General features: G+C 48.3%; 45 protein-coding genes and 1 pseudogene (2 of these 46 only partly in view). 19 read left to right on the top strand and 27 right to left on the bottom strand.

What is annotated here, in order from left to right:
- From BMZ54_RS01080 to BMZ54_RS01070, 3 genes are all read left to right on the top strand, one after another.
- On the top strand, window positions 1-440 hold the end of the coding sequence (locus BMZ54_RS01080) for a LysR family transcriptional regulator (RefSeq protein WP_089906304.1). The gene continues 469 nt to the left of window position 1, outside the view; only the last 440 of its 909 coding nucleotides appear in the window; the start codon falls outside the window, past its left edge; it ends in the stop codon at window positions 438-440.
- Window positions 441-749: 309 nt separating this feature from the next.
- Entirely contained in the window at window positions 750-3,818 is a 3,069-nt protein-coding gene (locus BMZ54_RS01075) for a SusC/RagA family TonB-linked outer membrane protein (protein ID WP_089906303.1), read from the top strand.
- 18 nt (window positions 3,819-3,836) lie between these two features.
- Entirely contained in the window at window positions 3,837-5,222 is a 1,386-nt protein-coding gene (locus BMZ54_RS01070) for a SusD/RagB family nutrient-binding outer membrane lipoprotein (protein ID WP_089906302.1), read from the top strand.
- An 80-nt stretch (window positions 5,223-5,302) separates the two neighbouring features.
- Here BMZ54_RS01070 and BMZ54_RS01065 read toward each other — a convergent pair whose 3' ends face one another.
- From BMZ54_RS01065 to BMZ54_RS01055, 3 genes are all read right to left on the bottom strand, one after another.
- Window positions 5,303-7,699, bottom strand: coding sequence for an ABC transporter permease (locus tag BMZ54_RS01065; RefSeq protein ID WP_089906301.1), 2,397 nt, complete (start codon window positions 7,697-7,699; stop codon window positions 5,303-5,305).
- A gap of 108 nt (window positions 7,700-7,807) precedes the next feature.
- Window positions 7,808-8,587, bottom strand: coding sequence for an Fpg/Nei family DNA glycosylase (locus tag BMZ54_RS01060; protein WP_089906300.1), 780 nt, complete (start codon window positions 8,585-8,587; stop codon window positions 7,808-7,810).
- Between the two features lie 6 nt (window positions 8,588-8,593).
- Window positions 8,594-9,355, bottom strand: coding sequence for a hypothetical protein (locus tag BMZ54_RS01055; protein WP_238386451.1), 762 nt, complete (start codon window positions 9,353-9,355; stop codon window positions 8,594-8,596).
- 130 nt (window positions 9,356-9,485) lie between these two features.
- Here BMZ54_RS01055 and BMZ54_RS33290 point away from each other — a divergent pair.
- The 3 genes and pseudogenes from BMZ54_RS33290 to BMZ54_RS01040 all read left to right on the top strand — a co-directional run bounded on the left by BMZ54_RS33290 (window position 9,486) and on the right by BMZ54_RS01040 (window position 13,608).
- Window positions 9,486-10,400: pseudogene (locus BMZ54_RS33290) on the top strand (serine hydrolase).
- A gap of 58 nt (window positions 10,401-10,458) precedes the next feature.
- Window positions 10,459-12,627 (top strand): alpha-L-rhamnosidase-related protein, encoded by a 2,169-nt coding sequence (locus tag BMZ54_RS01045; protein ID WP_089908181.1) that lies wholly within the window; start codon window positions 10,459-10,461, stop codon window positions 12,625-12,627.
- 42 nt (window positions 12,628-12,669) lie between these two features.
- Entirely contained in the window at window positions 12,670-13,608 is a 939-nt protein-coding gene (locus BMZ54_RS01040; RefSeq protein ID WP_089906299.1) for an ADP-ribosylglycohydrolase family protein, read from the top strand.
- Here BMZ54_RS01040 and BMZ54_RS01035 read toward each other — a convergent pair.
- From BMZ54_RS01035 to BMZ54_RS01005, 7 genes are all read right to left on the bottom strand, one after another.
- On the bottom strand, window positions 13,603-15,036 hold the full coding sequence (locus BMZ54_RS01035) for a phytoene desaturase family protein (protein ID WP_089908175.1): 1,434 nt from the start codon (window positions 15,034-15,036) through the stop codon (window positions 13,603-13,605). The genes BMZ54_RS01040 and BMZ54_RS01035 overlap by 6 nt on opposite strands.
- A gap of 40 nt (window positions 15,037-15,076) precedes the next feature.
- Window positions 15,077-16,300: a sulfite dehydrogenase gene (gene soxC / locus BMZ54_RS01030; RefSeq protein WP_089906298.1), complete on the bottom strand. Its 1,224-nt coding sequence runs from the start codon at window positions 16,298-16,300 to the stop codon at window positions 15,077-15,079.
- Between the two features lie 10 nt (window positions 16,301-16,310).
- Window positions 16,311-16,823 (bottom strand): c-type cytochrome, encoded by a 513-nt coding sequence (locus BMZ54_RS01025; RefSeq protein ID WP_202909104.1) that lies wholly within the window; start codon window positions 16,821-16,823, stop codon window positions 16,311-16,313.
- A 77-nt stretch (window positions 16,824-16,900) separates the two neighbouring features.
- Window positions 16,901-18,544, bottom strand: a complete 1,644-nt coding sequence (locus tag BMZ54_RS01020) for a hypothetical protein (protein WP_202909103.1) — start codon at window positions 18,542-18,544, stop codon at window positions 16,901-16,903.
- 24 nt (window positions 18,545-18,568) lie between these two features.
- Entirely contained in the window at window positions 18,569-19,942 is a 1,374-nt protein-coding gene (locus BMZ54_RS01015) for a hypothetical protein (protein WP_089906296.1), read from the bottom strand.
- Between the two features lie 23 nt (window positions 19,943-19,965).
- Entirely contained in the window at window positions 19,966-21,312 is a 1,347-nt protein-coding gene (locus tag BMZ54_RS01010; protein WP_089906295.1) for a RagB/SusD family nutrient uptake outer membrane protein, read from the bottom strand.
- 22 nt (window positions 21,313-21,334) lie between these two features.
- Entirely contained in the window at window positions 21,335-24,400 is a 3,066-nt protein-coding gene (locus BMZ54_RS01005) for a SusC/RagA family TonB-linked outer membrane protein (RefSeq protein WP_089906294.1), read from the bottom strand.
- A gap of 571 nt (window positions 24,401-24,971) precedes the next feature.
- On the opposite strand from BMZ54_RS01005, the gene BMZ54_RS01000 reads away from it, so the two are divergent.
- Window positions 24,972-26,531 (top strand): right-handed parallel beta-helix repeat-containing protein, encoded by a 1,560-nt coding sequence (locus BMZ54_RS01000; RefSeq protein WP_238386450.1) that lies wholly within the window; start codon window positions 24,972-24,974, stop codon window positions 26,529-26,531.
- A 159-nt stretch (window positions 26,532-26,690) separates the two neighbouring features.
- Here the strand turns inward: BMZ54_RS01000 and dusB are convergent, their stop codons facing one another.
- Window positions 26,691-27,728, bottom strand: a complete 1,038-nt coding sequence (gene dusB / locus BMZ54_RS00995; RefSeq protein WP_089908168.1) for a tRNA dihydrouridine synthase DusB — start codon at window positions 27,726-27,728, stop codon at window positions 26,691-26,693.
- A gap of 45 nt (window positions 27,729-27,773) precedes the next feature.
- On the opposite strand from dusB, the gene BMZ54_RS00990 reads away from it, so the two are divergent.
- Complete coding sequence (locus BMZ54_RS00990) at window positions 27,774-28,298, top strand: class I SAM-dependent methyltransferase (protein WP_089906293.1); 525 nt, start codon at window positions 27,774-27,776, stop codon at window positions 28,296-28,298.
- A gap of 67 nt (window positions 28,299-28,365) precedes the next feature.
- On the opposite strand, the gene BMZ54_RS00985 is transcribed toward BMZ54_RS00990, so the two are convergent.
- Window positions 28,366-28,863, bottom strand: coding sequence for a DinB family protein (locus BMZ54_RS00985; protein ID WP_089906292.1), 498 nt, complete (start codon window positions 28,861-28,863; stop codon window positions 28,366-28,368).
- A gap of 81 nt (window positions 28,864-28,944) precedes the next feature.
- Window positions 28,945-29,652, bottom strand: a complete 708-nt coding sequence (locus BMZ54_RS00980; protein ID WP_089906291.1) for a nuclear transport factor 2 family protein — start codon at window positions 29,650-29,652, stop codon at window positions 28,945-28,947.
- A gap of 180 nt (window positions 29,653-29,832) precedes the next feature.
- Between BMZ54_RS00980 and BMZ54_RS00975 the strand changes: the two genes are divergently transcribed.
- The gene (locus tag BMZ54_RS00975; RefSeq protein WP_089906290.1) at window positions 29,833-30,273 is read left to right on the top strand and encodes a hypothetical protein; all 441 of its coding nucleotides are present in this window, start codon (window positions 29,833-29,835) and stop codon (window positions 30,271-30,273) included.
- A gap of 4 nt (window positions 30,274-30,277) precedes the next feature.
- Here the strand turns inward: BMZ54_RS00975 and BMZ54_RS00970 are convergent, their stop codons facing one another.
- From BMZ54_RS00970 to zwf, 8 genes are all read right to left on the bottom strand, one after another.
- Window positions 30,278-32,452, bottom strand: coding sequence for a carbohydrate binding family 9 domain-containing protein (locus BMZ54_RS00970; RefSeq protein WP_238386449.1), 2,175 nt, complete (start codon window positions 32,450-32,452; stop codon window positions 30,278-30,280).
- Between the two features lie 56 nt (window positions 32,453-32,508).
- Window positions 32,509-33,216, bottom strand: coding sequence for a pirin family protein (locus tag BMZ54_RS00965; RefSeq protein WP_089906288.1), 708 nt, complete (start codon window positions 33,214-33,216; stop codon window positions 32,509-32,511).
- Window position 33,217: 1 nt separating this feature from the next.
- Complete coding sequence (locus BMZ54_RS00960) at window positions 33,218-33,724, bottom strand: hypothetical protein (protein ID WP_089906287.1); 507 nt, start codon at window positions 33,722-33,724, stop codon at window positions 33,218-33,220.
- Between the two features lie 15 nt (window positions 33,725-33,739).
- A complete protein-coding gene (locus tag BMZ54_RS00955; protein ID WP_089906286.1) occupies window positions 33,740-34,471 on the bottom strand; it encodes a dioxygenase family protein in 732 nt (243 codons plus the stop codon).
- Window positions 34,472-34,763: 292 nt separating this feature from the next.
- Window positions 34,764-35,534 carry a 3-keto-disaccharide hydrolase gene (locus BMZ54_RS00950; RefSeq protein ID WP_089906285.1) on the bottom strand — a complete coding sequence of 257 codons (771 nt, stop codon included), beginning with the start codon at window positions 35,532-35,534 and terminating at the stop codon, window positions 34,764-34,766.
- Window positions 35,535-35,617: 83 nt separating this feature from the next.
- Complete coding sequence (locus BMZ54_RS00945; protein ID WP_089906284.1) at window positions 35,618-36,151, bottom strand: DsbA family protein; 534 nt, start codon at window positions 36,149-36,151, stop codon at window positions 35,618-35,620.
- Between the two features lie 11 nt (window positions 36,152-36,162).
- A complete protein-coding gene (locus BMZ54_RS00940; protein ID WP_238386448.1) occupies window positions 36,163-36,642 on the bottom strand; it encodes a peroxiredoxin in 480 nt (159 codons plus the stop codon).
- Window positions 36,643-36,819: 177 nt separating this feature from the next.
- On the bottom strand, window positions 36,820-38,337 hold the full coding sequence (gene zwf / locus BMZ54_RS00935; RefSeq protein ID WP_089906283.1) for a glucose-6-phosphate dehydrogenase: 1,518 nt from the start codon (window positions 38,335-38,337) through the stop codon (window positions 36,820-36,822).
- A gap of 197 nt (window positions 38,338-38,534) precedes the next feature.
- Here zwf and BMZ54_RS00930 point away from each other — a divergent pair, with 197 nt between their 5' ends.
- From BMZ54_RS00930 to BMZ54_RS00905, 6 genes are all read left to right on the top strand, one after another.
- A complete protein-coding gene (locus BMZ54_RS00930; protein ID WP_089906282.1) occupies window positions 38,535-39,116 on the top strand; it encodes an RNA polymerase sigma-70 factor in 582 nt (193 codons plus the stop codon).
- 82 nt (window positions 39,117-39,198) lie between these two features.
- The gene (locus BMZ54_RS00925) at window positions 39,199-40,170 is read left to right on the top strand and encodes a FecR family protein (RefSeq protein WP_089906281.1); all 972 of its coding nucleotides are present in this window, start codon (window positions 39,199-39,201) and stop codon (window positions 40,168-40,170) included.
- A 175-nt stretch (window positions 40,171-40,345) separates the two neighbouring features.
- Window positions 40,346-43,675 carry a SusC/RagA family TonB-linked outer membrane protein gene (locus BMZ54_RS00920; protein ID WP_162277445.1) on the top strand — a complete coding sequence of 1,110 codons (3,330 nt, stop codon included), beginning with the start codon at window positions 40,346-40,348 and terminating at the stop codon, window positions 43,673-43,675.
- A gap of 4 nt (window positions 43,676-43,679) precedes the next feature.
- Window positions 43,680-45,305: a RagB/SusD family nutrient uptake outer membrane protein gene (locus tag BMZ54_RS00915; RefSeq protein WP_089906279.1), complete on the top strand. Its 1,626-nt coding sequence runs from the start codon at window positions 43,680-43,682 to the stop codon at window positions 45,303-45,305.
- A gap of 18 nt (window positions 45,306-45,323) precedes the next feature.
- Window positions 45,324-46,730 carry an alpha-L-fucosidase gene (locus BMZ54_RS00910; protein ID WP_089906278.1) on the top strand — a complete coding sequence of 469 codons (1,407 nt, stop codon included), beginning with the start codon at window positions 45,324-45,326 and terminating at the stop codon, window positions 46,728-46,730.
- 219 nt (window positions 46,731-46,949) lie between these two features.
- Window positions 46,950-47,720, top strand: coding sequence for a hypothetical protein (locus BMZ54_RS00905; protein ID WP_089906277.1), 771 nt, complete (start codon window positions 46,950-46,952; stop codon window positions 47,718-47,720).
- 1 nt (window position 47,721) lies between these two features.
- On the opposite strand, the gene BMZ54_RS00900 is transcribed toward BMZ54_RS00905, so the two are convergent.
- The gene (locus tag BMZ54_RS00900) at window positions 47,722-48,489 is read right to left on the bottom strand and encodes a TIGR03915 family putative DNA repair protein (RefSeq protein WP_089906276.1); all 768 of its coding nucleotides are present in this window, start codon (window positions 48,487-48,489) and stop codon (window positions 47,722-47,724) included.
- A 2-nt stretch (window positions 48,490-48,491) separates the two neighbouring features.
- Entirely contained in the window at window positions 48,492-49,742 is a 1,251-nt protein-coding gene (locus tag BMZ54_RS00895) for a putative DNA modification/repair radical SAM protein (protein WP_089906275.1), read from the bottom strand.
- A 145-nt stretch (window positions 49,743-49,887) separates the two neighbouring features.
- Here BMZ54_RS00895 and BMZ54_RS00890 point away from each other — a divergent pair, with 145 nt between their 5' ends.
- Complete coding sequence (locus BMZ54_RS00890; protein ID WP_238386447.1) at window positions 49,888-50,304, top strand: nucleoside deaminase; 417 nt, start codon at window positions 49,888-49,890, stop codon at window positions 50,302-50,304.
- On the opposite strand, the gene BMZ54_RS00885 is transcribed toward BMZ54_RS00890, so the two are convergent.
- The gene (locus BMZ54_RS00885; protein ID WP_143080872.1) at window positions 50,305-50,715 is read right to left on the bottom strand and encodes a DUF6265 family protein; all 411 of its coding nucleotides are present in this window, start codon (window positions 50,713-50,715) and stop codon (window positions 50,305-50,307) included. It abuts the gene before it with no gap.
- Between the two features lie 100 nt (window positions 50,716-50,815).
- Window positions 50,816-51,622 carry a helix-turn-helix transcriptional regulator gene (locus BMZ54_RS00880; protein WP_089906273.1) on the bottom strand — a complete coding sequence of 269 codons (807 nt, stop codon included), beginning with the start codon at window positions 51,620-51,622 and terminating at the stop codon, window positions 50,816-50,818.
- Window positions 51,623-51,718: 96 nt separating this feature from the next.
- Here BMZ54_RS00880 and BMZ54_RS00875 point away from each other — a divergent pair, with 96 nt between their 5' ends.
- From BMZ54_RS00875 to BMZ54_RS00865, 3 genes are all read left to right on the top strand, one after another.
- Complete coding sequence (locus tag BMZ54_RS00875) at window positions 51,719-52,606, top strand: type II CAAX endopeptidase family protein (protein WP_089906272.1); 888 nt, start codon at window positions 51,719-51,721, stop codon at window positions 52,604-52,606.
- 73 nt (window positions 52,607-52,679) lie between these two features.
- On the top strand, window positions 52,680-53,444 hold the full coding sequence (locus BMZ54_RS00870; protein WP_089906271.1) for an SDR family NAD(P)-dependent oxidoreductase: 765 nt from the start codon (window positions 52,680-52,682) through the stop codon (window positions 53,442-53,444).
- Window positions 53,445-53,669: 225 nt separating this feature from the next.
- The gene (locus tag BMZ54_RS00865; protein WP_089906270.1) at window positions 53,670-56,102 is read left to right on the top strand and encodes a TonB-dependent receptor; all 2,433 of its coding nucleotides are present in this window, start codon (window positions 53,670-53,672) and stop codon (window positions 56,100-56,102) included.
- Between the two features lie 59 nt (window positions 56,103-56,161).
- Here BMZ54_RS00865 and BMZ54_RS00860 read toward each other — a convergent pair whose 3' ends face one another.
- Together BMZ54_RS00860 and BMZ54_RS00855 are read right to left on the bottom strand one after the other, a co-directional pair.
- Entirely contained in the window at window positions 56,162-56,833 is a 672-nt protein-coding gene (locus tag BMZ54_RS00860) for a suppressor of fused domain protein (protein WP_089906269.1), read from the bottom strand.
- Between the two features lie 93 nt (window positions 56,834-56,926).
- Window positions 56,927-57,671: the end of a TonB-dependent receptor gene (locus BMZ54_RS00855; RefSeq protein WP_089908158.1), read on the bottom strand. Its footprint extends 2,423 nt past the window's final position; 745 of the gene's 3,168 nt are visible here — the last part of the coding sequence; its start codon lies beyond the right edge, outside the window — the gene reads right to left on this strand; its stop codon occupies window positions 56,927-56,929.

Here is a 57,671-nt window from a genome sequence, read left to right as displayed (position 1 = left end):
CTATGCATGAAAAATTTTTGCTGGTAGCTAATGCAGGGTTAAATGCCATGGAGTTTGAGCAGCATCTTGATAACGGTGAGCTGGATAAGGCTGAAGAATGGCTGCTCATGCAAAACTGGTTTGCCTACAGTAGTGACCTGATGATCATTCGCCGCTTCTGGTTAGAGAATTTCCGTAAAAGACCTTCTGTAAAACCGCAATTTATCATTCCCGATTTTGATGCCATTATCAGCTCCCTGGTGCATGGGGAGGGCGTTTCCATTATTGCTGATTACCTGGTAAAAGACCTGCTGGCACAGGGGCCGCTGAAGGAGCTGTGGCCCGGCATTGCCACTACCGGGAACACGCTGTACCTCGCTTACGACAAAACAAAGGTCACCACCACCCAATTGGATATGATGCGCTACTGGCTGCAGCTATCTGTGCTTACCATTGCTTAATAGACACATATTAACCGGAATTTTACCTGATTTTAACGCATCGGAGAAAAACTGGTTAAGATATGAGTATCTTAGGTAAAGATCAATAAAGGCATTTGTTGAGGCAATAGATAATTTTATGGCACTACAGTATGAAAGGGGGAAATTATCTATAATTCTTTTTATTTATAATGTCGTATACATGTTGAGTGCTTTATCCATTGGATGATAATAGTACGTTGCTGCCTGCCAACAAGCAGCAAAGCTGGTTTCCCCGAACAATGAAGAACAATGAAACAACTGTGAACCAAAACTAAAATCTAAGTCGTCATGAATCCTAAGCCGTATCTGCTATTCATAATAGCAATCGTATGCTGTGTGGGAATGCGCGTCTATGCACAATCTGTTCCGCTTAAAGGTAAAGTAACCGATCAAGCCGGGAACCCTGTAATTGGCGCTACCATTAAGATCCAACACAGCAGTAAAGGCACCACTGTAGGCGCCGATGGCACTTTTGAGCTCAGCGTGGAAGCTAACGCTGTACTGGAAGTAACTGCCATTGGATTTGATCCGGCCCGGGTGAACGTAGCCAATCAAACCACTGTTACCATTACACTTACTGAAAACAAAAAAGAGCTGAATGAAGTAGTCGTAACTGCTTTGGGTGTTAAGCGCGAAAAGCGTGCGCTCACTTACAGCACGCAGGAAGTGAAAGGCGCTACCCTGGTAGAAGCCAAGGAGCCCAACATTGTAAATGCATTATCCGGCAAGGTAGCCGGCGTGCAGATCACCAGCTCTTCCGGTACGCCGGGCAGCTCATCCCGCATTGTAATACGCGGCGCTACCTCCTTTTATGGGGAGAACCAGGCACTGATCATTGTAGACGGGGTGCCGGTGAATAACGATGAAACAGGCAACCTCAATTCCGGCCCGGGTACCAACCGCTTAGCGGATATTGATCCGGCTATTATTGAGAACATCAGCGTGCTGAAAGGTGCTGCTGCTACGGCGTTGTACGGCTCTGCCGGTGCAAGGGGTGTTATTATGATCACTACCAAAAGCGGGAGTGCGGTCACTAAAAAACCTTCCGTGACATTTTCACAGGATGTTTCTTTTGAAACACCCTGGCTGCCGGAAGTGCAGGATAAATATGCCCAGGGTGAATACAATACCGTTACCAAACGATATGAATATTTTAATGGTGAGGATAAAAAGACCAGCAGCTCCTGGGGTCCGTTAATGGATACTTTAACGGTGAACGGGCAAAAGTTAAAAAAGTATAACCAGGCTAAAGACTTTTTTAAAACAGGCATTACCAGCAACAGCACCGTGAGTGTGAATGGCGGTAATGGTTTGTCAGACTACTTCCTGTCGTACTCTTACCTGAAGCAGACCGGTACCACTCCCAAAACGGATTATGACCGGCATGCACTGTTTGCAAAATACAATACCAAAATATTAAATAACCTGACCAGCACTTTCCAGCTAAACTATTCCAGCTCGCAGAACGATCGTTTGCCGGAAGGTTATATCCTGGAAGCGCCCATCTGGACGGTGCTTACCGCGCCTATTTCCTGGAATCCGCTGCCCTATGAGAATGCAGATGGTACCCAGCGCGTGTACCGTTATTCAAGGAACAATCCTTACTGGGTGCTGGATAATATTTATAACAAAGCAACCGTAAACCGCTTTATACCGGTTGTAACGCTGCACTATACGCCTACCAACTGGTTAACGATAACGGAAAGAATGGGTGCGGATATTTATTCTGAACAGGATAAGTACCGCGAATCCAGGGGATCTTCTGCAAACCCCGCGGGCCGTATTATTGAGCAGAATCTAAACTACCGCCAGTTTAACCACGACTTTATTGTAAACGCTACTAAAGATGTGGGCGACTTTAACCTGAACCTGCTGCTGGGTAATAACGTATACTCTGCGTATAACCAAACAGAGTATGCAAAGGGTACGGGTTTGAATATTGATGATTTTGATAACATTGGCCAGGCATCTTCCATCGCATATAATGAAACGCATTACCAGAGCCGTAAAGTTGGTTTTTATGCGCAAGCCAATGTGGACTGGAAGCGGATGTTCATCCTGTCACTTACAGGCCGTTATGACGGTAGCTCCGTATTATCACAGGATAAGAGCTTTTACCCTTACGGTTCTGTAGCCGGCAGTTTTGTGTTCTCTGAGCTATTATCACCGGCTGTAACAGATGTAATGAATTTTGGTAAGATCCGTTTGTCTTATGCAACGGTGGGTAATGATAACGTACGCCCGTACCAGTTGAATACGCCTTACCAGCTGCCACAGGGCAGTGGCGATGCTGCCGGGGTAGCTGGTATTATTTTTACCAACTATGCTTTCCCCTTCCAGGGACAAACGGGGTATTTGCTGAGCCAAACGCTGGGTAACCCCAGCCTGAAAAATGAACGCCTGAATGAGTTTGAAGTAGGTTTGGAAACTAACTTTTTCCGCAACCGCTTAGGGCTGGAAGCTTCTTACTTTGTACGTAAAACAAAAGACGGTATTATTCCCGGTGTGCCTATTGCGCCCTCTACCGGTTATGCCGGTACTACCGTAAACTCTGCGCAAATGCAGAACAAGGGGCTTGAAATATTACTGAATGCCAAACCGGTGCAAAGCAAGGATTTCAGCTGGGATATGACGATCAATTTCACCCGCATCCGTAATAAAGTATTAGCCATTTACAACGGCCAGTCACAGATAGGGAATGGTTTTACCAGCATTATTGTAGGCCAGCCTTACGGTGCAATTGTAGGTACGTTGTTTAAAAGAACGGCTAGCGGGCAGCTGCTGATAGATGATGCCGGTTTGCCCTTCTCTGATTCCACCGGTGTAATAGGGGATATTAACCCTGACTGGATGGGGGGCATCTCCAACACCTTCCGGTATAAACAGTTTAGCCTGAGCTTTTTGTTTGACATGAAAAAGGGCGGTGATATACAGAATAACGTAGACGGCTATGGATATTTTTATGGTACGCCCAAAGCAACGGAAGACCGCGCCGACCGGGTAGTGGAAGGCATCAATGCATCAGACAACAAAGCTAATACTACCATGGTAACCGGGCAGGATTACTGGCGCCGTTTAAGCGCGGTAACAGAATCCGTGATACAGGATGGTACTTATGTAAAGCTGCGTACCATTAGCCTGAGCTATGATTTTGGAAGATCGCTTTTCCCGAACAGCTTTGTAAGGTCAGCTTCGCTCATTGTAACCGGGCGTAACCTGTGGATCTATAGTCCGCACTTTACCGGCGGCGATCCGGAAGTAAGCTCCTTTGGCTCTTCCAGCGGATCACAGGGTATGTATTCATTCTCTACGCCCACCTCACGTTCTGTGAACTTTACCTTGAAAGTAAGTTTCTAAAAACTTAATTGAACTGTCATGAACAAAGTAATATATATCATTGCAATAGCGGGTTGCCTTCTGGCGGGTGGCTGTAAGAAATTCATTGATGTGAATAAGGATCCTAACCGCCCTTCCTCTGTGCAGGAACCGTTGATACTGGCGCCTGCAGAGCTGGTGGTTACACAGTCATTATACGCCGGCAATGTATCTACCATTATACAGGAGTACCTGCAAACCATGGCGCTAAACCAGCCCGTACCTAATTCCGGCACTTATTTTATGGTGCAATCGGATATGAACGGCGACTGGACCGTTCTATATGCCACCTGCCTGAATAACCTGGCGCGGCTGGATTCCGTGGCTACCCTAAACGGGAATACGAATTATTCAGCCATTGCTAAAATACTGGAAGCATTCTGCTGGGGACAAGGTACTGATCTGTGGGGGGACATTCCTTTCACGCAGGCGCTGGCCGGCGCCGGTAACTATACACCGGTGTATGACAAACAGGAAGATATTTATAAAGGTATTCAGCAACTGCTGGACGATGCCATTGCGGACATTGCCAAACAAGGTGTTATAGTACCGGGAGATGATGATTATCTGTACAAAGGAGATATGGATAAATGGCAACGGCTGGCCTATACCTTAAAAGCGCGCTTTTACATGCACCTTACCAAAGCGCCGGGTTATAATGCCGCCACCCAGGCAGATCTTGCATTACAGGCGCTGGACAAGGGCATGACTGCTAATGATGATGACCTGAAATTCCCTTACCAGGGTATTGAAGGGCAGGAAAATATCTGGTTCCAGACCTTTTTACCGGGATCTACCTTTATACTGGCATCCGGTTTTATAGATACCTTAAAAGCGCGTAATGATCCCCGGTTAACCTATATGGTAAAACCTGCAAAAGAAACGGGTTTATATACCGGCCGGCAGATAGGATCGGCGCTGGGCAGCCTGGAAGCCTACTCCCGCCCCAGCGATTTTTACCAGGGCGCTAATGCCTACAATTATGTGGTGAATTATTCGGAGGCCTTGTTCCTGAGAGCGGAAGCCACCTTCATTAAATCAGGTTTTGCAGCAGCGCAGCCTATTTACCAGCAGGCCATACTGTCGCACATGACAAAGCTGGGCGTAACCAGCGGTGCTGTAAGCACCTATATGACCGCACGTGGTACGCTAACTGCTACAAATGCGCTGCAACGTATTATGGAAGAAAAGAGCACTGCTAACTTTTTATCTGTAGAGAATTTTACGGATTGGAGAAGGACCGGGTTCCCGGTAATAAAGAAAGTGCTGAATGGCTCTTCAGAGGTGCCGCGCCGCCTGTTATACCCGCAGGTGGAAGTGATCTCTAACCCGCAGCCACAGCAGAGCGCCAAGCTTACGGACCGTGTGTGGTGGGATCAGCAATAAGAGGTTTGATAATAGCGATTAATAAAACGGGCTATCCCGAAAAGCAGCAGCCGGTTTGTGTAAAAGCAAACCGGCTTTTTTTAATCGCTTCTTAAACTCTTTATTGGATTCATCAGGGCTGCTTTCATTGACTGGAAGCTGATGGTGAACACGGCTACTACCATCATTAGTAAACCGGCTATGGCAAAGGCCCACCAGGGTACGGCAATACGGTAGGCAAAATCATCCAGCCATTTGTTCATGGTCCACCAGGCAATGGGCGTGGCTATTACAACGGCTATTACCACCAGGCGAATGAAATCCCGTGTCAGCAAATGTATAATACCGGTTACGCTGGCGCCCAGCACCTTGCGGATGCCTATTTCCCTGGTACGGCGGCTTACGCTGTAGGCAGTAAGGCCCAGCAACCCCAGGCAGGTAATGAAAATGGTGAAGATGGAAAAGATGGTAACGATCTCGCCTAAACGCGTATCAGACTGGTATTGCTGGTTAAACATATCGTCCAGGAAAAAGTAGTTAAACGGATGATCTTTAAAATAAGCCTGCCACTTTTTTTCTACCGCACTTACGGTATGGCGTATGTCGCGGGCATTCATTTTTACCGCAAAATAGTTAGTATACCGTGGCTCATACGTATGTATCATGGGCAGCAGGGCTTCTTTTAAAGAGCGCTGGTGGTAGTTCTTCATTACGCCTGCAATTACTGACTGCCCGCCCCAGAAATTTATTTTGCTGCCAACGGCTGCTTCAGGGGATGCAAAACCCAGCAGGCGCACGGTTTCTTCGTTAACCAGCACTTCGTCCTTATTGAGTGAGCCGGCTATAAAATTGCGGCCGGCGGCCATTTTAATATCCATAGCCGGCACAAAATCAGCATCTACACCATAGACGTAATAGTTATAGCTGGACTTTTGATCTGCGCCTACCCGCGTTACGCCGCTGGTTGAGGAAATGTCGCTTATATCCATACCTGGCATAGCACCGCCCATGGCTACCCTGCTTACGCCGGCCAGCTGCTGCAGCTCAATTTTAAATGCCGCGTTGCTGGTGCTGTCATTTTCCAGCGCGGGCGCTTTTATAACCATTAGCTGGTCCAGGTTTACGCCCAGGTCCTGGCTGCGCATAAAGTATAATTGTTTGTATACAATAATAGAGGCTACCAATACCACAGAAGCAATGGTGAACTGCCCCACCACCAGTGTTTTTCTCAACGCGCCGCCTTCCAGCGCATTGGTAAAGCTGCGGTTAAGCGCACTTACTGCTTTTACAGATGATAAGGCAATGGAAGGGTATAAGCCGGATAAAAGCCCGTTCAGCAGGAACAGGGCTGCACAGGTTGTCCAGAAGTAGCTGCTGGTAAAAATGCCCACTGTAGCCCCTTTACCAACAATATTGGCGTACATGGGCAGGCATAGTTGTATAAGCACCAGCGACAGTCCAAATGCCATGATATTGATGAGCAGGGATTCTGTAAAGAATTGCTTTACCAGCGTCCAGCGGTTGGCGCCCAGTATTTTTTTAATGCTGGCTTCTTTGAGGCGTTCTGCGGCACGGGCAGTAGTAAGGTTCACGTAGTTGATGGTGCCTATCAGCAATATCAGGAAAGCCACTACCAGCAGGAACTGTACGGTTTTGGCATCGCCGTTCACTTCCGGTTCGTAGGTTTTCCGGGAATGCAGGTGTATGTCTTTGATCAGTTCTGCTTTATAGATCTTATCCTTTAAGCGTTCTTTGGAAAAGGCTTTCAGCTTATCGTTAAAGGCTGCCAAACTGGTATGAGGGGCCATTTCCAGGTAAGTGAAATTATTATTGGCGTTCCAGCCGTTCAGGTCATAACCCTGCTTTGCTACAAAGTTCAGGGACAGCAGAATGTTATATTTCAGGTGGGTATTTTCCGGTACATCTTTTATGACACCGGTTACAGTGACTATCTGCGATCTGAGATTTAAAGTTTGCCCAATGGGGTTTTGGTTTCCAAAGATCCTGGCTGCGGTACTTTGCGTGATCACTGCATCCATAGCGCCTTTCAGTGCTGTAGATGGATCGCCCTGTATAAAGTGGCAATTGAAAATGGAAAAAAAAGATGCATCTGCTGCATATATTTTATCTACCAAAAAAGCCTGGCGCCGGGTGTTGGTTATTTCACTTTGTCCTATCCGTTGTACCCGCACAAAATCTTTTACTTCCGGCAGCTGTTTTTTTACTGCAGGGGCCATGGGCGGGTGGGTTTCACAATCTGTTACCACGTAAGCGCCATCTTTATACAGGTCCAGCGTTACGCGGTAAATATTATCTGCTTTGGTATAAAAATTCTCGTAACTATTTTCAAAGCGCACATAGTTTATAATAAGCAGGAAAGCGGCCATGGCTACGGCCAGCCCGGTAATATTGATAATGGAGTAAAAACGGTCTTTCCAGAGATTACGCCAGGCAATTTTAAGCGAGTGGTTTTGCATGTCGGGTAGAATGAGTTGCATACAAGGCACACTCTTTATGCCAAATACGCATCCTGCTCATTTTCAATGAATAAGTGGGGTGGGTGCCGGGCGTGATGTCCGGAAATGAACAGCGCCTGTCCGCTAACGTTAATCAAATAATTCCTGCTCTTCTGTGTAGTAAGTTTTGCGGCCACCCACTGCTTTGTGCTGAATGGTGGCGCCGGAAGGGCTATGTGTTTTTTTAGGGTTATGAATATCCATGAAATCACGCACCTCCCCGCTGATAATATCCGGGTGTGTTTTCAGGATCTCTTTTTCAGCTTTGTGCAGCACGTCTTTGATAGACTTAGCCAGCGCTTTTATTTTAGCTTCCGGAATTTTCTGGCTGCTGGAAAAGGGGGAGATGCCGGCATCCCACAAAATCTCATCAGCATAAGCATTACCAATACCGCGAATAATATGTTGGTCCAGCAGCAGGTTTTTGATATTGCCCTTTGTTTTGGAAAGCTGTTCTTTTAAAAAGGCAGCGGTCATTTTAGGGGACAGCGCATCAATGGCCTCCCGCTCTTCCGGGTTCAGCGTAGGGGTGGCTTGTCCAAAACCGTCTGTCATGGCCAGCCCGGTATCATCATCAAACAGCAGCTCAATAACGGTATGTTTATGGGTGTTCTTCTTTTCAAATAAATGCAGCTGTCCCCGGAGCATTAAATGTAAGGCCAGCACATCGCCGCTGTCAAAATCAAAATGCAGCTCTTTACCTACGCGGTGCACTTTTTTCAGCTTCTGACCCTTCAAGGTTTTTTGCAGGACTGCAGCAGATACATTCAGCTTTTTACTGTTGTGAACAATTACTTTCTGCAAAGTTTTTCCTGCTAATGTTTTTTCCAGGTTACGGCTAAATACCTGCAGGTCTGGTAATTCAGGCATGGCGGTTTATTTTTTGTTGTACCAATTTAAGATTTCATTCCCAATGGCCTTTATAAATTTCTTATCGGTATTGCTGTCGGTTTTCCAGCCGCTTTTCAGGTAGCGGACAATGCCTATCTGTTCATCATTCAGGGTTACATCCAGCTTGGTACATACCCCGTTCAAACAGGTTTGCGTAATGGGAATGGCTTCTCCTTTATAATCTTTTCCATTGTAATTAAAGGCTACGGGTATGGGCTCCTGCTCCAGCTGTGCGATCAGCTCCTGTAAAAATTCCACTAAATGTTTGCGTTGGGTTTTGGCGCTTACGCTCCACTTTTCACTGTCAAAACGTTTGTGCGCCAGCTTGAGCTTAAGCCCGCTCATGGAGGTGGTATAATCATCTGCATTCAGCTTACGTACATTCTGGTGCGCAAATATATACCAGTGGTAAGCTGTGCCCACCGGCACTCCGCTGCCTTCCGGCGCTTTGCCTGCGCGGCGTTTGGTTACGGCGTAGGATATTTCCCAAAGGTCCGGCGTGATCTTGGTTTCATGCCATTCCCCTTTATCATAATACCATTTGTGGCTTTTACCCACCTTCATACCGGTATACCGCTGTCCTTCAAATTCCTTGAACTGGTCGTAGGTAACGGAAAGGTCTTTAAGCGCTTCCTTTTTTTTACGGGTAGCAGGCACCTTTTCCGTGGCGGTTGTTTTTTTGGTGGTTTTACGTTTAACCGGTTTCCGTTTGGCAGGGCTTACCCTGGTTTTGGATGCAGTGGCCATAAAAATATTTTTAATGAGTAGATGCTTACACAATACCTTAAAGATGTAAGCAAAAAGGCCGTACTGCGTTACAGCTCATCAGTAGCGGGCTGTAGCTACATACTGCTCTTTTTAAGGGTAGCCTCAAAGCATGTGCCTAAATATGGCAGCTTTGCCGTATTTTGATGATATGATCTGCCGTTTGGGATTATTTACATTTTTAATGATGGCTTATTTTTCCGCATCAGCCCAGCTGGAGCAATCCATAAAGGATACGCTGGCTAAATACCCCGGGGTGTATGCCGTGGCATTTAAAGACCTGCAAACCGGCACTGAGCTGCTGATCAATGCACAGGAAACTTTTCATGCGGCCAGCACCATGAAAGTGCCGGTAATGATAGAAGTATTTAAACAGGCGGCTGCCGGGCGCTTTGCGTTATCGGATTCCGTAATGGTGAAGAATGAATTTAAAAGCATTGTGGATAGCAGCGTTTATCATTTAAACCCGGAGGACGATAGCCAGGAGGAGCTATACCAGCAGGTGGGCAAGCGCAAAACCTTATCTGCATTAATGTATGAGATGATCATCATGAGCAGCAACCTGGCTACCAATCTTATCATTGAAATGGTGGACGCTAAAAATGTAACCCAAACCATGCGCACCCTGGGCGCTGCACATATATAGGTGCTGCGGGGTGTGGAAGATGATAAGGCGTTTGAAAAAGGATTGAATAATACTACCACGGCTTATGACCTGATGCTGTTATTTGAAAAAATAGCACAGGGTAAGGCGGTAAATGCCACTGCTTCCCAGGCTATGATTAAGATATTACTGGATCAGCATTTTAATGATGTGATCCCCGCTCATCTGCCGCCGGATGTAAAAGTGGCTCATAAAACCGGTGAGATCAGCGGTGTGCGGCATGATGCCGGTATTGTTTTTTTACCCGATGGCCGTAAGTATGTGCTGGTGCTGCTCTCCAAACAATTACCTGATGTAAAGGCCGGCATACAGGCCATGGCCAACGTTTCTGCCCTTATTTACCGGCATATGCAGGCAAAATGAACTATACTATAGTGTACTACCTATTTGTTTGTATATTGTGGTATTGATAATTCCTGTTATGAAGAAGTTTTCCATTGCTGTTCTTTTATTAATAAGTGTCTTTGGGACAGATATTCTGCATGCGCAGTCTAAAGCTGCCTGGATCTGGTATCCCGGTGATTTTGAAATATGGCTGGGCAATAAAATGCAGAACCGGCGTACGGAGCGCGGCGCTTTCCTGCCCCCTTTCTGGCGCATGGACAGTCATTATGTGCTGATGGATTTTCACAAAGTATTTAATCTTGCTGCGCCGGAAGAAGTAACACTGTATGCAGAAGGATCGTATAACGTAAAGCTGGATAGCAAAATGCTGCCGGGCCGCCCGCAAAAGGTAACCATACCGGCGGGGGAACACCGGCTGAATATAAAAGTATATAACCAGAACCAGGTGCCTGCCATTTTTGTGCAGGGAAAAACAGTGGTTTCCGATTCCACCTGGAAAGTGACCTACGAGGATAAGGAATGGATTGATGCCACGGGCATGGTATCGTCCCAGTCAGGCACTAAATGGCTGCAGGCCGGTTCCTGGAACTTTCATGACCCGTTGATGCCGCCTTCCCGGTTTAAGCTGGATGTGCAGCCGCAATTGCCTGTAAAAACCACGCGCAGCGGACAATCCATGCTAGTGGATTTTGGTAAGGAAACGTTTGGATTTATACAGCTGCATGGCCTAAAGGGGAATGGTAAAGTAGCCATTTATTACGGGGAGTCGCAGGAAGAAGCCCTGGCCACCACTACCTGTGAAACGCTGGACCAGCTGGATGTGCAGCAGGCCGCCGCTAAAGATTCCACCATGCCGCTTTCCAAGGCATTCCGTTTTGTGAATATACAGTATGAGGGTGATGTGAAGATAGATTCCGTATCCATGTTGTACGAGTATTTACCCGTAGCTAACCGGGGTAGCTTCCATTGCTCCGATGAGCAGGTGAACCAGATCTGGAACGTGGCCGCCTATACGCTGCACTTAAATACCCGCGAGTTTTTTATTGACGGTATTAAGCGCGACCGCTGGATCTGGTCCGGCGATGCATACCAGAGCTTTCTGATGAGCTATTACCTGTTCTTTGACGCGCCTACGGTATCCCGCACCCTGCTGGCCCTGCGCGGTAAAGATCCGGTGAGCAGCCATATAAATACCATTATGGATTATACCTTTTACTGGTTCCTGGGTATTTATGATTATTACCTGTACACCGGCGATGAAACTTTTATACAGCAGTTTTATCCACGTATGCAAAGCCTCATTGAGTTTTGCCTGCAACGCCGTAATAAGGATGGTATGCTGGAAGGTCTGCCCGGCGACTGGGTATTTATTGACTGGGCAGATGGGTTAAGCAAACAGGGAGAGGTAAGCTTTGAGCAGCTACTATTTTGCCGCAGCCTGGAAACCATGGCCCTGTGTGCAGATCTTGTAAAGGATAATGCCGGCGCTGCACAGTACAAACAGCTGGCTGCCGGCCTGCGCACCAAACTGTTTGCCTACTACTGGAATGCGGGTAAACAGGCGCTGGTGCATAGCCGCATAAATGGTAACCCTACCAATTATGTAACCCGTTACAGCAACATGTTCTCCATCTTTTTTGATTACCTCAATGAAGCACAGAAGCAGGGCGTAAAACAGCATGTGCTGCTGAATGATAGTGTGCAGCAGATCACCACACCCTATATGCGTTTTTATGAGCTGGAAGCTTTATGCGCCATGGGTGAGCAAAATTATGTGCTGAAGGAAATGAAAGATTACTGGGGTGGTATGCTTAAGCTGGGCGCTACCTCTTTCTGGGAAAAGTATGATCCCAAAGAAAAGGGTGCGGAACATTATGCTATGTATGGCAGGCCATTTGGGCGCAGCTTATGCCATGCCTGGGGTGCCAGTCCTATTTATTTGCTGGGCAAATATTATTTAGGTGTACGGCCTACAGCACCGGCTTATAAAAGCTGGATAATGGAGCCTGCCTTAGGCGGCCTGCAATGGATGGAAGGTACAGTGCCCACACCGGATGGGGATATTAAAGTGTATTGCAGCACTAAACAGATCAAAGTGCAATCCGGCACGGGCACGGGTATACTGCGTTTTAAAAGTAAAAGCAAGCCTGTATGTGCAGGCGCGGAGATTAATGCAAGGGGAAATGGGGTGTATGAGATAACAATAGAAAAAGGAAAGGCCTATGAGGTAAAGTATGGTCTATAATACATTCGCTTTTTGTAACTTCACCAGCGTGTAATTACGCAAATGGAAAAGAATACAATTCACGCTGCTTTATTCGGCGTAGCCATTGGAGACGCTTTGGGCGTGCCGGCAGAATTTGAGGACAGGGAAACATTAAAACTTAAACCGGTAGTTGATTATGAGGGGTACAAAAGTCATGATCAGCCTCCCGGCACTTTTTCTGATGATAGCTCACTAACTTTCTGTTTGGCAGAATCGTTGGTGAACGGCTATGACTTAAAGGATGTGGGCCACAAATTTATTGCATGGTACCGGAAAGCTTACTGGACCGCCCGTGGAGAAGTGTTTGATATTGGAATGACTACAAGAAGGGCTATTGAGCGATTGGAAAGAGATATCCGCCCAGACCTGGCAGGTGATTTTGAACCAGAGCAAAATGGAAACGGTTCCCTGATGCGCATAATGCCTTTGCTTTTTTATATCAGGGATATGAGTATAGAAAACCGGTATGCTATCACCAAAGAAGTATCTTCTATTACACACGGCCATATACGCTCTATAATTGCCTGTTTTTACTATCTTGAATTTTCCCGGCGTTTGCTTAATGGCATGGACAAGCATACTGCTTATGCGCAAACGGCACCGGAGGTACACACGTTCATTACGCAACAGGGCATCGTAGCCAGTGAAATAAGCTTGTTTGATCCGCTGTTGAAAGAAGATATTACACAATACAATATTGACACCATTCCTTCTTTCGGATATGTAATAAATACTTTGAAAGCCAGTATGTGGTGTTTTATGAATACCGATAGTTATGAAAAAGCAGTATTAACCGCTGTGAACCTGGGTAATGATGCAGATACTACAGCTGCTGTTACCGGCGGCCTGGCCGGCCTGTATTATGGGTATGAACACATTCCTGAAAAATGGAGGGATGGCCTGCACCGGCATGAAGATATTTATAACTTATGTGAAAAGCTTACTGCAAAGTATTTATAATTTTATATCAAACACATCCCTCAACGCTCTTTTAGCCGCATGAAACCCACACATGCCATGCACCCCGCCACCGGGCGGTGTGGAAGAAGAACAGATATAAACACCCCTAGCAGATGTTTTATAGGGCGACCAGCGCAATGCGGGGCGGGTATATAATTGCTGAATGTTTTGTATGCCGCCATTAATATCGCCACCAATATAGTTGGGATTATACGCCTGCATTTGCGCGGTATGCATGGTGTGCCGGCCTATGATCAACTTTTTAAAACCCGGTGCATAGCGCTCCACCTGGTTCTCTATAATGTCCGTCATATCCTGCTGCGAGCCATTGGGCACGTGGCAATACGCCCAGGCCACCTGTTTACCCTGCGGGGCGCGGGAGGTATCAAACAAACTTTGCTGCGCTAATAATACATACGGTTGTTGCACATGCTGCCCGGCGGCCGTAGCTTTTTCACCAGCTGCAATCTGTTCAAAGGTACCGCCTAAATGCACAGTGCCTGCCTGCCGGCATTCCGCTGCAGTAAAGGGGATGGCCCCATCCAACGCCCAGTCTATTTTAAAAACACCCATACCATATTGGTAGTGCTGCAGCTGCCATTTGTATAAAGCGGAGAACTGGTCGCCGGCTATGTCCAGCAGTTGCTTAGGTGTTACATCCAATAATACGGCGCGGGAAGGGGGCAGCTGGTTGAGCTTCTGCACATAAAAGTTAGTCTCAATTTTTCCGCCAAGCGACACAAAATAAGCCGCCAGCGCTTTGGCAATAGCTACAGAGCCGCCTACCGGAACAGGCCAGCCCTGTGCATGCCCGGCTGCCAGCAGTACCAGCCCAATGGCGGAGGTGGTGAGGTTGCTAAGCGGTTGTATGGCATGCGCGGCCATACCGGCCCATAAGCCCCTTGCTTTTTGTGTATGAAAACGTTTAGCCAGGAACGTTGCAGATGTTAATGCATTCAACCCAAAACGGGCCATCACTAAGGGGTGTTTGGGAAAACGTAAAGGCCCCAGTATGTCAGGCGCCAGCTGTGGCAGATCCTTTACCAGCGGTTGTAAAAGCTGTAAATAAGTTTGCTCATCGCTCCCCAACAGTTGTGCAGTTTCCTGAATGGATTTCTTTAGCACTGCGGCGCTGCCATCATCAAAAGGATGCGCTGCGGCTACTTCGGGGTATATGAATTGCAGGCCATGCTGCGCTAAAGGTAAAGAGGAGAAAAAGGGAGAGATAACAGCAGTGGGATGAATAGCAGAACAGATATCGTGCACAAAACCAGGCAGCGTAAGCTCCGCAGAGCGTAGGCCGCCGCCAATAGTTTCCTTCCCCTCTACCAGTAAAACGGATAAGCCTGCCTGCTGCATAGCAATGGCGGCTGCCAGTCCGTTGGGGCCGGAACCTACTACCACTGCATCATATTCGGATTGCTGCATGTTATCAAAATAAATGTTTTTTACTGACAATGTGGTGGGCTCATTTCCATTTTTCCGGTTTGAACAGCACCTTACCATCCCGCTGTATCACCCAGGCGGTAATGGGGTTCATATGATAGCCGCCCATATCTGTGCCACGTGCATTCACTAATTGCTGTAAAGTGGGCTGCGTATATCCTGTTTCATCAATGGCGCGGCTCATGATCTCTGTGGTATCTCCATTCCACTGCCATAAATAACGGAAACCGGTATGCGCCTTGTCCAGCACAGGCTCCTGCAAACGGGCTGCCTGCCAGGTTTTGCCGGCATCTGTGCTGATCTCTACTTTCACAATCTTGCCCCATCCGCTCCACGCAATACCGCGGATCTCTATCCAGCCTTTGGCCACCTGCTGCGGAAAAGCAGGGAAGGTAATGATGGAGCGCGCATCCATCTCAAAGCTGAACTGACGGATGCTGTCTTTTACGGCATAAGTGTATTTGGAAGTTTCTTCCCGCGTCATATAAGGCTGGTCGGAAAGCTCCAGGCGGCGCAGCCATTTTACGCTGGTATTGCCTTCCCAGCCAGGCAGCAATAAACGTACGGGATAGCCCTGCTCCGGGCGGATGGCTTCCCCATTCTGCGCATATACGATCATGGCATCGTCCCAGGCTTTTTTAACAGGGATGCTGCGGGTCATAATGGCGGCATCACCGCCTTCTGCCAGGAACCAGCTGGCCTTGGGCTGCACACCTACTTCGCGGAACAGAGTGGAAAGCATTACACCCGTCCATTCACTCTGGCTGGTAAGGCCACAGATCTCCTGCGGAGTAAGCGTTTCCTTACTATTGCGGAAGTTACCGGAGCATTCTAAAAAACAGATGCGGGATACAGATGGAAAACGTTTTAGATCGGCCAGGGTGAACACCATGGGCTTATTTACCATGCCATGGATCAGCAGCTCATATTTATGCGGATCAATCACCGGTACGCCGGCATGATGGCGCTCATAATGCAGGTCAGATGGGGTGATAACACCATACAGATCCTGCAGCGGTGTGCGCGAAGAAATATCGGAAGTTTTTTTTACTACGTGCTCAAATGCAGAGCGGGTGCCTATTTCGCCGGGAGGCGGCCCTATTGTTTTAGTAGGGTCTGCTGACTGCAGCACAGATTCCGGTATGGCCGCCTGGATCATTTTCCCGTAAGAGGATTTGAACAGCATTACAGCGGCAGTAGCGGCCCCGCCTAACATAGTACGCCGGCTGATCTTTCTTTTACTCATACAATCACGGTTAGCGAACCTCCGGCCCTGCATGCCGGTTATCCGGTACAAATAATTTTTTTGCAGGCATGGTCACCTTTGGTAAAGACGCTGCGTTCATCACTGTTTGCGCGGTAATAATATTGCTGGCATGTAAGATATAAGCGGTAAGGCTGTATACTTCATTATCCGTTAAAGTACCGGGCGCATTGTAAGGCATGGTTCTGCGTACATAATCGAAAATGGTAGTAGCATAGGGCCAGTAGTTACCAATGGTCTTTAGCTTGTTACGGTCTGCGCCGGCGCTGTCATTCATCAGCGCAGGACCAGGCAGCTTTACATCCATCGGTTCTGCACCGGTGCCATGGCAGGCGGCGCACTTAGCCATGTAAATGGTTTTGCCGGTAATGGCATCACCGGCGCCGGGTGGCAGTCCTTTTCCATCCGGCCGTACATCTATATCCAGCTTTGCTATTTCGGCCTGCGTGGCCGGCCGGCCTAATCCAAAGGTAGCCGGCCAGTTGGCAGTATCTTGTAAAACCATTGTGCTGTTACTATTGTGCTTACAGGACATGCAGAGCATATAACCATACAGCATATACGTTTTAAATCGCATGCCTGTTAGTATTTACCTGCATCCAGCGTACTGGGTTTTACCTGGTAAGGCCGGTTTATGCGGTCCAGCACTACGTAAATAGAATCTTTATGCTCATCCACACCTTTCAGTATTACGTGCGATCCGTCTGTTGTTTCATATTGCAGCACCATGCGGTTCCGGTGCTCATTTTTGAGCGGCACCGCAAATTCACGGTCGCGGCGGGCAGTCCACACCGTTTTATCGATCATGTGGTTTTCATCGCCAATATGCGACCAGGCTGTTGGGGAGATCCAGTTACGATCAGTGGTATCCAGGTCGTGCTTGCGGCCTTCTTTAGCCAGTGGCCTGCCTGCATTCAGATCATAATTCTGATCGCCACCCACACCGGCTACGCGGTTCCTGCGGTCGGGGATAGCTTTGTATTTATCCTGCAGGTATAGCACATGGTCAATGCTGTCTGCATAGTAGTGGAATACCCGTTGCCCCCCACCGGTACCAGTGAGCTCAAAGGTGCGGTTAATGTCCCGCATAGGATCGCCACCACCGTTAGAGAGGTCAATGAACGTTGCACGATTAACCGTATACGTTAGGCTGGTCCATTTTTCAAAGGTTACCCGTTGCCAGCGGATGCTATCAGTAGGATCATAAGGAATGACCCTGTTATTAATGCGGAACTCCGTTACCCGGTAGTTACCTCTTAAAGCACGCACACCGGCAGTGGAGGGTTGTTTATAGGGATCATACTTATAATTCACCAGCTGCAGATAATACAATACTCCCAGGAATAATACGATCACACCGGTTTTCAAAGCTACGCGCGCGTACTGCCATCCTTTTGAGAATACAGGGAAATAGTATACCGGAATGGTATACTCTTCTTTGATCCAGTAACGGTATAGCTTGGGCACATCCTGCACCAGCAGGAAGGCGCCTAACAGCACAAAATAAGAGCTGTATACATGCACACCGCCATCATAAGCAAAGTTCACATACACAATATCGCCTAAAGCGCCTACCAGCAGGGCTGCGCCCAGGGTAGTGGTTTTGCGGAAGAACAGCAGCGTACCGGCCGTTACCTCCACTATACCTGCAAATACCTGGTACCAGGGTACTATACCGATGATAAGCCAGTAGATCTTTTGTGCAGAGAAATCGCCAAAGTTAGTGTTCAGCAATCCTAAAGATGGGAAAGGCATTTGCACCGGCAGCAGCTTGGTAAAGCCAAAGCCAATAATGCCAATGCCTGCACGGTAGCGCACCACTACCCGCAGCCAGTAATACAGCTGGTTATATTCCAGTGGCGGATCTTTACGGCGGCTGTCTATCACTGTCCATATTAAACCTCCTGCAACAGATACCAGGAAAGTAATGATCCAGTTGGCATAACCGTACAGGGGGCTGCCAAAGATGGTGTTGCCAAAAACATTGATCCCGGAGCCAAATCGCGCAATATCATACAGGTCGCGGTAATGCAGGCGTGCCCAGTTAATATGGAACACATGGCTGTACCATTCCGCATTATTGGGAATTGAGATGGCCACAAAAAAGATAAATGCAATGCGGAAAGCAATCAGCTCATATGTTTTCCAGGGCGTGGAAATGCCGGGCAGTGGCGGAAGCTGGTTATTCCTTGCGGCATGTATTTCAGGAATGGTGATGGTAGACATAACAATATTTTTCAGATGAACCGATTATAGTTTGATGGATCTGCTGCGGCCTTTTTTAGTTACCTCTTCCAGCAGGTATTTCTTATTCACCCGGTCTAATACCACGTACACAGAGTCTTTGGCCTGGTTAGCGCCGGACAGGATGAGCGTACTATCATTGGGCCGCTCATAATGCAGCAGCCATTGCTCCGTACGATGATGCGGGTTGCGGTTTTGCAGCACCAGCAGCTGGTGCACAGTATCGGCCTGGTAACTATAGTAATGCCTTGCAGCACTTCCTTGTAGCTCAAAGGTGCGGTCCTGGTCGGCGGTATGAATGCTGTCTACATTCGTGGAATCAATAACCACCGGGCGGTTGGAGCGGATGCTAAGTGTATTCCATTTTTCCAATACCACATCCTGCCAGCGGACAGGATCAATATCACTGTAGGGTAATGTTTGATGATTATAACGGAATTCCCGTACATTATATAAGCCCTGCGCGCCCGCCAAACCAGGTGCAGCAGGATATTGATATGGATCATGATGTATAGCGGCATAGGTTTGCGCACCATAGATCACACCAAAGAACAGTACTACAAAAGCTTTCAGCGCTAACCGGATGTACCGCAGCCTGGGTTGGGTGAATGAAGGCCGGTAATTATTGGGTGCGGTAGGCCGGCCAAAAGCCAGCAGGTTGGTGAGCTTAGGCACATCATACGCAAACAGGAACAGCGCAATTAATACCAGGTAAAAACTATACACTGCTTCACCGCCGCCATAAGCCAGGTTAGACATAAACACATTGCCGGTAAAAGCCAATACAATGAATGCGCCCAGTGTAGTGGTTTTACGGTATAACAGCAGTACTGCTGCAATGATCTCCACCAGTCCCAGGAAAGCTTCATAGCCCGGTACAATGCCCAGGCTTAAGGAAAATAATTTCCACTCCGTAAAATCACCGTAAGGTGTATTCAGGTTACTCAGGGAAGGAGGAGGCGACTGCAGCGGGAAGAATTTTATGAACCCATAAGCCAGCAATGCAATGGCCAGGCGGTAGCGCAACAGTACCCGCAGCCAGTAATACAGGGCATCGTAATTGGTGTTGTACTGGTTCTTTTTATCTAAATAACTCCATATTACGGTGCTGGCAGCTGCAATGCCTAAAAAGATCGCCCAGTCCGCAAAACGCGTTTGCCCGGCAAAAAAGCTGGGCGTATAATGCGCAATGTTAAAAATATCTGCATACTGCAGGTGCAGCCAGTTAATGGCAAAAAGGTTCCGGTAAAATTTCCAGTCCAGCGGTAGTACCTGTATCAGGAAATAAATAAAGAACAACCGGAAGATGATCTTCTGGTATGCTTTCCATCCCGTGGATGCAGGAGGTATATGCGCAGCATGGTAGGTGGCTGTTGTCATGTTTTAAAATTTATGATGACACATTAATATCCTTTGTTCTGTTCAAGGTCTATATCATTCAGCACTTCGCCGGCAGGTATGGGCAGCACCTGTTTGTTAACATCGGTAACACCCAATACAGCAGCGGCCCTGTTGGTACGTACCAGGTCGTACCAGCGGTGCCCTTCAAAAGCAAATTCCAGCCGTCTCTCATTTTCAATGGCCAGCAACAGGGCGCTTTGTGTAGCTGCTTCGCTGGGCGGTATACCGGCCCTGCTGCGTACTGCATTCAGATCGCTGATAGCGCCGCTTAAGTTATTGAGCTGTGCGCGGGCTTCTGCACGGATCAGCCACAGCTCTGCAATGCGTATTACAAATGCAGGATCTGTAGCCGGGCTGCGGTAATACAGGTTGCCGTACCAAAGGCCGGCAGATGTTTTTGCTACCAGCGCACTGCGGTTACCGCCAATAGCAGGATCATTTACCAGTGACAGGAAAGCATCATTGGGCGCCCATTGGCGCGTACCGCCATTAGCGGGCGGCTGCCAGCTGTTGCGGTGTGAGTTGGTATAGGTGGCGCTGTAAGAAAGCTCCAGTACAGATTCAGAGGTGGCAGTGGCATTGTTGGCAAAAAATGCGCTGTAAGGTTGCACCAGCTTATAGTTGGCAGAATCGGCAATCACTTTGGTAGCATAGGTTTCCGCATCGGCCCATTGCCGGCGGTATAAATGATAACGCGCGCGTAAGGCCCAGGCAGTTTTTTGCGTGGCGCGGAAACGGTTGGTAGTGGTGGGCAACAGGGAATCTGCTGCTACCAGGTCGCTCAGCACCTGGTTATAGGTTTGATCCAGGCTGCTGCGCTTAATGCCGTATTTATCAGCCGGGGTAATAGTAGGTGTAAGTGTGATCTGCACCCCGCCCCAGGTACGCGCCAGGTCAAAATAGCCCAGAGCCCTTACAAAATAAGCCTCCCCGGTAAACTGGTTTTTCAGCTGCTGGGTAAGTAAAGGATCTGTAACAGCCGGTACTTTGGCAATGATATGATTGGCGCGGTTAATGGTAGCATAAATGCTGGACCATGCGCTGGCAATATTGGCATTGTCGGCCCGCACATTATGGCTGATGAACTGCTGGATAATGGATTGGGAGCCGGTCCATACAATATTATCGCCGGATAAATAGCCAATGGAAACAAAGTTGCTGCCATAGTAAGCGTCGGCTGATAAAGCCCTGTAAAGACCCCTGGTTGCGGTTTCTGCGGATGATTTGTCTGTGATCACCGCTGAATTATCATCTGAAATTGCATCCTGCGGCTCCACGTCCAGGAATTTTTTGCAGGACAGCAGCAGCACGGAGGCCAGGAAAGGAAGTATATATTTACGTGTTTGCATTGTATTCTTTTTTAACGGTTCATTAAAGCGTTACATTCACTCCAAACTGCACGGTGCGTGGCTGTGGCGCAGTGCCCAGGTCAAGCCCCTGTACATTCTGCAGGGAGGTTACATTCACTTCCGGATCAGGCCCTGAGTACTTTTTAAACAGTAACAGGTTGCTGCCGGTGAAGTATACCCGTACGGTCTGGAAACCTGCACGGGAAGTAATGCTTTTAGGAACAGTATATCCTAAAGTGAGGGAGCTGAGCTTCAGGAAAGAGCCATCTTCCAGGAAACGGCTGTTCTGCTCCAGCGTATAGTTGTTACCGTAAGCAGTAACGCGGGGCACATCGGTAATATCGCCGGGCTTCTGCCAGCGGTTTAGCTGGTCGGCAAATAATACGCGGTTAGCATCGCGGGTACCGCCGCCTTCACCAAAGAAGCGGTTCAGGTTATATACATCGTTCCCGTACTGGAAGGTGAAGGCAACGCCCAGGTCAAAACCCTTGTAGGTGAAGTTGTTGGTAATGCCGCCAAAGAATTTGGGAATAGCGCTGCCCATGATCTGCCGGTCGGCCACGGTGATCTGCCCGTCTTTATTCACATCTTCAAACACTGCGTTACCGGTTTGCGGATCTACATACAGCTGTTTATACAACCAGAAGGAGTACATAGAATAACCCTGCTGCAGCCTTACCCAGTCGCGGTTGTAATAGGTGACTGGTATGGGCAGCTGTACTATTTTATTGCTGTTGCCGGATATATTGAAATTGGTTTGCCAGGTAAAGTGGCGGTTGCGGATGTTAAAGGTGTTAATGGCTACTTCATACCCTTTGTTGTTGATCACACCTGCATTGCTGGCGTAGGAGTTAAAACCGGAAATAGCGTTCACCGGCAGCTGTAACAAAGCATCTGTAGTATGTTTTGAATACAGGTTCACCTCAATGCCTATACGATCATTGAACAATCCCAGGTCTACACCAATGTTGGTTTGCCGTGTTTTTTCCCAGCGCAGGTCAGGGTTAGAGAGCTGCAGCGGGTAAATGCCCGGCTGGTCGCCACTGGTGGTATTATCCGGGTAGCCGGCACCGCCAGACCATAAGCCCTGTGCGGCAAAGTTGTTAATACCATTCTGGTTACCGGTAAGGCCTATGCTGCCGCGCAGTTTCAGATCGCTGATGCTGCTCACATCTTTCAGGAAATGCTCCTCCTTCAAACGCCAGGCAGCGCCCACTGCGGGGAAATACCCGAACTGGTGATTGGCGCCAAAACGGGAAGACCCATCTGCACGCACACTGAACTCTACAAAATATTTGTTGGCATAATTATAATCTACCCTGCCAAAGAAAGAGGCCAGGTTGGCCTTGCTCCATAACTGGGAGGAAGTGCGGGTAGCGGCTGCAGAGATCAGCTTAAATGCGTTGCTTGGAAAACCTGAACCCTGTGCAGAGGTAGTGCTTTGGATATTACTCTGCAGGGTATTACCTACCAGGATCCCAAAAGTGTGTACCGTGTTCAGTGTTTTGCGGTAGGTTAATGTTTGCTCATTGATCCAGGTAGTGTTCTGCGTAAGCGCAGAAGTGGCCAAACCATTGGTAGGCGCAGCGCCCAGCTGGGTGAGGTTGTTCCAATACTCTGATTCATCGTAATGGTTATAATCCAGGCTCCAGCTGGTGCGGAACCTCAGGTCCGGGATGATCTCGGCCTCTGCATAGATATTGCCAATGTAACGCAGGCTGGTAGTATTTACATCGTAATTATTCAGCAGCACATCCAGGTTATCAAAACCTGCGTAGCGGGCCGGCGTACCATCCGGATTCACTTCCGGTAAATAGGTAGGTGTGTGCAGGGCTGATTGTAATAAACCACCCTGGGGACCATCGCCGGAGCGGGCCTGGTTGCGGAAGCTGCGATACAGGCTGTTGCTGGTACCTACGGTAACTTTATCGCCCACCTTCTGATCAAAGTTGAACTTTAAGCTGGCGCGGTTAAAATCAATGGGTTTAATATCCGCCTGCTGCTGCGTATAGCCGGCACCGATATAATATTTATTTGTAGGGCTGCCACCCTGCAAAGCCAGGTTGTAATTATGCAGCAAACCGGTGCGGAACAATTTGTGCAGGCGGTCATAGGTCTGCTGTTCTTCCGGTGTGCCACGGCCGCCCTCTGATACGGGACGGAAGGGCACCTGTGCATATTTTTTTATACCTGCCTGGTCGCCGGCTGCAATGGCATCTGCTTCTGAGTTCCTGTAAAACTCATTCATGATCTCCGCATGTTCCGGGCCGGTGGTAAGGTCCCACAGCTGCGGCGCCCATGCCCAGCCATGTGAAGTATTAAAAGTGACAGTTGGTTTGGTGCCGAACTTACCGCGTTTGGTAGTAATGATCACTACCCCGTTAGCGCCGCGTGATCCATAGATAGCGGTGGCGCTGGCATCTTTCAGCACTTCTATGCTTTCAATATCTGCCGGGTTAATGTCTGCTATGGGAGAGGTGGCGCGGCCGCCGGTGCTTACGGTTTGCAGGCTGGTGTTGTTAATAAACACACCATCCACTACATACAAGGGATCATTACTGGCGTTAATGGAGGTGGCGCCGCGTACGCGTATAAATACCCCATCGCCCGGTACGCCGGTGTTGGAGTTAATTTGTACGCCGGCTGCTTTGCCCTGCAGCTGGGCATCTACACCCGCTACAGGAATATCCTTGATACCGCTTGCATTTACTTTTGAAATGGAGCTGATCAGGCTTTTACGTTGCTGTGTACCATAACCTACGACCACAACATCATTCAGCTGTGTGTTGGCAGCCTCTAATCCAAGGATAATGCCGGTGCGCTGGTTGACGGTTATTTCTGCCTGTTTATAGCCAATGTAAGAAACCTGGAATGTTATAGGCAGGTGCTGGCCGGTTAAGAAATTAAACTCGCCCTTGTCGTTGGTTAAACCATCGTGTGTAGTATTCTTAATATGTACGGTGGCGCCGGGTAAAGGTGTTTTTGTTTGTGCATCTATGACTACGCCTGAAAGCGTGATGTTATCCTGGTTCTGTGCATAGGTAAAGAGCGGGAGCAGCACGATCCACGATATAATGGCAATCTTCATTATATTTGTATTGGTAATAAATAATAAGGCAGGCGGCTAGTGATTTACTCACTAACAGCCCTTTAGCTCAGCCTTTTTTTACTCGCCGGAATTGTTGCAGCAATTCCGGTTTTTCATTTTAAACGTGCGTTATAACATAGGCAGTCACGCGGTCTTACACCGCCTGCGCGGTGAAGGCCATTTCCTTTAGTTGTGTTCATGTTCCCCGATGTATTATAAAGTATGAATAAGATCCCAAAGACCTGTGCGTAGCACTACGGCTATGCTGCTGGGTAGTGGTGGGCTTAGCGGCAGCATATTACCTGGTGTGTTAAATCTGTCACAATATTAGATAAAAAATATTTAGTCTACAAGAGTGGTGGACTATTTTTTATTAATTAATGGATGAACGGCGTAGGAGGCGGCGGAGATGCGCCCCAAATGGAACAACAAAAAAACTTTTAAAAAAACACTGTTTTCCCCGGTCCTTTGAATCAGCCCCTTCGTCTTTATACCAGATGGCCATCTATTTTGAAAAACTATATGTAGTATGTACCCTTACTCTCATTGATTAACACTAAAATGGAAAACTATGAAACCCAAAGTAATGAAAGCATTCATTGCAGGATGTTTATGCCTGCTGGTGATCGCCTCCTGCAAAAAGGAAGAGACAGAACAATCCCCTTCAAACGGACGCAAGGCAGGCACAGAGCTGGCTATTACCAGCTACTATGTTAATGGTACCTCTGGTAACGATGCTAATGCCGGTACCAGCACTTCTACTGCTTTAAAGACCATACAGGCGGCCCTGAATAAAACAACAGAAGGTGCAGGCGCTACTATTTATGTTGTAGCGGGCACCTATAAAGAAAGGCTGTGGTGGCCGCATTCAGGCGCTTCTGCTGACGAGCCTATTACGCTTACCAATTATAATGACGGCGTGGTGATCCTGGATGGGGTAAATGCAACAAATGATACACAAGCACAGATGATTGCTGTTAGCAGCAGAAGCCATATCCGCATTGACGGCATCAGGATAGCGAACAACATCCGCGATTTTGCTGCCGGTATTTATATTATCGGGTCGGGGACAGATGTAGAGGTATCCAACTGCAAGATCTATAACATTGGCTGGACTACTGATTCCACCGCTGTACCTTCTTCTTCCAAGAATGCTAATCCACTGGTAGTAGTAGGTTCCGGAGCCGATTCCTACAATGAGATCTTTGTAGGAGACAACGAAATATACAGCTGCAATACTGGTTATAGCGAAGGGCTTACCATGGCCGGCAATGTGGAGAACTTCCTGATAGAAGGTAATATTGTACATCATATCCGTAACATAGGTATTGATATGACCGGGCATTATTCCTGGACAGGCGCACCGGATAATGTGAACTTTGCACGTAACGGTAATGTAAAATATAACATCGTACATCACTGCGTATCGCCGGTGGCTACCAATGGCGGTATTTATGTAGATGGCGGCAAGTGGATCAACGTGGAAGGCAACACCTGTTACGAGAACCTGGCCGGTATTACAGTGGGTTGTGAGAACAATAACTACACGGCTGATGGTATTAACATCCGTGACAACTTTATTTATAATAACAAGGATGCCGGCATCATCTTCGGTTCCAATGCGCCTAACAGTAAAGTGATCAATTCAAGCATCACCAACAATACCTTCTTCAAGAATTATACGAAAGGAGGATGGGGCGGCGAGATCAGCCTGCAGAACACGGATGAAGCTACCATTAAGAATAACATTGTGCAGTCCAACAGCAATATTGTTGTGATTGCCCTTTCCGGCTATACTTCCACCAACCTGCATATGGATTACAACCGCTATTATTCTGTTTCAGGAAGCGCAGCTACTGTTACATTCGATTGGGCTATAACCGCAACAACCTATGGATCGCTGGCTGCTTTTGTAAGCGCCACCGGGCAGGATGTGCACTCTACCTACGGGATCCCGTCTTTTGTGAACAGTACGCTGTCAACGTTGAACCTGCATCTTGCCAGCGGCTCTGCTGCTGTGAATGCGGGTGATCCTGCATTTGTGACCGGGTACCAGGAATTTGATATTGATCAGCAGACCCGTGTAAGGAATGGCCGGGTGGATATTGGAGCGGATGAGACTTCGTATTGAAGAATGTGAAATTTCAAACCGGCGAAGGAGGTTCATAGAGACCATTTAAAAGACTTTATGAACGGGATAAAAGTAAAATGCCGCGAAACAGGGTAGACCTATGTTCGCGGCATTTTACTTTTACATTTATGATTTTAAATTTTACATTCTTTTGCTCTTTTACAGCGGGCAATTCTCGTGATAATCGATCAGCTCTATGGGCGTTCTTTGCAGCTCAAACCCGGCATAGGTTGTTAAGATCTCATCCAGCACGGCTTCTACTTCTGCTACTTCCGTTAACCGGTTCAGCCGGTTGCGGTATTCTTTAATATTGGGTAAGCCTTTGAGATAGCTGGCATAACGGCCCCGCATTTCGTTGATGCCTACCCGTTGGTTCTGCCATTTAATAGCTTCGTGCAAATGTTTTCTGCAAACAGCTACTCTTTCCTCAACCGTGGGGGGAGGCAGTAATTCGCCGGTTTGTATATAGTGTTTTATTTCGCGGAAGATCCAGGGATAGCCAATGGCGGCGCGGCCGATCATTACACCATCCACGCCGTAGCGGTTCTTATATTCCAGCGCTTTTTGCGGGCTGTCTATATCACCGTTCCCGAAAATGGGAATATGAATGCGGGGATTGTTCTTCACTTTGGCTATCAGGCTCCAGTCAGCCTCCCCTTTATACATCTGGCTGCGGGTACGGCCATGGATGGAGAGGGCCTGTATGCCTACATCCTGCAGGCGTTCGGCTACTTCTTCAATGTTCTTGGTTTGTTCATCCCAGCCCAGGCGGGTTTTTACAGTAACCGGCAGCTTAGTGGCCTTTACACAGGCTGCGGTTAAGCGCACCATAAGGTCCACATCCTTTAATACGCCGGCCCCGGCGCCTTTGCAGGCTACCTTTTTTACCGGGCAGCCAAAGTTAATGTCCAGCAGGTCGGGATTGGTTACATCTACAATACCGGATGCCAGCGCCATGCTCTCCTCATCCCCGCCAAAGATCTGGATGCCTACGGGACGCTCTTCCTCAAAAATATCCAGCTTGCGGCGGCAGTTAATGGCATTGCGGATCAGGCCCTCACTGGAAATAAATTCCGTGTACATGAGGTCTGCCCCGTTATCCTTACACAGGATGCGGAAAGGCGGATCGCTCACATCTTCCATGGGCGCCAGCAGCAGCGGGAAATCCGGCAGTGATATGTTTCCTATTCTGATCAAAACTCTTTGTAAATTTGCGCCGGCAAAGATACTCAATTTTCAGGGATGGAACTTAAAGACGCAATTGCACTGGTACAAAACGGGGGGATTAATACGAACGGCAGCGCTGCCTGGGCCGATCTGGGCTGTGGTGGGGGCTTATTCACGGCGGCTTTAGCCAGCCTGCTGCCGGCAAACAGCACTATTTATGCGGTAGACAAAGCGCCCGTAAAATTACAAAACAACGACTTTCCGGCGGGAGTGAAGGTACAGCCCCTGCGGCTGGATTTTGTGGCAAATGAGCTGCCATTCCAGGACCTGGATGGGATACTAATGGCCAACTCCTTACATTATGTAAGCGATCAGCAGGGGTTTATCCGCAATGTGAGCCGTCACTTAAAAGCTGATGGCTGCTTCCTGATCTGTGAATATGATACGGATAGCGCTAACCGCTGGGTGCCTTATCCACTGAGCTATCACAGCCTGTTACGGCTGTTTCACAAGGTTGGTTATACTACTATTGAACGGCTGCATGAGCACCCGTCTATTTATGGACGGGCTAATATTTATTCGGTGCGGATCAGCTGGTAAGATCTCATAATTACAAAGAAAGGCACAGCATTTCCACTGCACCTTTCTGTTATAATTTATTGCTACCTCAGAAATTCATTTCATCTGCACTCGGGCCATAGCTGCCGGGGATGGGCACATCCAGTAGGCGCAGGTACACACCTAACTGGGCGCGGTGGTGTACGGTTTGGCAGTATGCCATGCGGATCACCTCTGCCTTGGACCTGGTGCTATAAACCTGGTCGCCATTGCGCAGCGTCCAGCTATCAGCAAGCTGCTCGTCTTTACCACCTTGCAGGGCAGCTTTGCCCTGGGAAAGGCTCCTGTTAAAGTAGGCTAACAGGTCATCGGTGCTTTCTATTGTTTCCTGTTTGTAAGGGTTGCTGGCAAAATCGAGCTCGCTGGTGTGCAGGGTCATTTCTACCCAGCCTGGCAGCTCTGCTATGTGGGTGGCTAACCATTTCAGCGTACCGCTTTTAGGATGGGGTTTCCAGTCAAATTTATCAGCTGGTACGCGTTCCAGCATTTTACGGGTGGTATTGGCTTCGTTTTCGAGTTCTGTAAGTAACAGTTGCATCTGTGTCATAGTGGTAGTTTTTTGTTTGTTGATACAAAGGAACTACCGGGTTGTGACAACCTTATGTCAGCAGGTTTTTAGAAAGTTTAATTATTTTTTCCAGACCAGGTCATTGCCATTACGCCGGTCTATGAGCAGGCTGGTTTTAGTAGCCGCATCCTGTACAAAGATCTTGCGGCCACGCTGTCCTTTTATATAAAATACATTTTCTGTTTCCGGTATCAGCTGTACGGCCGCCCGGCCATTCCGCTGCCCCATTAATTGATTGCCCTGCAATGTAATGGTATAGGTTACTTCCGGCGAAAGGTGGTAGGTGCCGGTATACTTTTGCAGGGTAGCCAGGGGCACGGCGGCTGGTGTAGGATCGGCAAACAGCTCAAATATTTCAGATGCAGCCAGCTGGAACTGATCCCCGTTCTTCAGGTAAGTTTGTATTTCAATATACTGCGTATGAATATGCTGCTGGTACAGATCAAGATTTTCATCTGCCACATAATTTACAATATAGGTATTGCCAAAAGCCAGCACATGCGGCTGTGTAACCTTAATGTTGCCCACGTAACCGGCCGGTAAGGGCTGCAGCTCCTTTATCAGGTCCGGCTTGCGTTTTACGGTGCCATCTTCCGCGGTATAAATACAGTCCGGGTGCAGGTACCTGATCCACACTGCAGTATCGCCGGGTGCAATGGCATCTACCAGGGCCTGGGTAATACCAATGAGCGTGGCGGAGTCTTTTTCAAACTGTTGTGCAAAGGCGCCATTGCTGATCAACAGCAGCAGGAAACATATTATACGCATATCCTAATATAAGCTTTTTTAAAGGCGGCTGCGGGGCAAAACGGGCGATACTGATCATGTGACCCTGCCTGATGTCAAGTATTCCATTCCCCTTGTCAAGACCAGGCAAGGAGCATTAACAGGATGTTGTTGTTTTGTGGTGAATAAACAAATAATCCTTCACCTCAAAAACATGATTGTATGCAAAACACTGCTTTAAAACAAACCCTGTTAAGAACCGGCCTGCTGGCCTTTTTCTGCCTGGCGCTGTTTTCATTTAAAGCGCCATTCGGGGTAGACAGTTATGAAATTTACCTGAACAACAAGCTGGTATTAAAACAATATGCTTCCAAAGAGATCAGCTTACAAAGCCTGGCGCTGGATAAGGCCAGCCCTGATGATCAGCTGGTGGTGTATTATACGCATTGCCACGGCAAAACATCCGGTACGGGGCGCAGCCTTACCATTAAAGATGATGGTGGCCGCATAGTAAAAGAATGGAAGTTTGAAGACAGTAAAAAAGGAATGACTATACCGGTAAAAGCACTACAGCAGCTGGAAAAAAATAATGCCAAAAGCCATCTGACCCTGTACTATGCAGCATCTGAGCTGCCGGGCGGACAAATGCTGGCTGCGTTGTAGCATCCTAAATATTCAGCCAGTACACCAGCTTTAGCACCAATGCCCTGTTCTTTACATAAAAAGGCGCCGGCAGATAGTTGTCGGTATATACAATGAACAGATCCGATGCCGGGCGGTAACGCCACTGGAAGCGGGTATTGAGGTTCATATTCTTCAGCTGTTCATTATACTGCATAAAACCGGTAAAGAACAGGGTGTTGGTCATGGTAACATCCAGGCGGGGACCTACCAGCCAGAATTTATTATTTCCCCAGGGCTGTGGCAGGCGAATATCATTATACGTGGTGCTTAATGCAATGCTTACATAGGGCTGAAAGCGGTAACCCAGCTCACTGCCTAACGTAGTACGCGTACCATCTGCATAATAGCCGCCATAGCGGCCGGAGAAGGAGTAGGTGAAAAGGCTTTGCGGTTTGGATACATAATCCACCCCTACTGTATTCCAGTTATGCTGCGAGCCGGTTGGCAGGCTATCCTTACCGGTGTTGGTAGGGTCAAAAGGTAATAACAGCTTAATGTAATTGTTGGATGCCCAGGCCGTAAGCGTATTACGCTTGCGGAACACAATGGCGTAAGAAAGCATGGTTTCATTATCGGTACGCTTCATATGCTCATCATAAAAGCTGGTGGATATGAGCTGCGGCCCGTGGCTCAATACCGGCCCTGTTTTTGGGAAAAAGAGGCGCGTGATCTGCGGCACCAGCTTTATATAACCCTGGCGTGGCACATACCCTACTTCTGCATTATAGTTACGGCCCACGTATTCATGCTGCCAGCCAATGTTCCAGGTGCGGCTGGTGTATTGCAGGTTAGCAGCCTGCGCCCAGTCATGCCCGCTTTTACCCGGGCTGGCGGACTTTAATAACAATGCTTTACCGGTCCAGAAATTATTGGCGGAAGCCAGGTTGTACTCCAGCCCCAGGTTGCGGTTATAACGGGAGTACAAGGGTTTTTCCGAAGCATTATCGGGCGTATAATTCAGTGATTCTTTGTTGATGAACAGGAAACCAATATTGGAGCGGGCAAACACTCGCCGCTGCAAAGCCGCTACGGTAAAGTTCTGCGCCGGTAAGCCCAGGCCTTCATCCTTCGCTGTTTGCATGTTCATAAAACCCATGCGCCAGTTGCGGTTCAGCTTTCCGCTTAGACGCGCGCCAAAACGGATAGGCACTCCTAATCCAATACGGCGCGAGAAAAAAGGCCGCAGCGTAGCGTATCCAAAGTTGGTGAACTGATCGCCGTTTTCCAGGAAGAATTGTCTTTTTTCCGGGTAAAACAGCTCAAAGCGGTCCAGGTTAGTGACCTGCTTATCTACATCCACCTGGGAAAAATCCGGGTTTACGGTCAGGTCCAGGTTCAGGGAAGAGGTAACGGCTATCTTGGCATCCACACCGGCTTCGCGGCGGTAATTATTTTTGGTGCCGGCTACATAATCTTTATTAATGCCGCCCAGCAAATACGGGATAATGGAAATATTAGGCCCCGGATCCGGTGGCGGCACATCCCATACCAGCACGCCGGTATAGGCCAGGGAGGCGGATGGGAACTGCCTTGGCACAGGCGCCCAGCTGCTTTTCTCTGTTGTTTTCAGATCATTGCGGCCAAAGTTGATGCCCCATTTACTAATGCCTTTTTTATAACGTATAGTCTTAAACGGTATAGCGGCTTCAAACACCCATTTATCCGGATAGTTCTTCACTACAGAGGTCCATTTGTTATCCCAGCTCAGGTCTACCTTACCGCCGTCATACATCAGCCCATCCCACTGGGCCCCTGCAGCATTGGCGCCAAAGGAAAAACCATTCGTCTGGTCATCAAAGGGATCCATGAACAAAAGGAAATTATCATTCTTCAGGAAAGCAAAGTCACGTTTCAGGGATTCCACCATGTAAGGCCCGGGCAGGGCGTTGTAGTTTTCTACCAGCAGGTAAAGGTGCTGTGCATCATAGGTCATGCGCACATCCGTACGCACGTTGGCGTAGCTGGTATCCATGGGCAGGATCATGTAAAAGTTGGTAGCGGTGTCTGCCTGCTGCCAGCCTGCATCGTCAATAATACCGTCTACCTTCACCGGGGTAGCGGTTCTGCGTATATGAAGCTGAAATGTTTCGTTCTTCTTTTGCGCCATTACCGGAAGACAAAACAGGCAAAGGCAAAGTAAACGTGGAATAGTGCGCACAATAGTCAGTTGCTGGTTGACTGACAAAATACAAAAAACAGCTACTAAATACCAGTCTACACCTGCCGCTCATCATATTGTGCCTGCAAAGGCACTGCTGCAATGATCACAATAGCCTCATTGGATAGCGCTTCCAGCTCCACTTCGCTTACATCCCACAGCGCCAGTCCATCCCTGGCATTTAGCAGCCGGTACTGGACCTCAAAAGCGCCTTCCAGCACAAACACAAATAACCCCTGATCCGGGGCGGCCAGGGAGTGTACGGCCTCAGCCCGTCCGTTAAACTTCCCGATCCAGGCCTGGCGCCCCATGGGAATCAGCTGGTCTTTATGCAGGTTCAGGTCAAAGTCTGTGAGCTGTACAACACTGCTGTCTGCAGCTGCCCTGCATTTGAACCACCATTGTAAAAAGTTCACTAAAGCATTTTCGTAAGGATTGCTGATAACCAGCACTACCTCCCGTGGTGCGGCGTAGTACAACGACTGGCCGGCGGTAACCTGCCCGGACCGGCCGGTACTGTCTTTCCAGGTAATAGCACCCACAGTAGGCAGCAGCAGGATATCGGTAGCTGCATTTACATGCAGGGTAATGCTTTGCTCCGCATCCAGGGTATCTTCATGCAGGGCATACAGCGCGCCAAAAGGCGTTTTATGCTCATTATAGAATCCATCGGCATTAAAGGTGTAATAGCGCCGGCGCCCTGCATGCTCCTGCAGGCCTCTTTCGTCTGCCAGGAATATTTTTCCCTGTGATTGCGGTAGCATATTAAAGCAGCTTTATATCATGAATATTCAGGAAAGGTTGCAGCATAAACAGTTCTGTAGCTACGCGCCCTTCCTCATCCGGTGTATCGTTTAAGGTTACCAGCAGCTGGTTGCCGATGGTATCGTACCAGGTAATAGGTTCTGATAAAAAGTTGATGGCTACCTGGTGCTGCGTTTTTTGCCGGATGTTGCTGTTAATGATCTCGAACTTAAAGTTCCTGAATGGTAAAAAATGTTTTCCTACGGCATTCAGTATATCCGGAATCTTACCGTTTAAAGGCATCAGGTGCCCTGTTACGGCCGGGCTTACCAGGAAATGTAATTGCTCCGCACCCGGCACATAGGTAAGCAGCTCGCCAAACGTGCTGTACTTTTTTTCCTGGTTATAGTACTGTGCCTGCATCAGGAATTCGGTATAGCTATCCTCAAACACATGCTGCTCCCATGTTTTGCGGGATTGTGCATCAATTACTTTCCGGTATAATAAACGGATACTCTTTTTTGACATAGGTGATTATTATTATCAGGCGCTTACATAAATGGTTTGCGTGAGCGTGTAACCACCACTTACGCTGCCTGTAACAGTAGCCAGCTCGCTGCTTAAAGAATCGCTGAACACCATGTCGGCTGTATTGGCGGTGTCCTGCGTGCCGTGCGCTTTATAATCAGCTGCTGTAGTGTATACCGTGTTGCACACATCTGTTGGGAAAGCAATTTGCGTTACCATTAAAGAGGTGCCGCTGGCATTGTATACATGTACATGTATATGTGGTGCGCGGCCGGAATACCAGCCGGGAAAAATGCTGGTGAAGGTTACCAGGCCGTCTGCATCCGTAGTTTGGCGGCCACGCAGAAAGTGGGAGCCGGTATAGTCTACGGTGGAATAACCGCCGCCCGGGTTTACCGTGTATTCAGAGTAATAACCTACGGATGTGCAATGCCAGATATCCACCAGCGCATTAGCCAGCGCATTACAGCTGTTCTTCACGTTCTTAATATAGATCTTAACGGTAAGCGGTACACCGGCCTGTCCATCCACAATATTGCTTCTTACATAAGAAGAAGGGCTTTTCGTAGGATAAGGTCCGGCGGTTTCTGTAGGTGTGGTGGAGCAGCTGCCGTCGCTGCTGGTTTCAGTGCCGGTGGTAGTGGTGGTGGCGGCAGCGTCGTCCTTGGTGCAGGATTTAGCCAGTGGCGCTATAGCGGCCAGTCCTAAAGCGGCTAAACCGTTCTTTAAAAAGAGCTTTCTTTCCATACAATGTAGTTTTAGAAGGTTCCTGTGGTCGTTGTTGTGGCTTATTGCTGGTGTAAAGATTAGGGGAAGCGGGGAGCTAAAATGTTATCTGCCGTTAAAGGAAGGGTTTGTGCCGATGAACTTTGGGGAATAAAAAAAGTCCTGCACGGTGAAGCGCAGGACTTTTTAATTAATAATTAAGAATGAATAATTAATTAATAATCGTAGGGAGATATTACGTGCAGGTTTAATACTGCATTATTGCAATACTACACTTAAGCGTATACCTGCCTCCATTATTATTCATTCTTAATTATAATTCTCTAACCCAAATATTGCGGAAGCTAAGCGGCTCGCTCTTATCGCCATGGGCCTGCAGCTTAATAGGCGCGGGGCCGTGAGCTGCTTTTTCGTAAGAAGCTTTACCAATATAACGGGTAGGGCCTTGCAGCTCAGTATTGAGCTGTACCAGCACACCATTGTGGATCACCGTTACATGTGCGGGTGATTTCAGGGAGCCATCGTCGTTAAAACGGGGCGCAGTCCAAAATACGTCGTACGACTGCCATTCGCCGGGTTTTTTACAGGCATTCACCAGTGGCGGTGTTTGCTTGTACAAGCTGCCGGCCTGTCCGTTCACATAAGTAGCGTTGTTGTAATTATCCAATACCTGCAGCTCATATCCATCATCTCCCTTACCAATGGATGCCAGGAAAATGCCGCTGTTGCCGCGTGCCTGGCCGGTGCCGGTAATGTTGGCGGGTATACGGTATTCAATATGCAGCTGGTAATCGGTGAAGGTACGTTTGGTTTCTATGTTGCCCTGGGTTTTATCAACCGTTAAAATGCCATTGGCTACTTTCCATTTGGCGGGCTGTCCTTCATTGTTTACAGATACCCATTCAGCCAGGTTGCTGCCATCAAAAAGTTTAATAGCATCAGAAGGCGCATCGGCAGTGCTTTTGCCGGGTGTAACTACTTTTGGAACCGGAGACCATACCTCTGTTTCTTCAGGTTTGGTTTGAGCGAACGCGGAAGTGCTTAGCAGAGCAGCCGTTGCTGCTACAAGTATTCTCTTATGCATGATCACAAATAATTTAATCCTCTAATTTAGCTTTCAAATTGATAAATTAACAGGATAAATTGCCAGAAACTGGACGAACGGTTTTACCGGTGTGCCTGCGCTACCCTTTCCACGGCATGTAAAAGTGATTCATATGTTTCATCATAGGCTATCTTCTCCCCATTCACAAAAAATGTAGGCGTGCCGTTTACCCCGCTACGGATGCCGCTTTCAAAATCAGCTTCTACTTTTTGCTGCAGGGCCTCACTTTTCCAATCCTGCGCAAACTGATGCATATCCAGGTCCAGCGCTTCTGCAAAGGAAAGCAGGCTGTTGCCATCCAGGTGATCCTGGTGCTCAAAAATAATATCGTGCATTAACCAGAACTTGCCCTGCTGGCCGGCTGCTTCTGCTGCCAGCGCAGCTATATAAGCGGCGGGGTGCGCCTCCTGCAAGGGGAAATTGCGGAACACAAACAGGATATCTTTTTCTTTTTCAGCCAGTAATCTTTTGATGAACGGATGTGCAATACCACAATGGCTGCATTGATAATCACCGTATTCAACCAGCGTAACGGGTGCGCCACGGTAGCCGGTTTGCCGGTCGCTGCCGGAGACAGGGGTTTTTAATGTTGACATAAGCTGTTGTTTTAATGTTTACCATTATCCATGGTTTCCAGCGCTTCCAGGATCCCGTCTGCACCGGGGTTTATACCATCCGGTGAAAGATAGCTCCACTGAATTACGCCCTGTTCATCTATTACAAACAAAGCACGTTTGCTTTGTCCTTCTTCCTCGTTGTAGGCGCCATACAGGCGGGATACTTCCCCCTTGGGCTCAAAATCAGCCAGCAGCGGAAAATGCAAATGGCGGTCCTGCTCAAAGGCCAGGTGGCACCATTTACTGTCTACGGAAATGCCGATCACTTCTGCGTTATGCTGCTGAAAAAGTTTGCGTGCTTCATTGTACACTGCCATCTGATCGCTGCATACCGGACTCCAGTCTGCCGGGTAAAAGGCCAGTATTACCCGTTTGCCTTTCAGGTCGTGCAGCTTCAACCGTTGGTCCGGGGTGCAATGCAGATCAAAGTCCGGGGCAGTGGCGCCTTTTTCTAAAATGGATCCAGCCATAATGTTGTTGTGTTTTATGTGTTACAACATAAAGCTAATATCATACCGTTGCTGCCGGGCAGGGCTATACAGGCTTAACTGCTAATATGAACCGTGCCAGGCGGGCTATTCAGCAAATGGATGATAATGCCGGGGCCGGCAAGCGGCTCCTGTGCGTGGATTTTTATGCACAGCGTATCAGCAAGGATCGTCTTTACCCATAGTATGAGCGGTCCAGGTGTGGCCCTGGCGTGCGATCAGCGCTTCTGCATTTTCCGGTCCCCAGGTGCCTGCCTGGTAGTTGGGAAAATCCAGTGAATCATGCGATTCCCAGTTCTCCAGAATGGGTGTGATCACATCCCAGGCAGTAAGCACCTGGTCAGAACGCATGAACAGGGTAGCATCGCCACGTAAGGCATCCAGCAGCAGGGTTTCATATGCCTCCGGTGTTTTCGTAGTGGCGTTATCGTAATGGAACACCATTTCCACAGGGTTCAGGCTCATTTCCAGGCCCTGCTTTTTAGCAGTAAAGCGCAAACGGATATCCATTTGCGGCTGTATGTTTATGATCAGGCGGTTGGGCGTAAGGTTATCCGCATATTTATCCGGGAAGGTGGAATGCGGTACCGGCTTGAATTGTATGGTAATGGAGGAAGTTCTTTCCTGCATACGCTTGCCGGTGCGTAAATAAAATGGCACATCCTGCCAGCGCCAGTTATCCAGGTAAAATTTAATAGCGGCATAGGTTTCCGTATTGGACTCCGGTTTTACGCCGGGTTCTTCCCGGTAGCCCGGCACTTTTTTACCCTGCAGCCAGCCCGGCCCGTATTGCCCGCGGGTTGCATATTTATATACTTCCTCATGCTTAATGGGACGTATGGCGCGCAGCACATCTACCTTGCGGTTGCGGATCTCCTCTGCTTCAAAAGACACCGGTGGTTCCATGGCCACCATACACAATAGCTGCAGCAGGTGGTTCTGGATCATATCGCGTAAGGCGCCGGCGCCTTCATAATAGCTGCCGCGCTGCTCCACGCCTACCTGCTCTGCCACGGTGATCTGTACATAATCAATATAGCTGCGGTTCCACAAAGGCTCAAACAGCGCATTGGCAAAACGGAAGGCCAGTATGTTCTGCACCGTTTCCTTGCCCAGGTAATGATCTATACGGTAGATCTGGTTTTCCGGGAAAGTGCTGGTGATCATATTATTCAGCGCAGTAGCGGTTTCCCGGTTAGAACCAAATGGTTTTTCTATAATAATGCGGTCGGCCTGCGGGTCGGGTGCCAGGCCTACGCGGCCCATGTTAGTGGTAACCGGGCCAATGAAATGCGGCGCCACCGATAAATAAAATAACCGGTCGGCACGCATGCCCCTGGTTTGGTCCAGCTGCTGCAGCTGTGAGAGCAGGGTGGTATAAAAAACCGGATCGTTAATATCCGACTTCAGATAATGCACCCGCGATTTAAATGCATGCCATTTGGCGTCTTCCGGTGCACCGCTGCGGGAAAACTCCATTAATCCATCCAGTAAATGCTGGTGATACGCAGCATCGTCATAATTTTCCAGTCCTAACCCAATAATGTTAAAGCTTTCCGGCATCCACCCTTCAATGAAAAGGTTGTAAAAAGCGGGGATCAGCTTCCGTTTGGAGAGATCGCCCGTGCCACCGAAAATAACAATAACAGAAGGTGTTGATTTTTGTACAGGTTTCATCTAAGCATGCATTTATAATAATAAGGGAAGATACTAATTACCAAAGGAATATTAATGTTTGACATGCGGAAATGCGGTAACCCGAACCGGTTCCTGGATACGATAGCTCCCGGCCGCCTTTACCGGTATGCAACTTTGTAATTTTAATCTCTATATTTATGCGGGCAGTTTTAACCAATTAATAATAGACATCAACCATGTTGGCCAACGAGGGGCGCACGGATGAAGAATTGTTGCACTTGCTGCAAAACGGGGACGAGCAGGCATTAACATGGCTGTACAGGCGCCACTGGGAACCTTTATTCCTGGCGGCCTACCAGGTGCTGAAAGATAAAGAGGCCTGTAAAGACCTGGTGCAGGAGCTGTTTACAGAGGTCTGGCAAAAGTGTAATCACATTCAGCTTACCGGTTCCTTTAAAGCCTACCTCTCTGCCAGCATCCGTTATAAAGTGTTCCGTTATATCCGCCAGCACCCCGCACATGAAGCCCTGTTTGAGCACCTCACGGAAAGAATGCAAACCCCTTCCCCGGAAAGTGAGCTGGCCGTTAAAGAATTACAGGCGCTGCTAAATACGCTGGTAGCTACCCTGCCGGAAAAATGCGCCACCATTTACCGTATGAGCCGGGAACAACATTTGTCTTATAAGGAAATAGCCACCCGCCTGAATGTATCTGTAAAAACGGTGGAGAACCAGATCAACATTGCACTGCGCCGTTTGCGTACAGGCCTGCATTATAGCATAGGCTTTCTGGCGTTACTCAGTATGCTGCTCTCCTGAAATCTTCTCCATTACTGGTGTTTTTTTAACATGCCTTGGGGGCAGGGGATCTAATTTGTCACTACCCTTACAAATACTCCCTATGGACCGGCAGGCTTTTTTTGCGCTTATTGATAAATGGATGGATGGCTGTGCAACGGATGCAGAGATACAGGCGCTCATGAACTATTACTACAGCTTCCGGGAAGCGCCGGAATGGGAAGGGCGTTTATCAGATGCAAAGGCACAGCTGGAGGCCGAAATGGAGCAGCAGCTGCTGTTAAAGATCCGGCAAACACCACAGCAGCCGGCCACCACGCCGGTAAGGCGTATTGGATGGATGCGCGTAGCGGCAGCGGTAGTATTGCTGATAGCAGCGCTGGGCATTACCTATTATATGGTATGGAAACCCTTGCCGCCCGCGCGGCAGCAGGCTTTTAGCACGCAACCCGGGCAGCACCGGCAGCTGCAGCTGCCCGATGGAACTCAGGTATGGCTAAGCCCTGCCTCTTTTCTGCAATACCCGGAAAAGTTCAGCGGGCATACCCGGGAAGTGATCCTGCACGGAGAGGCTTTTTTTGATGTAACACCTAATGAGGAGCGCCCTTTCATTATTCACAGCGGTGCAGTAGATACCAAAGTGCTGGGCACCACTTTTAATATACAGGCCTATCAGCAACAACCTAACATAGGCGTTACCGTTGTAACCGGTAAGGTAGCTGTGAAATCCGCGCATGGTGAAGAAGTGGCTGTAACGCCGCAGCAGCGGGCCGTTTTCAACAAACAGACCGGCAGCATTCAGCGGGAGGAGCATGTGGATACAGAGCAGCTATTGCTGCGCCGAGCCGGCATCCTGAAATACAGGGGCGCTACGCTGGCGGCTGTGGTAGCGGAGCTGGGTTATTATTATAATGTAAACATTAATATAGCAGGTAGTACGGAAGGATGTTTTTATTTCGGGGAATTTAATACCAATGGCCAGCTGGAAAAAGCATTAAAGCAACTATGCCTTACACTCAATGCCACGTTAGAAAAGAACGGCAATGCCTATGTGATCAAAAAGGTACGTTGCTGAACACTATTTAAACTAAAACCTATGCCACAAAAGAAACACCTGCCTACATAGCAGAAAAAAGTCCTCCCGGAAAAGAGGAGGACCCGTTAGTTAAGTTTTTACACCGGGTATGTTCAACGGCCTCGTGAACCAAAAACATACCGGCTTTTTACTCAACCATAATCGACGTAAATGTATGAAAAAATGTACACCGGTAACCAGGATGCTTACCAAAAGCTCGCTGTGCGTCCTCGTTATCATCTGCAGTACTGCACTCTCGCTCATGGCCAAAAGACCGGCCGCTCAATTACTGGAAAAAAAGATCACGTTGAAGCTGGAACAAAGCGCTTTGTTCCAGGCGCTGGACCGTATTAGCGCTGCGGCCAACATCTCTTTCAGCTACGCAGTCAGCAAAGAGGTCTTGAACAGCAGGATCAGTATTAACGCCCGTAATCAGAAGGTAAGCCTGATCCTTAAAAAAATACTGGACCCTTTTGCGCTGGAATATTTTGTGGCAGATGATAAAGTGATCATACGCCGTAGCGCAGATAAAATAAATACCCCGCCGGTTACGCCCGGCGTAACAGCAGCAGTAAGCAAACCGCTGAAAGGGCGGGTGGTAAGTGAAAAAGGCGATCCGCTGCCCGGCGTATCCATCCAGGTAAAAGGTACCAGCCAGGCCATGATAACCAATGACCACGGCGAGTTTGAGCTGAAGAACGTACCGGATGATGCCGTGCTGGTAGTATCGTTCATTGGTTTTATAACACAGGAAGTAGCTTCCGGTACGCAAACGGAATTAGGCATTGTGCTGGCAGAAGACACTAAAAAGCTGGGTGAAGTAGTGGTAGTAGGTTATGGCTCCCAGAAAAAGGCCAGCTTAACCAGCGCCGTTGCCACCATTAAAGGCACTGCCATTGCAGAACGCCCTGTCCCCAATGTGGTGAATGCTTTGCAGGGACAGGTGCCTGGTTTGTTTGTGCAGCAAACAGATGCCATGCCCGGCAGCGGCAGCACCAAGCTGAATATACGCGGCATCAGCACCCTTTCCAACAACCCGGTGCTGGTGTTGGTGGATGGAGTAGCCGGCCAGCTGGAAACCCTGAACCCGCAGGATATTGATAACATCAGCGTATTGAAGGATGCCTCTGCCACTGCTATTTACGGAGCGCGCGCATCCGGCGGCGTATTGCTGGTTACTACAAAAAGAGGGCGGCAGAACAGTAAACCCGTACTCTCTTACGATGCGTACGTGGGTACGCAGCAACCCACCTATTTACCCAGGCTGGTAAATGCGGTGGACTTTATGAAAAAGTGGAATGAATCGCAGCTGAATGATAATCCCGGTACCACGGTGCGTTTTTCAGATGCCGACATTGCCAAATATGCCAGCGGCGAAAAGCCCAGCACAGACTGGATCAAAGCCATCTTCAAAGAAAATGCCCTGCAAACGCAGCACAACATCAGCGTATCCGGTGGCAGTAAGAATACCGATTACCTGGTATCCCTGGGTTACCTGCGGCAGGAAGGTTTGGTGCAGGGTGTGCTGAACCAGCGTTACAGCTCCCGCATTAATATCAACACCCAAATAACAGATAACCTGAAGTTCGGCATCAACACGGTGTATATGAATGCGCCCAAGAGTTTTGCAGGTGCAGGCATTTATACCACGGCTATGCACTGGGCCTACATCCTGAACCCTACGGAATGGCCTTATACGCCCGAAGGCCGTAACCGGCATTACCGCGGCGGTTCCCAGCCCGTAGCCATTATTAACGATGGCGGCTTTGAACACTACAAGGATAACTACCTTAACACCAACATGAGCCTGGAATATGGCATTACCAAAGGATTATCCCTGAAAGGGCAGTATGCATACAGCACCCGCGATATTAAACATAAAGTGTTCCGCGCCACTTACCGCCTGTACGATGATGATGAGAACCTGGTGTTAACGGATCAGTCGCCCAACTCATTAACAGATAACCAGAGCACGGAAGTGAACCAGACCTTTATTGCTACCCTGAATTACGGGTTAAATATAAACCGGCATGATATTAAGGCCCTGGCAGGTTTTAGCCGGGAAAGCTACTCGTATGAAAGCCTGGGCGCCGGCAGAAGCGATTTTCTGAACAACAGCATTCATACCATTAACGGCGGCAGCGCAGATAAAGATTTCTGGCAAACCAGCGGCTCCGCCAATGAATGGGCTATTCAATCCTATTTCGGGCGTTTGAACTACAGCTATAACGACCGTTACTTATTTGAAGCCAGTGCACGTTATGACGGCTCCTCCCGTTTCAGGAATAACCGCTGGGGTTTCTTTCCCTCCTTTTCTGTGGGCTGGCGTTTGTCGGAAGAAGATTTTCTGAAAAACTCCCGCACCATCAGCAACCTGAAGCTGCGCGCCTCTTATGGTAAGGTGGGCAACCAGAACGCTACGGGCCTGTACCCCTGGGCCAACATCATTGGCACCGGCGCCACTTATTTTAATGATAAGGCACAAACCACTACCTACTACAATAACACCGCTAACGCAGACCTTACCTGGGAACAAAAGACCACGGGTAATGTTGGTGTAGATGCCGGTTTCCTGGATGAAAAAATTACGTTCACAGCTGATGTGTTCAAAGAAAGGACCACCGGTATCCTGCTCACGCCCAGCGTGCCCTCTACCTTTGGCCGAGATGCGCCTATTATGAACCTGGGGCGCATGAGCAACTGGGGGTATGAGATCAGCGTAGGTTACCAGAACCGCGACCATGCATTGAAATATGGCGTGCTGGTAAATTTCTATGACGCCCGCAATAAGATCCTGGACCTGGGTGGCACACCGGATATACTGGATGTGAACCCGGTAATGGTAGGCCAGTCGCGCTGGACCTGGTACGGGTATAAAGCTATTGGTTTATACCAGTCGGACGATGATGTTAAAAACTCCCCGGCCTACAAACCACAGAACAAGCCCGGTGATATTAAATACCAGGACCAGAACGGCGATGGCAAGATAACGCCGGCCGACCGGGTGATATTAGGCGATGCAGACCCGCACCGCATGTTTGGGATTGCCGCCAATGCCAGCTGGAAACAGTTTGACCTGAGCCTGCTGTTCCAGGGCGTGCTGAAAAATAAAACCTACCTCACCGGTTATGCTGTAAGCCCGTTCAATTACGGCGGCAGCTTTACGCAGGATCTGATGGATTCCTGGACGCCGGATAACCGCGGCGCGCGGTATCCCTTAATGCGGCAGGACCTGAGCGTGAACTACGATTTCTCCGACTGGTGGTTATTTGATTCCCAATACATGCGCCTTAAGAACCTGCAGCTAGGCTATACACTGCCACAGAACTTACTGCAACGGTTAAAAATAAGCCAGCTAAGGTTGTATGTGATGCTGGAAAATGTGTTCACCATTAAGTCAAGGAACTTTCCCAAAAGCTTTGACCCTGAAATTGACAACTGGCAAAGCGGCGTGAACTTTCCGCAAATGAAAACCTACACGCTGGGCCTTAACCTGAAATTCTGATAACATGAAAAAGATACTCACTTATACGGCTATATTATTTTTTACCCTGCTCAGTGCCTGCACCAAGGATTTCCTGGACCGTTCCCCGCTGGACCAGTATTCGGATGAAACCTACTGGACCACTCCGCAGGATGCAGTGAAGTTTGCCTCCCGGGTATACGAGTTTATGCCCACAGCCGATTTTTTCGTGTGTTATGAAGGCATGAGCGACAATGCTTTTTCCAAAACTGCCTCCTGGGGTAATACGCTGCGTAACGCGCAGCTGATAGGCAACAGCACTTTTGTAGTAACCACCGGCAACCTGGGCGATGAATGGCAATACGGGCAGGTACGCCACTGCTTTGAGTTTTTTCAGAATGTAGATAAGGTGCCGGATATGGATGAAGTCCTGAAGAAACGGCTGGTAGGGGAAGTAAAGGTAGCGCTGGCATACCGCTATTTTATGATGGCCACTTTGTACCGCGATGTACCGCTGGTAATGAAAGTATTTACCGATGTAAAAGAATCGGATGTGCCGCAGGATAAAAAAGCTGCCATCATAACACAGGTATTAAAATGGCTGGATGAAGCCGCCCCTGACCTGCCGACCACTTACAGCGGCGACGATAAGGGCCGTTTTACCAAAGGCGCTGCCCTGGCATTAAAGGCACGGGTGTTATTATATAACGGTGATTATACCAACGCTGCTGCCGCCGCCAAAGCGGTAATGGACCTGAACGTGTACAGCCTGTACCCCGACTATTACAACCTGTTCCAGCAGGAAGGGGACTATTCACCGGAGGACATTATGAGCTTTATTCACGTAAAGGAAATTAAACCCAATGGCCTGCGGGATATACTGGGGGTTAACTCCGTATGTACGGGCACGTTATACCTGAACCCTTTGCCCGCTTTGGTAGATGATTATGAAAGTGCGGCAGGTTACTATCCATACACCAAAGATCCTGCGTATGATATACATGCACCTTACAACAACCGCGATCCGCGTTTGAACGCTACTATTTATTACCCCGGCAGCACATTGCCCAATAACAAGGTATACGACCCGTTTAACAATACCCTGGACAAAATAGGCGGCGATAAAGCCACTTATACCGGTTATGCCTTTAAGAAGATGTTTGATAAAACAGAATCTGAAGCGCGTGATAATGGCGGTAACGACTGGAAAATACTGCGCTATGCAGAAGTGCTGCTTACCTATGCAGAAGCCGCCAATGAAGCTACCGGCCCGGGTGCGGCCGTGATCAGCGCTATAGACCAAATAAGGGCCCGCGCGCATATGCCTACAGTAGCCGCTACGTTTGCCCTTAATGGGTGGACAATAAACCAGGAAACCATGCGCACCTTTATACGTCATGAGCGCCGCATAGAGCTGGCCGGTGAAGGACACCGCTACTTTGACATACTGCGCTGGCGTATAGGGCAGCAGGTATTAAAAGGGCCCATTTACACACTGGATGCCTCCCAGGGGCTTACTGCCATAGACGCCGGCAACGGGAAAACCAATAAGTACCCGAAAACAAAGCTGGAAGAAAGGTATTTTAATTCGGATAAGTTTTACGTGTGGCCTATACCGCAAAGTATCCTGGACCAGGCCCGTAACCTGCAGCAGCAGCCGGAATGGAAGTAACCAATTAAATCAAGATAAGTGAAAAAGCAATTCATCATCAGCCTGGGCACAGGATTGTGGCTGCTACTGGGCAGCATTGTTCATGCGCAAACAGCCGCGCCAAAAGGAAAAGACCTGCATGCTTTGCAGCAATCATTTGTGGACCTGCGTTTTGGCATGTTCATCCATTTTAATATTCCCACTTTTATGCAGGATGACTGGGCCGACCCGGATGCATCACCAGCGATCTTTAACCCCACAAAGCTGAACTGTGAACAGTGGGCGCAGGCGGCAAAGTCGGCCAACATGAGCTACGGCTGCCTTACCACTAAACACCACAGCGGGTTCTGTATCTGGAATACCAAAACCACGGATTATAACGTGATGAACAGCCCCCTGAAACGGGATGTGGTAAAGGAATATACAGACGCTTTCCGCGCCAAAGGGTTAAAGGTAATGTTGTATTACTCCATACTGGATACGCATCATAAGCTGCGGCCGGGCTGTATCACCAAACAGCATATTCAAATGATCAAGGCGCAGCTGCGGGAATTGCTAACCCAGTACGGCGAGATCACAGCGCTGATCATTGATGGCTGGGATGCGCCCTGGTCAAGGATCTCCTATGACGATGTGCCGTTTGAGGAAATTTACAACCTCATTAAATCCATACAGCCCAACTGCCTGGTGATGGATTTAAACGCTGCCAAATATCCTGCGGAAGGATTGTTCTATACGGATATTAAATCTTATGAGCAAGGTGCAGGACAGCATATTTCCACGGCCACCAACCGCTTACCGGCGCTGGCCTGCCTGCCCATTAATGATGCCTGGTTCTGGAAGCCGTATTTCCCTGACCAGCCCGTAAAAGACCCTGCAAAATTGATAGCCGATGATATTGTGCCATACAATAAAGCCTGGTGCAATTTCATTTTAAACGTAGCGCCTAACCGGGAAGGGTTGATCGATGATAATGCACTGGCAGCTTTAAAAGCTATGGGACAAAGCTGGAAAAATGAAGGCGCCGTGGCCCCGCTGCCACCGGTGGAAGCGCCCATCATATCCTCTAACCTGGCTAAAAAGCAGGCCACAGCCGGCAGCTGGAGTAATGATATGAACATTATGGATTTTGCGAACGACGATAACTTCAGAAGCAGCTGGCAGTCGAACCCCAGCGTAAAAGCACCCTGGCTGGAAGTGGACCTGAATAAGGAGCAGGGTTTTAACATGATCACCATTGTGGAAGACAAACCCCGTATTAAAAAATACCGCCTGGAATATAACCTGAATGGCGAGTGGCTGCCCCTGTTAAGCAGTGAAAGCAAAGGCCGTGTGAATGTGCACCGCTTTAACCGGGTATGGGGTAACCGCATCCGCATTTTAATTGACAGCTACAGCGAGCCACCTGCTATTGCAGAACTGGGAGTTTATAACGAAAGAAAATAGAGCAAGCACACATCCGTTACTGTTAACCTGTTTTACAGCTCACGGGGCGCCCACCAGGCGCCCCGTTGCTGTTATAATGGCATATGAAGTCCGAAGATAACCAGCCCGGAAGCATGTTTTATTACGTAAGTAGCTGATCCTGAAATAAAAACAAGAAGATTACACATGATGAATAATTTTTTTATCTTTATATCAACACATACTTAATTGATTCAACCTATGAAAAAACTAATCGCCGGCCTTGCACTGTTCTATTGCAATGCCGCTTTTTCCCAGACAATTATAACCACTGCTGCCGCTGAAAAAAAACTGGTGGTTGCATTCAAGGCGTTAAATCATTGGGTAAGTTTTAAAGATGCCAGCAACAAGGATTCCCTGCAGGAAGCCAACCGTTATTTCCGGGAAAGCTTGCTGGCTGTTACCTCCACTGATCCCGCTTCCTTAACATATGATTTTAAGGCGCTGGAACAGGAGGGTTTAAAGATTGCCAGCTCTGAGGATAAAACGTTCCGCATTTACTCCTGGCCTTCCGGCGGCGGTACTGCGCGTTTTGGTAATATCTATCAATACAAGATCGGCAATAAGGTAACGGCTGTGTTAAAAGAGGATGTTGCCGGTGCGCCCGGTTACTGGTACTCTGAAGTGTACCCGAAAAAAGCAGGCGGTAAAAATTATTACATTGGCATCAGCAACGCTACTTACTCTGAGCATGATACTTACCAGGGCATCCGCATTTTTGCTACGGACCGCAATGGTTTGAACGATACCCTGTCTATTATTAAAACAGATAAGCAGCTGAGCCCTGAGCTGGGTTTTACCTACGATATTAATACCGTGGCAAAAAAACGTGGCAAACCGGTGGACCTGATCGAGTATGATGATGAAACAGGTACGCTTACTTTCCCCGATGTGGCGGAAGATGGTACGGTGAAGAATAAAAAGCTGAAGTACCGTTTTGTGGGCCGTTATTTTGTGAATGTGAAGGAGTAGCCTAGCCCGGTAGCTTTTCCGTTAAATACTTCCAGTACCGGCGCGGCATATGCTGAATATGTAGCTTCATATTTCTGCGGGCCTGTATGTTGGTGCTGCCAAAATAAGTTCTCCATAAAGATTGGTAAAGGTCTTCCTGCTCATCATGCAAGGTGCGCAGGGAGGCCTTGTCATTTAAGGTAGCAGCAAAATCAATGGTTACTTCCGTTACGCTGTGCAGATCGTAATACAATCCATACTTACGCCGGGTATCGTAAATAAGCCAGCGCTGATCGGCATAGCGGTCTTCAAAATGTTTACGGATCAGGGGCAGCACATTAAAGTCCGGTTCAACCGTAGCATAGAACAGTCCATCTTTTGTTTTCAGGAAACGGATAAAGGCTTCCATGCGATGTTTTTCCCGGCCCATCTTACGCACTACCTGCTGGATCCATAGTACATCCGGATGGCTGTAATCTGTTTCAATGGATTGTGTGGCCTGCAAGGCGTATTGGATATAGCGGAACAGCACATTTTCCATGCCTGGCTGTTCCGACAACAGCACCCGGTAAATGTTTGCAAACGCATCTGCAGATAATTTTTCTTCCAGCTTTTTAATAACGCGCGTGGCTTTGGCAATATCCGTATGCACGGTATGCTGGCCGCCAAACAGGCTTACCGGGGCGGCGCCTTGCTGCTGAATATCCGGGTCTTTTATTTTGTATTCGTAGATCTCGAACACCGCAGTAAAAAAGCCTTCAAAGCTGCTATCGTATAACACGGTTTGCATTGCTAAAACAATTTCAGCTGCGGTGAAAAATTTGGCTGGTATTTGCTGCTGCCTTCATTTAAAATAAATTCTTTGATCTGCATGGGCTGGTAATCTTTCAGCACAGGTGCATCGCTGGTGGTAATAAAATATTTAGCGCGGTTTACGGCAATACCTATCTTCTGTAAATGATGCATGCCCAGGCGGCTGAACTTACGGGCTTCGCAGATCTTGCGGGCAGATTGTATGCCGATGCCCGGGATGCGCATAATAAGCATGTAATCGGCCGTATTAATGTCAACCGGGAATAATTGCAGGTTGCGCAAAGCCCAGCTGAGCTTAGGGTCTATCTGCGCATCCAACAGGGGCTCCTGCGGGGATACAATTTCATCTACCCGGAAGTGGTAGAACCGCATCAGCCAGTCGGCCTGGTACAAACGGTTTTCGCGGATAAAGGGCACCGGCGTGCCCATGGCGGGCAGGCGGTTATCATTACTTACCGGTACATAACCGGAATAGTACACGCGCTTTAAATGTATTTTCTGATAAAAGAAGTGCGACATGTACAGGATCTGCAGATCCGTTTCCGGCGTGGCGCCGATGACCATTTGCGTGCTTTGCCCGGCAGGTGCCAGGGTAGGGGCTTTTTTGAAAAGCTTTTTTTCCTCCTGGTTCTGGGTTAGCGCTTTGTCAATGTAACGCATGGGCTTCAGCATGTCGTTACGGTTCTTATCCGGTGCTAACAGCCGCAGGCTTTCCCTGGTAGGCATTTCCACATTCACGCTCAGCCGGTCGGCATACAGGGCAGCTTCCTGCATCAGCTCATCGCTGGCGCCGGGAATGGTTTTCAGATGAATGTAACCATTGAACCTGTGCTCTGTACGCAGCTTTTTAGCTACCAGCACCAGGCGCTCCATAGTATAATCCGCGTTCTTAAAAATGCCGGAGCTCAGGAACAGCCCTTCAATATAATTACGGCGGTAAAAGTTCATGGTAAGGTCTACCACTTCCTGCACGGTAAAAGCGGCCCGTTTAATGTCATTGCTTTTACGGCTGATGCAATAGGCGCAATCATAAATACAGAAATTGGTAAGCAGTATTTTCAGGAGGCTTACACATCGCCCGTCCTCCGTGTAGGCATGGCAGATACCGTTAGAGGCATTACCCAGCCCTTTGTTCTCATTCTTGCGGTCGCTGCCGCTGCTGGCGCAGCTTACATCATACTTGGCCGCATCTGACAATATGGTTAGCTTCTCACTGATCCGCTCGCTCATGGTACGCTTGTTTAATGGGGATGGCACTCTCCAAACATCCCTTTTCAAATATAAGATAAATGCTAAAAAAATTAGTATTTTATTTATCGTTTTGCTAAGCTTTTTTTCAACACTCTGCCACAGAAACAATAGCTTTGAACCCGGAATGAATACGGATATGGATATACACGCTCCCTTTATGCAACGCTGCCTGGAGCTGGCTGCAAGGGCTGCTGCGGAAGGTGAAAGCCCGGTGGGCAGCATTATTGTGAAGGATGGTATGATACTGGGCGAAGCTTATGAAAAAAGCAAACAGCTGAAAGATATAACCCGGCATGCTGAAGTGCTGGCTGTGCTGGATGCCCTGCAACGGCATGGCAGCTGCGCCGGCGCTACCTTATACAGCAACGTAGAGCCCTGCGCGTTATGTGCCTACGTGATCCGCCATCACCGTATAAGCCGGGTGGTGTTCACCCAAACATGCGGGCAGCTGGGCGGTACAGCGCGTTTTGATGTGCTTACAGCTCATGATATTACGACCTGGGGGCCGCCGCCGGAAGTGATCGTATATCCTGCACCGTAATTACTGCCGCTCAAACCAATACTCTACAGCCTTGCCGTTGCCGGAAATAGTAGCTTTCAGCTGCGCGCCTTCCCGTTTATACTCGATCCTTTTAGGGAAATCATGTGCCGGGTTCTCAAACACAAAGCCATCGGTGCTAATGGCGGTACATTTAAAATACACAGGCTGCGCATTACCGCTTACATCCGCTACATAATACAGGTTGCTGTCTTTTACTAGGATGGTCAGCTTTTCTACAAAGGCGGTATCAGCGCCGCGTAACGTTAGCCCCCAGCCTTTTAATTCATAGGTGTTGGTTTGTACCCAGCGCTCATGCCCGCTGCGGCCGGGTTTCAGGTTGGTACGGTTCCAGGTGCCAGTAAGCCAGGTGAGTTTTTTAAATTGTTCCGGCGCAGTGTCCTGCGTTTGCATCAAAAACAGGTAGCATAAAAAAAGCATTCGCATAATGAGATAAATTATACTGCTAAAATAAAAGGTAATCGACTGCTGGTATTGTACAAACCCGACGGGCCTATTGTTTCTTCAGAAAAAAATTAGCCAGGTTCTTTTCCTCAAATCCGTATTGGGAAGGGTCTTCACCGGTAAAGGCTTTAAAGTTGCGGATAAAATGCGACTGGTCATAAAAGCCCGCTTCGCAGGCCAGCGCTATCCAGCCGGGGTTTTCCTGTTGTATTAATTGAAAGATGGTGCTAAAGCGGATCATGCGCGCATAAAACTTGGGCGATAAACCAATATATGTAGCAAACAGCCTTTCCAGCTGCCGCTCACTGATGTGCAACTGGGTTGTGATCTCTGCTACGGTGATCATTCCTTTTTGCGCAAAGATGAGGGCTATGGCATCATCCACCAGTGAGGGCGTATATGCTATATTCGCTACCAGCGTTGTAAAATGATCGTCCAGTATACTGATCATTTTTTCATGACTGGTAGTGCTGCGCAAGGTTAGCTCCAACACCGCGAGCCGGTTGCCTAAAGCAGCCGGCAGGTCTGTTACCTGGCCGGTTAGCAGGTGCATATCCAACTGAAACAGGTGGGTAAGCGCGGTGGGTTGCAGCTTAATACCTACCATGCCGGAGGCGCCGGTATTTTCCAGGAAAAAGTATTGCCGTAGCTGGCCGGCCAGTAAGCTTTTGGTTTGCAGCGCCCAGCTGCCGTTCAAACAAATACGGTAAGGGTCTTTATAATGGAAAATGATCTCACAAAATCCGTCCGGGATAATTTTTTGAACGCGGGGAGTGGTGTCTTCATTTTCCACGATCCAGTAGCAGTCAATTATCTTGTTAAGACCATTAGCAGGAGCTATACGTTTGAAGATCATATCATCAAAGATAAAAAACTACCACCGCAACATATTTCTTATTATTTTTAGTAACATACCTATACAACAGTACTAAACCATCAACCAAAACTGCTTATGAAAACTGCATCCGATAAAGCAGCTATCCGTAAAAATATTGCTACGTACCTGGTGCTTACTACCCTCTTTTGCCTGCCCATTTATTATTTGTGTGCCCGTAAAGGCAGCCTTAGCGGGGGATATTCCCCGGCGGGATATGCATTAATGGTAATGTGGTGCCCCGGGCTGGCAGGCCTGCTTACCTGCCGGCTAAGAGGTATTCCCATTGCTTCCCTGGGCTGGAAATGGGGACAAACCAAATACCAGTTATGGTCTTACCTGATCCCCATTTTATATGCACTGGCTACCTACCTGGTGATCTGGATCAGTGGTAAAGGCGGTTTTTACAATCATGAATTTGTGGCCAAGGTAGCGCAGGGCTTTGGCCTGACCTTGCCGGATGGCGTAATGATCTTTTTGTTCACACTACTGGCAGGCACCTTTGGCATGGCCCGTTCTTTAAGCTCGGCTTTGGGTGAAGAAATTGGCTGGCGTGGCTTCCTGACGCCGCAGCTGGCAAAGATCAATTCCTATACCGGCACTTCGTTGTGGATGGGATTGATCTGGTCTTTATATCACTACCCCTTACTGTTATTTTCCGATTATAATTCAGGCGGGCCCAAATGGTTAGCCCTGGTATGTTTTACGGTGATGGTAGTATCCTCCTGTTTTATTTTTACCTGGATGCGGCTGAAGTCCGGCAGCTTGTGGACCGGCGCTATATTGCATGCCAGCCATAATCTTTTTATACAGGTTATTTTTACGCCGCTCACTGTGGATACCGGGAACACAAAGTTTTACATAGATGAATTTGGGATAGGCCTGCCCATTGCCACTGTGATCACCGCGTATATCTTCTGGCGTAAACGGAAAGAGCTGCCGGAGCCGGAGGAAGCAAATACTTAACTTAACACCATTTTATGAGCGCCGTCGGTACTAATTTTGTTTTGTCAAAATCATTAAAACAAACATTTACTATATGACACAGACAAATAAAATAGCGCTGGTAACCGGCGGCAGCCGCGGTTTAGGTAAAGATATGGCCCTGAACCTGGCACAAAAAGGAAATCATGTAATTATTACCTACAACAGCCAGCAGGGCGCTGCACAGGAAGTGGTAAAAGCCATTGAGCAGCTGGGCGTAAAAGCCGCTGCCCTGCAGCTGAACACCGCCGATGTAAAAAGCTTTGATCAGTTCCTGAACGATCTTAAAGGCATACTGAAAAGCACCTTTAATGCAGACCGGTTCCATTACCTGGTGAACAACGCGGGCACCGGCATTCATCAGTCCTTTGCAGAAACTACTGAAGCGCAGTTTGATGAGCTGCTGAACATTCACTTTAAGGGCGTATTCTTTCTTACACAAAAAGCATTGCCTATTATAGCAGATGGCGGGGCCATTGTAAATGTATCCAGCGGCCTGGCGCGTTTTAGTACACCCGGCTATTCAGCCTATGCAGCCATGAAAGGGGGTATTGAAGTGCTTACCCGATACATGGCCAAAGAGCTGGGCGCAAGAGGCATACGCGCTAACATTATTGCACCAGGCGCTATTGAAACGGATTTTAGTGGCGGTGCAGTACGTGATAATGCACAGCTGAATGCCGCAATTGCTTCACAAACTGCATTGGGCAGGGTAGGCTTACCGGAAGATATTGGCAGTGTGGTAGCTTTCCTGTGCAGCGATGATGCCCATTGGGTAACTGCCCAGCGCCTGGAAGCTTCCGGCGGTATGTTCCTGTAAACACTTTTTTCTATAAAGGCCTGGCTGGTTGTAAGACTGGTCAGGCCTTTTTATGCCTGGGATAGTTCTTAATGTTGGTTAAAATAACTCCCTGGTTAGCGTAATGGCAGGCAATAATCCCGGTTCATTTTTTTCCTTTTTGCGTAAATAATTTTCCGGATCGGAGAGTAAAAAATCACCCTCCTGAGCCATCTTGCGCCAGCATTTTAAACAAATATTTGGGGTATGGCGCAGATTTTTAACTATTGGGCATTTTTACAAAAGACAGTATTAGTAATTGTTTTGTGGAGTCTGGGTTTTGCAACCGTTTTTGCAAATGATAATGACAATGAGAACGGAGGTACCATCAAAGGAACGGTTACCACTTCCGACAATAAGCCTGCAGCAGCGGTATCCGTATTGCTGAAAGGCAGCAAAAAAGCAGCCCGTACCAATGACGACGGCACTTTTGTATTACGCAATGTATCTCCCGGCACTTATACCGTAGAAGTATCACTGATAGGTTATGAAACGGTTACCGAAACGGTAACGGTAAAACAGAACGAGGCTATCAGCGTGCAGCTACAGTTAAACGTATCGTCAAAAAGCCTTTCAGAAGTGGTGGTAACAGGCGCCTATAGCCGGTTTACCCCAAGTAACAGTGAATATGTGGCCAAGCTGCCGCTTAAAAATATTGAGAACCCGCAGGTATATGCCGTAGTAGGTTCGGAAATGATCAAAGAGCAGGTAATTACCAGCTATGACGATGCATTGAAGAATGCGCCGGGCCTTAGCAAGCTATGGTCCTCTACCGGCCGTGGCGGTGATGGTGCCGGTTATTACACCCTGCGCGGATTTGCGGTGCAGCCTACGCTGGTAAATGGCCTGGCCGGCTTAACCAACAGCGGGCTGGATGTGGCGAATGTGGAAAGGATTGAAGTGATCAAAGGCCCTTCGGGTACCCTGTTCGGCAGCACGCTGGTTTCTTACGGCGGCCTTATTAATACGGTTACCAAAAGGCCTTACGATCATTTTGGCGGTATCGTAAGCTTTGTTTCCGGCGGCTATGGCCTGAACCGTTTTACGGCTGATATTAATACACCGCTGGATAAAGATCAAACAGTATTGCTGCGTGTAACAGGCGCTTACCATGACGAAAACAGCTTCCAGGATGCCGGCTTTAAGAAGAACCGTTTTCTGGCGCCCTCGCTTACCTACAAGGCTTCAGACAAGCTTACCTTTTTGCTGAATGCAGAATTTCTGAGCGCAGAAGGCACTAACCCCACTATGCTTTTCTTTGACCGGGGCGCGCCACTGAAGGCTAAAAACCTGGCAGAGCTGGGATACAATAACAAGAACTCTTTTACCAGTAACAACCTTTCCATTAAAACGCCTACCACTACCTTACAGGCGCAAATGCAATATAAATTATCGAACCAATGGACCTCGCAAACCATATTGTCCAGGAGCAGCGCCAGATCACAGGGCTACTATTCTTACCTGTATGAGACCTCCAGCTCTATGCCGGGCTTCCCCGATATACCCAGCACCTTTGCACGTTATGTGAGCGACCAGAATTATCGCACTACCACAACGGATATACAGCAGAATTTTATTGGCGATTTTAAGCTGGGCAATATGCGCAACCGCGTTGTGATCGGTGTGGATTACCTGAAGCAGGATGCGCAGGATAACAGCACGGATTATGCCATGAACGGGCTGGTAGACATGACCGGTTTTGATTCAGGTATTTTATCCAGGCAGCATATGGATTCCCTTTTACAGGGCGCTGCTATAAGCAACAGCAATCTTTCACAGGAAGTGATCAGCGGCTATATCTCCGATGTAATTAACTTTTTACCCCAGCTCTCTGCTATGGCCAGCTTGCGGGTAGATCATTTTAAAACAGGGGGCCTTAGTATTGCGGAAAATGCTAAATACAATCAAACCACCTTATCGCCAAAATTTGGCCTGGTGTACCAGCCGGTGCTGAACATCGTATCTCTTTTTGCCAACTACATGAACGGGTTTACCAATAGTGCACCCCGCCGGCAGAATGATAATACTATTAAAACCTTTAAGCCGGAGCATGCCAATCAATGGGAAGTGGGTGTTAAAACCAACCTGGTGGCAGATATATTGACCGCCACGGTGAGTTATTATGATATAAAGGTTTCCAATACCATCATGCAGGACCCTACCCGGGTAGGCTTTTATACACAGGGTGGTAAACAATACAGCCGTGGTATAGATGCCGATATTGTGGCCAGCCCCGTAAGCGGGTTGAATATTGTGGCAGGTTATAGCTATAACAACAGCAAGATAACTGCAACAGATGCGAAAGATTACCTGAACCGCCGCCCGGAAGGCGCTGGTCCCAAACATATTGCCAATGCCTGGATCAGCTATAAATGTCCGGATGGTTACCTGCAGGGTTTTGGAGCAGGCTTTGGCGGCACCTATGCCGGTGAGAATATGGTGCTGAACCGTGAGGTGACCGGTGTTTTCACCCTGCCTTCCTATACGGTATTAAATGCAGCATTATTTTACGATACCAAAAAATTCAATATTGCCCTTAAGCTGGATAACCTGACCAATAAGGAGTATTACAAAGGCTGGTCTACCCTTGAGCCGCAAATGCCCCGGCGTTTTTCCGCCAGCGGCACCTTTAAATTCTGATCTGTTAACCCATATAATAGCAGGGGGTAAGTGCGCATAGCATTTACCCCCTGACTCATTTATATAACGGACTTTCTTTTTAAGGTAGAAAGGGTAGCATTGCCTTGCTGTTGTATCAGCTCCGCCAGTTTTACGCGGCCTTCTTCCCCGTTGGCGATCACATAATCCAGCTCTGCCAGGGTCAGTAATTTTACATTCACCAGCTTAACGGATTCCAGTGAAAGCTGTACATTATCGGGGATCTTTTCATCCGGCAGACCCAGTAAAACGCCTACCCTTCCTTCTGCATTCCTGTATTCAGCCGGTACATCCACATCATAAAGCTCTGTGGAAAGGAAAGGCATTTCTTCAAATAAGTTAATGATGCTGCCATTCTGGGCTACCAGCTGTGCGGCCTGGTATAAAAGCTGGAACTCCCAGGTGGTTTGCACGCCGCCGGTAATAGGTTCAGCAGCTACATACACCTCCAGCCCAAAACCATTATAGGGTGCATTGGCGGGATTGGTTTCAGAATCATCATAAGGATCGCTTAGCCCATCGCTGGCTATAATAGTACGTTCCGGGGTGCGGATGGTGGCAAAGGCCTGCCGCAGCGAGGGCCAGGTAGGACCGCCCATGAAGCTGGGGTTTATAAGATGGGCTATTACATCGGGGTCCAGTTTACCCACGCTATTCCATAAGCCGTTGCGTAATTCGCAGGAGGTATCAAAATGTTGCTGGTAAGTACTCATGTGTATTTTTTAGTATGTGTAAGATAGGGTTTATTTCAAAAAAAAGAGGCTGTTTACAGACAGCCTCCTTTAAGTGTATGTTAAATAAGATCCTTAAAACCCGTAACGGATACCCAGCTGGATCTGCCAGGGATTACCGCCCGGCGAGATCACGCCGGAGTTTACATTCACATTGTATTTGTAAGTGGAAGTAGCTTTGTCAAAACCACCCAGGGAGTAAATGTTCTGCTTACCCAGCAGCTTGGATACGCCCCAGTCTTTATTCAGCATATTGGCTACGTTAAAGAAATCACCGGATACCTCCAGGCTCTGTGATTTATACAGCCTGAACTTCTTGGCTATCTTCAGGTCCCATACACCGTAAAAACCATTTACCCCGCCATTGCGTTCCGCTATTTTTCCACTGCTTTTGCTGATGTATTCTTTAAAACGTTCATCTGCCAGCGGGTTATTCAGGATAGTGTTAATACCGGTGCGGATCTTTTCCGCCACGTTAGGATCATTCCTGTCAAACACATAAGCCAGGTCATTGGAGTTCACAAAATCGCCGTTTACGTTACCGCCTACGGCCAGGGAATAACGTGTACCGCCTATACCGGAATAGCGTATGCCTACATTCACACCCCAGAAGCTGGGCAGGGTACCGTACACCACTATCTTGTTACGGAACTGCACATCGGAATAGGTCATTTTGCTCAGGTCGCGCGGATCATCCTTTACCATCAGCGCCAGGGTAGCGGTATTGGCCACATCGCCGTTGTAGGAGGTATTGTCCTTGGTATCGTTCCAGGTATAGCTGGCGCTTACTTCTCCATCCCTGAAATAACGGAAAGTCCCA

The sequence above is a fragment of the Chitinophaga rupis genome (assembly GCF_900109685.1).
Classification (GTDB): Bacteria; Bacteroidota; Bacteroidia; order Chitinophagales; family Chitinophagaceae; genus Chitinophaga; species Chitinophaga rupis.
The sequence above is the reverse complement of the archived record's forward strand: the minus strand, read 5'-3'. Positions and strand labels throughout refer to the sequence as shown.

Excerpts from the sequence above, each read along its gene's own strand:
- BMZ54_RS00865 (WP_089906270.1), top strand. The coding sequence starts at position 53,670 with ATGGCGCAGATTTTTAACTATTGGGCATTTTTACAAAAGACAGTATTA.
- BMZ54_RS01065 (WP_089906301.1), bottom strand. The coding sequence starts at position 7,699 with ATGCAACTCATTCTACCCGACATGCAAAACCACTCGCTTAAAATTGCC.
- BMZ54_RS00945 (WP_089906284.1), bottom strand. The coding sequence starts at position 36,151 with ATGTCAACATTAAAAACCCCTGTCTCCGGCAGCGACCGGCAAACCGGC.
- BMZ54_RS00900 (WP_089906276.1), bottom strand. The coding sequence starts at position 48,489 with ATGCAAACCGTGTTATACGATAGCAGCTTTGAAGGCTTTTTTACTGCG.
- BMZ54_RS01060 (WP_089906300.1), bottom strand. The coding sequence starts at position 8,587 with ATGCCTGAATTACCAGACCTGCAGGTATTTAGCCGTAACCTGGAAAAA.
- BMZ54_RS00975 (WP_089906290.1), top strand. The coding sequence starts at position 29,833 with ATGCAAAACACTGCTTTAAAACAAACCCTGTTAAGAACCGGCCTGCTG.
- BMZ54_RS01045 (WP_089908181.1), top strand. The coding sequence starts at position 10,459 with ATGAAGAAGTTTTCCATTGCTGTTCTTTTATTAATAAGTGTCTTTGGG.
- zwf (WP_089906283.1), bottom strand. The coding sequence starts at position 38,337 with ATGAAACCTGTACAAAAATCAACACCTTCTGTTATTGTTATTTTCGGT.
- BMZ54_RS01075 (WP_089906303.1), top strand. The coding sequence starts at position 750 with ATGAATCCTAAGCCGTATCTGCTATTCATAATAGCAATCGTATGCTGT.
- BMZ54_RS00885 (WP_143080872.1), bottom strand. The coding sequence starts at position 50,715 with ATGCAAACGCAGGACACTGCGCCGGAACAATTTAAAAAACTCACCTGG.
- BMZ54_RS00985 (WP_089906292.1), bottom strand. The coding sequence starts at position 28,863 with ATGACACAGATGCAACTGTTACTTACAGAACTCGAAAACGAAGCCAAT.
- BMZ54_RS01015 (WP_089906296.1), bottom strand. The coding sequence starts at position 19,942 with ATGACAACAGCCACCTACCATGCTGCGCATATACCTCCTGCATCCACG.
- BMZ54_RS00925 (WP_089906281.1), top strand. The coding sequence starts at position 39,199 with ATGGACCGGCAGGCTTTTTTTGCGCTTATTGATAAATGGATGGATGGC.
- BMZ54_RS00950 (WP_089906285.1), bottom strand. The coding sequence starts at position 35,534 with ATGCATAAGAGAATACTTGTAGCAGCAACGGCTGCTCTGCTAAGCACT.
- BMZ54_RS00860 (WP_089906269.1), bottom strand. The coding sequence starts at position 56,833 with ATGAGTACTTACCAGCAACATTTTGATACCTCCTGCGAATTACGCAAC.
- BMZ54_RS01070 (WP_089906302.1), top strand. The coding sequence starts at position 3,837 with ATGAACAAAGTAATATATATCATTGCAATAGCGGGTTGCCTTCTGGCG.
- BMZ54_RS00965 (WP_089906288.1), bottom strand. The coding sequence starts at position 33,216 with ATGCTACCGCAATCACAGGGAAAAATATTCCTGGCAGACGAAAGAGGC.
- BMZ54_RS00990 (WP_089906293.1), top strand. The coding sequence starts at position 27,774 with ATGGAACTTAAAGACGCAATTGCACTGGTACAAAACGGGGGGATTAAT.
- BMZ54_RS00930 (WP_089906282.1), top strand. The coding sequence starts at position 38,535 with ATGTTGGCCAACGAGGGGCGCACGGATGAAGAATTGTTGCACTTGCTG.
- BMZ54_RS01010 (WP_089906295.1), bottom strand. The coding sequence starts at position 21,312 with ATGCAAACACGTAAATATATACTTCCTTTCCTGGCCTCCGTGCTGCTG.
- BMZ54_RS00875 (WP_089906272.1), top strand. The coding sequence starts at position 51,719 with ATGAAAACTGCATCCGATAAAGCAGCTATCCGTAAAAATATTGCTACG.
- BMZ54_RS00955 (WP_089906286.1), bottom strand. The coding sequence starts at position 34,471 with ATGGAAAGAAAGCTCTTTTTAAAGAACGGTTTAGCCGCTTTAGGACTG.
- BMZ54_RS00870 (WP_089906271.1), top strand. The coding sequence starts at position 52,680 with ATGACACAGACAAATAAAATAGCGCTGGTAACCGGCGGCAGCCGCGGT.
- BMZ54_RS01025 (WP_202909104.1), bottom strand. The coding sequence starts at position 16,823 with ATGGTTTTACAAGATACTGCCAACTGGCCGGCTACCTTTGGATTAGGC.
- BMZ54_RS00915 (WP_089906279.1), top strand. The coding sequence starts at position 43,680 with ATGAAAAAGATACTCACTTATACGGCTATATTATTTTTTACCCTGCTC.
- BMZ54_RS01000 (WP_238386450.1), top strand. The coding sequence starts at position 24,972 with ATGAAACCCAAAGTAATGAAAGCATTCATTGCAGGATGTTTATGCCTG.
- BMZ54_RS00880 (WP_089906273.1), bottom strand. The coding sequence starts at position 51,622 with ATGATCTTCAAACGTATAGCTCCTGCTAATGGTCTTAACAAGATAATT.
- BMZ54_RS00890 (WP_238386447.1), top strand. The coding sequence starts at position 49,888 with ATGAATACGGATATGGATATACACGCTCCCTTTATGCAACGCTGCCTG.
- BMZ54_RS00895 (WP_089906275.1), bottom strand. The coding sequence starts at position 49,742 with ATGAGCGAGCGGATCAGTGAGAAGCTAACCATATTGTCAGATGCGGCC.
- BMZ54_RS00905 (WP_089906277.1), top strand. The coding sequence starts at position 46,950 with ATGAAAAAACTAATCGCCGGCCTTGCACTGTTCTATTGCAATGCCGCT.
- BMZ54_RS01005 (WP_089906294.1), bottom strand. The coding sequence starts at position 24,400 with ATGAAGATTGCCATTATATCGTGGATCGTGCTGCTCCCGCTCTTTACC.
- BMZ54_RS01040 (WP_089906299.1), top strand. The coding sequence starts at position 12,670 with ATGGAAAAGAATACAATTCACGCTGCTTTATTCGGCGTAGCCATTGGA.
- BMZ54_RS00960 (WP_089906287.1), bottom strand. The coding sequence starts at position 33,724 with ATGTCAAAAAAGAGTATCCGTTTATTATACCGGAAAGTAATTGATGCA.
- BMZ54_RS01035 (WP_089908175.1), bottom strand. The coding sequence starts at position 15,036 with ATGCAGCAATCCGAATATGATGCAGTGGTAGTAGGTTCCGGCCCCAAC.
- BMZ54_RS01020 (WP_202909103.1), bottom strand. The coding sequence starts at position 18,544 with ATGTCTACCATCACCATTCCTGAAATACATGCCGCAAGGAATAACCAG.
- BMZ54_RS00940 (WP_238386448.1), bottom strand. The coding sequence starts at position 36,642 with ATGGCTGGATCCATTTTAGAAAAAGGCGCCACTGCCCCGGACTTTGAT.
- BMZ54_RS00920 (WP_162277445.1), top strand. The coding sequence starts at position 40,346 with ATGAAAAAATGTACACCGGTAACCAGGATGCTTACCAAAAGCTCGCTG.
- BMZ54_RS01055 (WP_238386451.1), bottom strand. The coding sequence starts at position 9,355 with ATGGCCACTGCATCCAAAACCAGGGTAAGCCCTGCCAAACGGAAACCG.
- soxC (WP_089906298.1), bottom strand. The coding sequence starts at position 16,300 with ATGAGTAAAAGAAAGATCAGCCGGCGTACTATGTTAGGCGGGGCCGCT.
- BMZ54_RS00980 (WP_089906291.1), bottom strand. The coding sequence starts at position 29,652 with ATGCGTATAATATGTTTCCTGCTGCTGTTGATCAGCAATGGCGCCTTT.